The organism is Burkholderia sp. Ac-20349 (assembly GCF_017104865.1).
In the GTDB taxonomy this organism is placed as follows: Bacteria; Pseudomonadota; Gammaproteobacteria; order Burkholderiales; family Burkholderiaceae; genus Burkholderia; species Burkholderia aenigmatica.
Genome location: NZ_JAAGPM010000051.1, coordinates 1 through 52,932, shown reverse-complemented (window position 1 = coordinate 52,932; position 52,932 = coordinate 1). Strand labels below are relative to the sequence as shown.

The 52,932-nt window shown below is 68.1% G+C and carries 46 protein-coding genes, 1 pseudogene and 1 riboswitch; of the genes and pseudogenes, 13 read left to right on the top strand and 34 right to left on the bottom strand.

The annotated features are described in order from the left end of the window. The coding region (locus G3N61_RS18440) for a metal-dependent hydrolase (RefSeq protein ID WP_205823258.1) at nucleotides 1-825 on the bottom strand (825 nt) is incomplete at its 3' end. 581 nt (nucleotides 826-1,406) lie between these two features. Here G3N61_RS18440 and G3N61_RS18435 point away from each other — a divergent pair. From G3N61_RS18435 to G3N61_RS18425, 3 genes are all read left to right on the top strand, one after another. Continuing rightward, complete coding sequence (locus tag G3N61_RS18435; RefSeq protein ID WP_043177872.1) at nucleotides 1,407-1,748, top strand: FKBP-type peptidyl-prolyl cis-trans isomerase; 342 nt, start codon at nucleotides 1,407-1,409, stop codon at nucleotides 1,746-1,748. A gap of 35 nt (nucleotides 1,749-1,783) precedes the next feature. Further along, complete coding sequence (locus G3N61_RS18430; RefSeq protein WP_205823257.1) at nucleotides 1,784-2,557, top strand: AraC family transcriptional regulator; 774 nt, start codon at nucleotides 1,784-1,786, stop codon at nucleotides 2,555-2,557. A 197-nt stretch (nucleotides 2,558-2,754) separates the two neighbouring features. Then, a complete protein-coding gene (locus tag G3N61_RS18425; protein ID WP_205823256.1) occupies nucleotides 2,755-4,203 on the top strand; it encodes an MFS transporter in 1,449 nt (482 codons plus the stop codon). A gap of 10 nt (nucleotides 4,204-4,213) precedes the next feature. Here G3N61_RS18425 and G3N61_RS18420 read toward each other — a convergent pair whose 3' ends face one another. Beyond that, nucleotides 4,214-5,149 (bottom strand): hypothetical protein, encoded by a 936-nt coding sequence (locus G3N61_RS18420; protein WP_205823255.1) that lies wholly within the window; start codon nucleotides 5,147-5,149, stop codon nucleotides 4,214-4,216. A gap of 68 nt (nucleotides 5,150-5,217) precedes the next feature. After that, nucleotides 5,218-5,688, bottom strand: a complete 471-nt coding sequence (locus G3N61_RS18415) for a helix-turn-helix domain-containing protein (protein WP_196249761.1) — start codon at nucleotides 5,686-5,688, stop codon at nucleotides 5,218-5,220. Between the two features lie 154 nt (nucleotides 5,689-5,842). Between G3N61_RS18415 and G3N61_RS18410 the strand changes: the two genes are divergently transcribed. Then, complete coding sequence (locus G3N61_RS18410) at nucleotides 5,843-7,078, top strand: MFS transporter (protein ID WP_205823254.1); 1,236 nt, start codon at nucleotides 5,843-5,845, stop codon at nucleotides 7,076-7,078. A 178-nt stretch (nucleotides 7,079-7,256) separates the two neighbouring features. On the opposite strand, the gene G3N61_RS18405 is transcribed toward G3N61_RS18410, so the two are convergent. From G3N61_RS18405 to G3N61_RS18360, 10 genes are all read right to left on the bottom strand, one after another. Further along, nucleotides 7,257-8,423 (bottom strand): glycosyltransferase family 4 protein, encoded by a 1,167-nt coding sequence (locus tag G3N61_RS18405; protein WP_043177880.1) that lies wholly within the window; start codon nucleotides 8,421-8,423, stop codon nucleotides 7,257-7,259. Continuing rightward, on the bottom strand, nucleotides 8,423-9,607 hold the full coding sequence (locus G3N61_RS18400) for a glycosyltransferase family 4 protein (RefSeq protein ID WP_175221774.1): 1,185 nt from the start codon (nucleotides 9,605-9,607) through the stop codon (nucleotides 8,423-8,425). Before G3N61_RS18400 ends, G3N61_RS18405 begins: the two co-directional genes overlap by 1 nt. Further along, entirely contained in the window at nucleotides 9,604-11,076 is a 1,473-nt protein-coding gene (locus tag G3N61_RS18395; protein WP_043179150.1) for a glucose-6-phosphate isomerase, read from the bottom strand. The genes G3N61_RS18400 and G3N61_RS18395 overlap by 4 nt, the downstream gene beginning before the upstream one ends. Nucleotides 11,077-11,085: 9 nt before the next feature. Beyond that, a complete protein-coding gene (locus tag G3N61_RS18390) occupies nucleotides 11,086-12,222 on the bottom strand; it encodes a glycosyltransferase family 4 protein (protein WP_205823253.1) in 1,137 nt (378 codons plus the stop codon). A 46-nt stretch (nucleotides 12,223-12,268) separates the two neighbouring features. Next, the gene (locus G3N61_RS18385) at nucleotides 12,269-13,228 is read right to left on the bottom strand and encodes a glycosyltransferase family 2 protein (RefSeq protein WP_043177884.1); all 960 of its coding nucleotides are present in this window, start codon (nucleotides 13,226-13,228) and stop codon (nucleotides 12,269-12,271) included. Nucleotides 13,229-13,292: 64 nt separating this feature from the next. After that, on the bottom strand, nucleotides 13,293-15,518 hold the full coding sequence (locus tag G3N61_RS18380; protein ID WP_043177886.1) for a polysaccharide biosynthesis tyrosine autokinase: 2,226 nt from the start codon (nucleotides 15,516-15,518) through the stop codon (nucleotides 13,293-13,295). 50 nt (nucleotides 15,519-15,568) lie between these two features. Next, a complete protein-coding gene (locus tag G3N61_RS18375) occupies nucleotides 15,569-16,747 on the bottom strand; it encodes a polysaccharide biosynthesis/export family protein (protein WP_043177888.1) in 1,179 nt (392 codons plus the stop codon). Further along, the gene (locus G3N61_RS18370; RefSeq protein ID WP_043177889.1) at nucleotides 16,741-17,184 is read right to left on the bottom strand and encodes a low molecular weight protein-tyrosine-phosphatase; all 444 of its coding nucleotides are present in this window, start codon (nucleotides 17,182-17,184) and stop codon (nucleotides 16,741-16,743) included. The genes G3N61_RS18375 and G3N61_RS18370 overlap by 7 nt, the downstream gene beginning before the upstream one ends. Before the next feature lie 30 nt (nucleotides 17,185-17,214). Continuing rightward, nucleotides 17,215-18,627, bottom strand: a complete 1,413-nt coding sequence (locus G3N61_RS18365) for a UDP-glucose/GDP-mannose dehydrogenase family protein (protein WP_089453441.1) — start codon at nucleotides 18,625-18,627, stop codon at nucleotides 17,215-17,217. A gap of 73 nt (nucleotides 18,628-18,700) precedes the next feature. Then, nucleotides 18,701-20,074: an undecaprenyl-phosphate glucose phosphotransferase gene (locus tag G3N61_RS18360; protein WP_205823252.1), complete on the bottom strand. Its 1,374-nt coding sequence runs from the start codon at nucleotides 20,072-20,074 to the stop codon at nucleotides 18,701-18,703. A gap of 428 nt (nucleotides 20,075-20,502) precedes the next feature. Here G3N61_RS18360 and G3N61_RS18355 point away from each other — a divergent pair, with 428 nt between their 5' ends. Further along, nucleotides 20,503-22,029, top strand: coding sequence for a mannose-1-phosphate guanylyltransferase/mannose-6-phosphate isomerase (locus tag G3N61_RS18355; RefSeq protein ID WP_205823251.1), 1,527 nt, complete (start codon nucleotides 20,503-20,505; stop codon nucleotides 22,027-22,029). A gap of 126 nt (nucleotides 22,030-22,155) precedes the next feature. On the opposite strand, the gene G3N61_RS18350 is transcribed toward G3N61_RS18355, so the two are convergent. From G3N61_RS18350 to G3N61_RS18315, 8 genes are all read right to left on the bottom strand, one after another. Continuing rightward, the gene (locus G3N61_RS18350; RefSeq protein WP_089453443.1) at nucleotides 22,156-23,097 is read right to left on the bottom strand and encodes a DUF6566 family protein; all 942 of its coding nucleotides are present in this window, start codon (nucleotides 23,095-23,097) and stop codon (nucleotides 22,156-22,158) included. Between the two features lie 733 nt (nucleotides 23,098-23,830). After that, a complete protein-coding gene (locus G3N61_RS18345) occupies nucleotides 23,831-24,412 on the bottom strand; it encodes a DUF3501 family protein (RefSeq protein WP_043177894.1) in 582 nt (193 codons plus the stop codon). A gap of 31 nt (nucleotides 24,413-24,443) precedes the next feature. Continuing rightward, nucleotides 24,444-25,781 carry a heterodisulfide reductase-related iron-sulfur binding cluster gene (locus tag G3N61_RS18340; RefSeq protein ID WP_043177895.1) on the bottom strand — a complete coding sequence of 446 codons (1,338 nt, stop codon included), beginning with the start codon at nucleotides 25,779-25,781 and terminating at the stop codon, nucleotides 24,444-24,446. A gap of 123 nt (nucleotides 25,782-25,904) precedes the next feature. Next, a complete protein-coding gene (locus tag G3N61_RS18335) occupies nucleotides 25,905-26,327 on the bottom strand; it encodes a rubrerythrin family protein (RefSeq protein ID WP_043177896.1) in 423 nt (140 codons plus the stop codon). 434 nt (nucleotides 26,328-26,761) lie between these two features. After that, nucleotides 26,762-28,030 carry a DUF6596 domain-containing protein gene (locus G3N61_RS18330; RefSeq protein WP_205823250.1) on the bottom strand — a complete coding sequence of 423 codons (1,269 nt, stop codon included), beginning with the start codon at nucleotides 28,028-28,030 and terminating at the stop codon, nucleotides 26,762-26,764. Then, the gene (locus G3N61_RS18325; protein ID WP_043177898.1) at nucleotides 28,027-28,443 is read right to left on the bottom strand and encodes an extradiol dioxygenase; all 417 of its coding nucleotides are present in this window, start codon (nucleotides 28,441-28,443) and stop codon (nucleotides 28,027-28,029) included. The genes G3N61_RS18330 and G3N61_RS18325 overlap by 4 nt, the downstream gene beginning before the upstream one ends. Before the next feature lie 42 nt (nucleotides 28,444-28,485). Beyond that, nucleotides 28,486-28,905, bottom strand: a complete 420-nt coding sequence (locus G3N61_RS18320) for a YciI family protein (RefSeq protein ID WP_205823249.1) — start codon at nucleotides 28,903-28,905, stop codon at nucleotides 28,486-28,488. A 125-nt stretch (nucleotides 28,906-29,030) separates the two neighbouring features. Beyond that, complete coding sequence (locus G3N61_RS18315; protein ID WP_034185206.1) at nucleotides 29,031-29,384, bottom strand: YciI family protein; 354 nt, start codon at nucleotides 29,382-29,384, stop codon at nucleotides 29,031-29,033. Nucleotides 29,385-29,587: 203 nt separating this feature from the next. Here G3N61_RS18315 and G3N61_RS18310 point away from each other — a divergent pair, with 203 nt between their 5' ends. The 4 genes from G3N61_RS18310 to G3N61_RS18295 all read left to right on the top strand — a co-directional run bounded on the left by G3N61_RS18310 (nucleotide 29,588) and on the right by G3N61_RS18295 (nucleotide 34,095). Beyond that, on the top strand, nucleotides 29,588-31,423 hold the full coding sequence (locus G3N61_RS18310) for an ExeM/NucH family extracellular endonuclease (RefSeq protein ID WP_205823248.1): 1,836 nt from the start codon (nucleotides 29,588-29,590) through the stop codon (nucleotides 31,421-31,423). A 332-nt stretch (nucleotides 31,424-31,755) separates the two neighbouring features. Continuing rightward, nucleotides 31,756-32,142, top strand: a complete 387-nt coding sequence (locus G3N61_RS18305; protein ID WP_043177905.1) for a DUF883 family protein — start codon at nucleotides 31,756-31,758, stop codon at nucleotides 32,140-32,142. Between the two features lie 64 nt (nucleotides 32,143-32,206). Next, on the top strand, nucleotides 32,207-32,791 hold the full coding sequence (locus G3N61_RS18300; RefSeq protein ID WP_043177907.1) for a YSC84-related protein: 585 nt from the start codon (nucleotides 32,207-32,209) through the stop codon (nucleotides 32,789-32,791). Between the two features lie 251 nt (nucleotides 32,792-33,042). Beyond that, nucleotides 33,043-34,095 carry an AI-2E family transporter gene (locus tag G3N61_RS18295; RefSeq protein WP_043177909.1) on the top strand — a complete coding sequence of 351 codons (1,053 nt, stop codon included), beginning with the start codon at nucleotides 33,043-33,045 and terminating at the stop codon, nucleotides 34,093-34,095. Between the two features lie 43 nt (nucleotides 34,096-34,138). On the opposite strand, the gene G3N61_RS18290 is transcribed toward G3N61_RS18295, so the two are convergent. The 6 genes from G3N61_RS18290 to G3N61_RS18265 all read right to left on the bottom strand — a co-directional run bounded on the left by G3N61_RS18290 (nucleotide 34,139) and on the right by G3N61_RS18265 (nucleotide 40,157). Further along, nucleotides 34,139-34,654 carry a thioesterase gene (locus tag G3N61_RS18290; protein ID WP_205823247.1) on the bottom strand — a complete coding sequence of 172 codons (516 nt, stop codon included), beginning with the start codon at nucleotides 34,652-34,654 and terminating at the stop codon, nucleotides 34,139-34,141. Between the two features lie 207 nt (nucleotides 34,655-34,861). Then, nucleotides 34,862-35,878: an NADP-dependent oxidoreductase gene (locus tag G3N61_RS18285; RefSeq protein WP_043177915.1), complete on the bottom strand. Its 1,017-nt coding sequence runs from the start codon at nucleotides 35,876-35,878 to the stop codon at nucleotides 34,862-34,864. Between the two features lie 37 nt (nucleotides 35,879-35,915). After that, nucleotides 35,916-36,704: an SDR family oxidoreductase gene (locus G3N61_RS18280; RefSeq protein WP_043177917.1), complete on the bottom strand. Its 789-nt coding sequence runs from the start codon at nucleotides 36,702-36,704 to the stop codon at nucleotides 35,916-35,918. A gap of 463 nt (nucleotides 36,705-37,167) precedes the next feature. After that, complete coding sequence (locus G3N61_RS18275) at nucleotides 37,168-37,758, bottom strand: phosphatase PAP2 family protein (RefSeq protein ID WP_043177918.1); 591 nt, start codon at nucleotides 37,756-37,758, stop codon at nucleotides 37,168-37,170. Between the two features lie 81 nt (nucleotides 37,759-37,839). After that, on the bottom strand, nucleotides 37,840-39,156 hold the full coding sequence (locus tag G3N61_RS18270) for an Nramp family divalent metal transporter (RefSeq protein ID WP_043177919.1): 1,317 nt from the start codon (nucleotides 39,154-39,156) through the stop codon (nucleotides 37,840-37,842). Continuing rightward, nucleotides 39,105-40,157, bottom strand: coding sequence for a helix-turn-helix domain-containing protein (locus G3N61_RS18265; protein ID WP_205823246.1), 1,053 nt, complete (start codon nucleotides 40,155-40,157; stop codon nucleotides 39,105-39,107). The genes G3N61_RS18270 and G3N61_RS18265 overlap by 52 nt, the downstream gene beginning before the upstream one ends. 496 nt (nucleotides 40,158-40,653) lie before the next feature. On the opposite strand from G3N61_RS18265, the gene G3N61_RS18260 reads away from it, so the two are divergent. Both G3N61_RS18260 and G3N61_RS18255 read left to right on the top strand, forming a co-directional pair. Continuing rightward, a complete protein-coding gene (locus tag G3N61_RS18260) occupies nucleotides 40,654-41,577 on the top strand; it encodes a LysR family transcriptional regulator (protein ID WP_205823245.1) in 924 nt (307 codons plus the stop codon). Between the two features lie 98 nt (nucleotides 41,578-41,675). Further along, nucleotides 41,676-42,077, top strand: a complete 402-nt coding sequence (locus G3N61_RS18255; protein WP_043177923.1) for an OsmC family protein — start codon at nucleotides 41,676-41,678, stop codon at nucleotides 42,075-42,077. A gap of 102 nt (nucleotides 42,078-42,179) precedes the next feature. On the opposite strand, the gene G3N61_RS18250 is transcribed toward G3N61_RS18255, so the two are convergent. Continuing rightward, nucleotides 42,180-43,061 carry a Dyp-type peroxidase gene (locus G3N61_RS18250; protein ID WP_089453454.1) on the bottom strand — a complete coding sequence of 294 codons (882 nt, stop codon included), beginning with the start codon at nucleotides 43,059-43,061 and terminating at the stop codon, nucleotides 42,180-42,182. 489 nt (nucleotides 43,062-43,550) lie between these two features. On the opposite strand from G3N61_RS18250, the gene G3N61_RS18245 reads away from it, so the two are divergent. Continuing rightward, nucleotides 43,551-45,413 carry an ABC transporter ATP-binding protein gene (locus G3N61_RS18245; RefSeq protein ID WP_089453455.1) on the top strand — a complete coding sequence of 621 codons (1,863 nt, stop codon included), beginning with the start codon at nucleotides 43,551-43,553 and terminating at the stop codon, nucleotides 45,411-45,413. A gap of 214 nt (nucleotides 45,414-45,627) precedes the next feature. Further along, nucleotides 45,628-46,341 (top strand): riboflavin synthase subunit alpha, encoded by a 714-nt coding sequence (locus G3N61_RS18240; RefSeq protein WP_089453456.1) that lies wholly within the window; start codon nucleotides 45,628-45,630, stop codon nucleotides 46,339-46,341. 31 nt (nucleotides 46,342-46,372) lie between these two features. On the opposite strand, the gene G3N61_RS18235 is transcribed toward G3N61_RS18240, so the two are convergent. The 6 genes and pseudogenes from G3N61_RS18235 to G3N61_RS18210 all read right to left on the bottom strand — a co-directional run. Beyond that, nucleotides 46,373-46,960, bottom strand: coding sequence for a shikimate kinase (locus G3N61_RS18235; RefSeq protein ID WP_346778579.1), 588 nt, complete (start codon nucleotides 46,958-46,960; stop codon nucleotides 46,373-46,375). Between the two features lie 70 nt (nucleotides 46,961-47,030). Further along, complete coding sequence (locus tag G3N61_RS18230; protein ID WP_205823243.1) at nucleotides 47,031-48,272, bottom strand: voltage-gated chloride channel family protein; 1,242 nt, start codon at nucleotides 48,270-48,272, stop codon at nucleotides 47,031-47,033. Nucleotides 48,273-48,351: 79 nt separating this feature from the next. After that, nucleotides 48,352-48,455: riboswitch (Fluoride riboswitch) on the bottom strand. An 84-nt stretch (nucleotides 48,456-48,539) separates the two neighbouring features. Then, complete coding sequence (locus G3N61_RS18225; protein WP_043177930.1) at nucleotides 48,540-49,559, bottom strand: chemotaxis response regulator protein-glutamate methylesterase; 1,020 nt, start codon at nucleotides 49,557-49,559, stop codon at nucleotides 48,540-48,542. Continuing rightward, complete coding sequence (locus tag G3N61_RS18220) at nucleotides 49,556-51,868, bottom strand: hybrid sensor histidine kinase/response regulator (RefSeq protein WP_089453459.1); 2,313 nt, start codon at nucleotides 51,866-51,868, stop codon at nucleotides 49,556-49,558. Before G3N61_RS18220 ends, G3N61_RS18225 begins: the two co-directional genes overlap by 4 nt. Continuing rightward, nucleotides 51,865-52,572 carry a chemotaxis protein CheW gene (locus G3N61_RS18215; RefSeq protein WP_089453460.1) on the bottom strand — a complete coding sequence of 236 codons (708 nt, stop codon included), beginning with the start codon at nucleotides 52,570-52,572 and terminating at the stop codon, nucleotides 51,865-51,867. Before G3N61_RS18215 ends, G3N61_RS18220 begins: the two co-directional genes overlap by 4 nt. Nucleotides 52,573-52,618: 46 nt before the next feature. After that, a pseudogene (locus G3N61_RS18210) lies at nucleotides 52,619-52,932 on the bottom strand (MCP methyltransferase); the annotation flags it as partial.

The window sequence follows — 52,932 nt, the reverse complement described above, 5'->3', positions numbered from 1 at the left end:
GACCCGCGCGAGATGGTGGTGGTTGTCGTGATCCCACGGATGGAAGCCCGGCCGGAAGAAGCTCAGCCATTCGCCGGCGATGCGCGGGAACAGCCCGCGGCGCGGCCCGTACAGGAACGCCATCATCCGCAGCATGCCGCGCACGTGGTGGCCGGCGCCGCGATCGCGCCACAGCAGCGTCGCATGCATCAGGAACACGGTCGGCCAGAACGTCAGCGTCGTCAGCAGATACACGCCGATCCGGATCAGGTAACGGCGCAACCCCGGTTCCATCGCGGCATTCCATACGTCGAACGACACGGCCTTGTGCTCGGTTTCCTCGAGCGCGTGCCAGATCCACATCTGGCGGTAGCCTTCGACCGAGCCGTCGAGGCGCGTCGGGTCGCGCAGCAGCCAGTCGGCCAGCATCGCCGTGTAGTGCTCCGCCGCGACCGTGTGCGCGAGCTGCACCGAATGCGGCAGCTTGCGCTTCATGTAGCCGAGCACCGTCCACACGCGCTTGTCGAGCTTGCGCGCGGGCAGGTGATTCGCCTGCATCAGCTCGTTGTATTCGATGTGCTCGCGCGTGTGCATCGCCTCCTGGCCGATGAAGCCGAGCACCTGCTGCTTCAGCACGGGATCGTCGATCCGGTCGCGGTAGTTGCGCACCGAATCCATGAAGAAACGCTCGCCGGCCGGAAACAGCAGCGACAGTGCGTTGAAGAAATGGGTCACGTGCGACCCGAGGCCATGCCAGTCCTTCGCGCGTTCGACCGGCAGGTCGAAGCGCAGGTCGCGGCGCACCGGCATGATCCCGGCTGCGGTGGCGGAAGCGGCTGACTTCATGTTCATCGTTCTCCTGGTTCCGGCGCGGCCCGGCGCGTCGTTCGACGCGGCCGGCGCGGGCCCGGGCGGCGCGTCGCGCACCGCCAAAATCTTGACATCGACAGCTGTAAAGATAGGCCGCCCGCGGCGGCGCACGCAAGCCGCGCGGTAGATGCGCGCTTCCAAACAGGGCACGGTCGAAAAGGCGGAAAAAACGGCGCTCGCACGGTATCCGGGCGGGTCGGGATTCGAACGCGCGAGACCGCACGCGGGCCAGTTGCGGCGGCCGGCGCCGCCTCGCAGCCGTGGCCTGAAAGCCGCGTGTGGCGGGCGTTTCACGGAATCCGGCGAAGCCGTGCGGCAGGCGGGCGAACGCCCCGGTAGCACCGATTCATACACGCGTCGCACTCGCGCGGTGCAACCTCGGTCGCACGGCTCGCGAAAAATTCAAACAGGCGTTCCATTTGCGTTTCGCGCGATCGCGGCCGCGGTGGCCCACCGCCGTCCGCGACACGCGTGCGACCGGCCGAAAGCCACGAGCGGCGGCCCGCTGCGTGCTCGCCTACAATAGCGGTTTTACCCATCCTTTTTCAGGAGAAGTCATGTCTGTCATCACGACCGAATCGGGCCTCAAATACGAAGACCTGACCGAAGGCACCGGCGACGTTGCACAAGCCGGCCAGACCGTCAGCGTCCACTACACGGGCTGGCTGACCGACGGTCAGAAATTCGATTCGAGCAAGGATCGCAACGACCCGTTCGCGTTCGTGCTCGGCGGCGGCATGGTCATCAAGGGCTGGGACGAAGGCGTGCAGGGCATGAAGGTCGGCGGCGTGCGTCGCCTGACGATCCCGCCGCAACTCGGCTACGGCCCGCGCGGCGCAGGCGGCGTGATTCCGCCGAATGCGACGCTCGTGTTCGAAGTCGAACTGCTCGCCCTCTGACACGGCACACGAGCCGCCGGCTGACGCCCTGCCCCATGGCACACCTTCCGTCCCCCACCGTCGCACTGCAACGCTACGACACGCTCGAAGCGTCGGACGTGCACGACTTTCACCAGATCGTGCTCGGCATCGACGGCGCGATGGTGATGGCGGTGGACGGCGTCAGCCAGCGTCTCGACCGGCACGGCGCCTGGCTGATTCCGGCCGGCGCGCGCCACGATTACGCGGGCCTGGGCGAGAACCGCCAGCTCGTGCTCAATCTCCCGCCCGCGTCGCTCGCGGTGCCGCAGCGGCTGTTCGACAACGCGCGCGCCGTGGCGATCGATCCGGCACTGACGTCGCTGGTCGCGCAGATCGCGGCGGCAGCCGCGCAACTCGACGCGCCCGCCGGTGACGCACAGCACGCGGCCGCGCACCGTTTTCAGTGGCAGGCGGCCGCGCGGCTGTGCGGCGCGCTGCTCGACGAACGCGGCATCGCCACGCCCGCACCGGGCCTCGATTTCGCACGCATCGACCGCTGGCTGCGCGCACGGCTTGCGGAACCGCTACGCATCGCCGATCTCGCCGCGCACTGCGGCTACGGGATGCGCCGTTTTCATCAACTGTTCGTCGATGCGTTCGGCGAAACGCCGCATCGCTACCTGCAGCGGCTCAGGCTCGACGCGGCCGTGATCCTGCTCGCGGACGGCCGGTATCCGCTCGTCGATATCGCCGGAATGGTCGGCTTCGCGGATCAAAGCACGTTCACGCACGCGTTCACGAAGCGCTTCGGCGTGGCGCCGGGACGCTGGCGCGGCGCGCGGCATTGAGCGCAGTCGCGTGCCGGCGTTGAATCCGCATCAACGCACGTCGTAGCGGCACGGTTCGGCAAACCGCATTCGCACGGGCGCCCGGCCAGTCGCAGCCTTCGCCGCTCCCGTTCGCCATCCCATCGCATCCTGTCGCCCGCTTCGACGCTTCACGTCCCGCTGAAACATCGCCCGCCGCCGCGTCCTACGATTGACGCATGGATACGACCGCCCCCTCCCCCGCCTTCCCGCCCGCGCTCGCCCGCATCGTCGCGACCGTCAGCACCGGCTTCGTCGTCACGCAGCTCGACGTGACGATCGTCAACATCGCGCTCGCGCATCTCGCCGGCGACCTGCACTTGCCGGTCGCCGGCCTGCAGTGGGTCGTCGATGCGTACACGCTCGCGTTCGCGGTGCTGATGCTGTCGGGCGGCGCGCTCGGCGACCGCTTCGGCGCGCGCCGCCTGTATATCACTGGCCTCGCGCTGTTCGCGCTCGCGTCGCTCGCCTGCGGCGCCGCAAGCACGCCCGCGATGCTGATCGCCGCGCGTGCGCTACAGGGCGTCGGCGCCGCAGCGATGCTGCCCAATTCGCTCGCACTGCTCAACGACGCGTGCCGGCACGACCCGCTCCTGCGTGCGCGAGCCGTCGGCGGATGGACGGCAGCCGGGTCGATTTCGATCGCGGCCGGCCCGGTCGTCGGCGGCCTGCTGATCGCGGCGTGGGGCTGGCGCGGCATCTTCCTCGTGAACCTGCCGCTGTGTGCGGCCGGGCTGGCGGCCGCCTTGGCATGGGTACCCGCGCGCCGCGTGGGGGCTACGCCGGCCGCGCCTTCCCGTTCCGTCCGTGCACTCGACCTGCGCGGCCAGTTCATCGCGATCGCGATGCTGACCGCGCTGACCGGCGCCGTGATCGAATGGCGGCCGCTCGGCTTCGCGCATCCGGTCGTCGCCGGCGGCTTCGCGCTGGCCGCACTCGCCGCGCTCGCATTCGTCGCGGTCGAAGCGCGCACGGCCACGCCGATGCTGCCGTTGTCGCTGTTCCGCCATCGCACGTTCAGCGCGGCCGTGCTGTTCGGGATCTGCGTGAACTTCACGTACTACGGCACCGTGTTCGTGCTCGCGCTGTACCTGCAGCGCGCACGCGGCGAATCGGCGTTGCAGGCGGGCCTCGCGTTCCTGCCGCTGACGGGCGGCTTCCTGCTGTCGAACCTCGCGAGCGGCCGCGTCGTGGCGCGTCACGGCCCGCGTGCGCCGATGCTGGCGGGCGCGCTCGTCGCCGCACTCGGCTACGGGTCGCTGCATTTCATCGACGCGTCGACGCCGCTGGCCGTGCTGCTCGTGCCGTTCCTGCTGATTCCGTCGGGCATGGGTTTCGCGGTGCCGGCGATGACGACCGCCGTGCTCGCGTCGGTCGCGCCCGAGCGGGCCGGCATCGCGTCGGCCGTGCTGAATACCGCGCGGCAGGCCGGCGGCGCGATGGGCGTCGCAGCGTTCGGCGCGCTCGCCGGCGGTGGCGGCGCGGCGCAGGTCGTGACCGGGTTGCGGATCGACACGGCCGTGTCGGTCGCGCTGCTGGTCGCCGCCGCGCTGCTCGCGACGCGGGTGCGGCCCGATGCGCATCGCGGTGCATCGCCCGCGCGTCAGGCCGTGGCGGCGGCCGATTGAACGGAGGCGGTCAGGCGTCGCCGGGGTCGCGCTGGACCAGGTGACGCCACGGGAACACGTTGTCCTTGAAGTGACTCACGTAGCCGCCGTGGCCGGCCTGGATCACCATGAACGACAGCCGCGGATGCAGCGCCTGCAGCGCGTCGAGCGCGTCCCGATCGAGACAGGTATTTCTCAGCGTCAGCGTATGGAGCCGCTGGCCGGCCTGGCTCTTCAGCAAGCGCTCGTAGGCCTCGAACGACGTGACGCTGCCGGCGTCGCGCGCGCGCTTCCAGGTCGAATGCAATGCGGTCGATTCGGAGAAATCGAGCCAGCCGAGCGACGACAGGTTGTCGCTGCCGGCAAGACGCTCGATGAACTGCTGCGTGTCGTCTCCACCGCCGATGCGCAGCCGCTGGAGATGCGCAAGCGGCACGTCGAAAAAGCGCGCGTCGGGTGCATTCGGCACCGTCAGCTCGGTGAGAAACGGCGCCTTCGCGGCAAAGCGGGCAATCTCGCCGCCCTCCTGCATGATCAGGTCGCGGCGCACGATCATCGACTGGTTGTGATCGGCCGGCTCGGTCGGCCGCACATACAGCGAGCGCAGCATCGGGAAGCGCGCATCCGAATCGAGCAGCGGACCGAAATCCCATTCGAGCGTGCCGTTCGCGCCTTCGTCGAGGCCGCTGAACGCGAGATCGGTCACGAGCGCCGCGACGTCCCGCTCGGCCAGACATTGCAGCGTCCAGTCGAACGGCTCCTCCCAGGCGCCGCCGAAGTACCGGACATGCAGCCCGGCCCGCATCGGCGCGACGGTGACATGGTTGAAATCGGTCTGCCACAGCGGCTCAGCCGGATCGGCATGGTCGCGCCCGTCCTCGGCGCCCTCGCGCTCGCAGTAGTCGTGGATGCGACGCTGCAGGTCGAGCAGCAGCCGATAACCGGCGGAATCCAGCGGGTGGGACATGACGATGCGGCTCCGGTCGACGACGATCGCGACAGTCTATCCGACGGCCCAGCCGTCGCGCATGACGCTCACTGTCGCGTCGTACCGGCTGCGTCGCCGATCTTCTTCACGATCGTCTCCGCCGCCTTCAACGGCCGGCCGTCGTCATGCCGCAGCGCGAGCTTGCGGATCGCGCGCCCGGTGCTGCGGTCGAGCAGCACCGAATGCGGTTCGCCGCGCGCGAACAGGTTCGCCTCGCCCCACTGCCGCAGCATCACGATCACCGGAAACAGCCCTTCGCCCTTTTTGGTCAGCGCGTACTCCTGATACGCGCTACCGTCCGACGCCGGCACGACGTCGAACACGCCGGCGTCCACCAGCATCCTGAGCCGGTCGGACAGGATGTTGCTCGCAACGCCGAGGCTCGCGCGGAAATCGCCGAACCGGCGCACGCCGTCGAATGCATCGCGCACGATCAGCAATGCCCAGCGATCGCCGACGATATCGGTCGCCCGTGCCACCGGGCACGGCGAATCCGCAAGACTTTTCTGCCTGGCCATGTTCCTCTCCGCCATCGCGCCGGCCGCCTTCTCGGCACCACCGGCCATCCGTGCACGGACGTCCCGTCCGCCGCACAACAGGTTGCATTTTAAAACTACTTTTCCTACACTCCATTCTGGTTTCAATTTGCAACTACTTTGCGTAAGGGAACTCATGGATTCTTCCTGTCATTCCGGCAGCGTTGCATCGAACGCACCTGCCCATGCAGCACATCCGGCCGACGTCGGCCGCCTGTCCGCGGCGCGCGTCGCGTTGCTGGCCATCTGCTGCGCGACCAGTGTCGCGAACGTCTACTACGCGCAGCCGCTGCTCGATTCGATCGCCCGGGATTTCGGCGTGTCGCAGGCGGCCGTCGGCGGCGTCATCACCGCGACGCAGCTCGGCTGTGCGCTCGCGCTGCTGTTCGTCGTCCCGCTCGGCGACCTGCTGAACCGCAAGCGCCTGATCACCGTGCAGCTCCTGTTGCTGACGGCGGCCTGCATCGGTGTCGCCGCCTCGTCGACGCGCGTCGCGCTGCTGGCAGGGATGGTCGCCGTCGGGCTGCTCGGTACCGCGATGACGCAAGGGCTGATCGCGTGCTCGGCCGCGCTGGCGGGCGCCGGCGAACGCGGGCGTGTGGTGGGGGCCGCGCAAGGCGGCGTCGTGGTCGGGTTGCTGGCCGCACGCTCGCTGGCCGGCGTCGTCACCGATATCGCGGGCTGGCGGGCCGTCTATCTGGTGTCGGGCGCGCTCGCGATCGTCATGCTCGTCGTGCTGTCGCGGCTGTTGCCGGACGAGAACGGGCCGCGCGAACGCATCGGCTACGCGGCGCTGCTGCGATCGATGGTGTCGCTGCTGCGCAATGAACGCGTGCTGCGCGTGCGTGGCGCGCTCGCGCTGCTGATGTTCGCGGCATTCAGCATCTTCTGGAGCGCGCTGGTGCTGCCGCTGAGCGCGCCGCCGCACGCGATGTCGCATACGCAGATCGGCGCGTTCGGCCTGGTCGGCGCGCTGGGTGCGGCGGCGGCCGCCCGCGCGGGCCGGCTCGCGGATCGCGGGCGCGGCGAAGCGACGACCGGCGCCGCGCTCGCGCTGCTCGCGTGTTCGTGGTTGCCGCTCGCGTTCGGCAATACGTCGATTGCATGGCTGATCGTCGGCATCGTGCTGCTCGATGTCGGCGGACAGGCCGTCCACGTCGTCAACCAGAGCATGATTCTCGGCGCGCGGCCCGATGCGCATGCGCGACTCGTCGGCTGCTACATGCTGTTCTATTCGGCCGGCAGCGGGCTCGGCGCGATTGCGTCGACGATGATGTATGCACGCGCCGGATGGACGGGCGTCTGCGTGCTCGGCGCCGTCGTGAGCGTGGCGGCGCTCGGCGTCTGGGCCGCGACGCTCAGGCGCGCGTGATGCGTGCCGGCGCCGCGTATCGGATGGAGAAGGCCGGCCTGCCCTTCGCAGGCGGCCGGCACGCGAACCGGCCGCGCACGCGCACCGGTTCGGCTTTCGGTTCGGCTTTCGGTTCGGCTTTCGGTTCGGCTTTCGGTTCGGCTTTCGGTTCGGCGCGCAGGTTGCGCGCCGGGGGCACTCAACCCGCTGCCTGGATCGCCTCTTCGTACACGCCGGCCACGCGCCGCGCGATCACCGCGTTGTCGAAATGATCGCGCGCATAGCGCTTGCACGCGGCCTCGTCGGGTAGCGTGATCGCACCCGACAGCGCGGCGCCGAGACCTTCCGCAATCGCGTCCGCGCCGGTGGACGGCAGCACGAGATCGCTGGACAACCCGGCGACGGCCTCCGGCAGCCCGCCGACCGGCGTGACCAGCACGGGCGTGCCGGACGCGAGCGATTCGACGGTGATCAGCCCGAAGCCTTCGAGCGCGACCGTCGGCACGACACTGACCGTCGCCGCGCGGTACAGCGCCGCGAGATGGTTGTCGGGCACGAAGCCGAGCAGCTTCACGTTGTCCTGCAGCCCGGCCGCATCGATGCGCTGCTGCAGTTCCTCGCCGATCTTGCCCTTGCCGGCGATCAGCAGCAGCACGTCCGGGTGACGGTGCTTGAGGAGGCCGATCGCGTCGATCAGGTCCTCCAGCCCCATGCGCCGCACGAGCCGGCGCACGGCCAGCACGATCGGCCGGTCCTGCGGCAGTTGCAGCTTGTGCCGCGCCTCGCCGGGCGTGAGCGGCGTGTCGAACTGCGCGGTATCGACGCAGCCGGGAATCACGCGCACACGCGACGGATCGATTCCGTAGCGATTCGTCAGGATCTGGCCGAATGCCTGCGACAGCACGATCAGCCGCGACGAACGCGTATAGACGGCCTGTTCGAGATAGCGCTTCGCGCGCTGCCCGAGCGACGCGGCACCCTCGACCTGGCTTTCGTCGGCCCACGGCCCCTGGAAGTGCGACACCTGCGGAATCCCGCGCGTGACGTCGAGGCCCGGGAACGTGTACAGCGCGAAGTGCGACGAGATCACGTCCGGCCGCTCGCTGCGAACCTCCTCGCGCAGCGCGCGCCGCGCGGCGAGCATCCGGCGCGCAAGCGATTCCGTTGCGGGGCCGAAACCCTGGATCGCACCATCCGTGTCGTCGGCGACCTTCGGCGAGCCGGCAACGAGCCCGCGCACCTCGACACCCGCGCCCGGCAGCGCGCCGACGAGCGAGTAGTACATCCGGTCGAGGCCGCCCGCGCGTTCGGGGAACCAGTGCATGCCGATTTGCAACGATTTGATCGGCCGGGAAGATTGGGACATCAGGACTGCTCCTGCGTGACTGCATGCTCGACCCGCTCGAAAGCGGACGGCTGCGAGGGTTGGCCGATGCGCCGATAAAGCGCGACATACTGGGCGCCCATGTGCGCCCAGCCGAAACGGGTCATCAGTTCGCGGGCGGCGTCGCCCATCGCGCGACAGGTGTCGCGCGACGCCGCAAGCGTGCCGATCGCCTGCGCGAGCGCCGCCGGATCGTCCGGATCCTCCAGCACGATCCCGCATTCGCGCGTGATGATTTCCGCGCCGCCCGCCGTGCGCGCGGTGACGACCGGCAGCCCGGCCGCCATCGCCTCGAGCAGCGACAGGCTCATCGCTTCGTAGCGCGACGGAAACACGTAGGCGTCGACCGAGCGCATCAGCGTCGGCATGTTTTTCACGAGACCGAGGAAATGCACGCGCGAATCGATGCCGAGCGCGCGCGCCTCGTCCGGATACGGGCTGCCGGGCAGATAGCCGGCCACCGCCAGATGCACGTTCGCCGGCAGCTTCGTCAGCGCCTTCAGCACGGTGCCGAGGTTCTTGCGCGGCGTGCGCAGGTCGCCGACGAACAGCAGCAGGAACGCATCGTCCGGCAGCTTGAACGCCGCGCGATCGGCCTGCGCGCCCGCGAACGCGCTGGTGTCGACGCCGTTGTAGATCACGCTGATCTTGCGGCTGTCGATGCCGAGCCCGGCGATCTCGTCGGCCACCTTCTGCGACACGGCCGTGATCGCGCGCGAGCGCCGGTACGCCCAGCGCTCGAGCGTGGTGTTCACGCGCGTATAGACGTACTGGTACGCCGACCACAGCCCCTTCGTCGGCCCGAACGGATAGTACGGACTCTTGAACCAGCCGCCGTGCACGAAGTGCGCGGTATTCACGTCGGCCTTGATCCACGAAATGAAGCCGTTCACGTGCAGCACGTCGTACTCGTCGCGGTGCGCGCGCAGCCAGGCCGCGCTCTTCAGCGCGAACACCTGCTGCTTGACGAGGTTCGACGGCCAGAAGCCGCCGACCTTCACCGGCACCCAGCGCACGCGCGGGTCGGCCAGCAGCTCGGGCGCGACGTGCGACGCGACCAGCGTGACCTCGTAGTTTTCGGCCAGCGCCGCGCGCGCGATTTCGTAATTGACGCGGCCCTGCCCGTCGTTATGTCGCACGACGTGCGTGACGATCGCGATTCTCAATGGTCGCCTCCCCGTAAACGCGCGGCGGCCAGCAGGCGTTGTGCCTTTTGCCAGTGCGCCGCGGAAAGAATCGAAAAAATGGCTGTGAACATCAGCAGGCCGCCCGTGCCGATCAGCGAGTTCGTGAACACGAGCATCGCGAAAGTCGACAGGCACAGGCTCAGGCACGCGCCGACGAACTTGTCCTTGCGCAGCTTGAACGCCGCGCGCAACGTGCGGCCGAACAGCATCACGACGCCGGCGAGATACAGCAGCGTGCCGGGCCAGCCGAGCACGAACGGCACGTTCATCACGCCGCTGTCGAAGCTGCCGTACTTGCCGAGTTCGCCGCTGTCGCTCGACAGCTTCGTGGATGCGCCCGTCGCGCCCATCCCTTCGCCGGCGACGTCGGTAAACGCCGTCTGCGCGAAGGTCGCGTAGAACTTGTTGCGATCGTCGTAGCTGCGGTCGTCCTTCAGGTTCGTGATCGACTGGAGACGCTGGCCGAGGCGATCGGCCACCGGCCCGACGGTCAGCAGCGGCACGCACAGCCCGACCAGCACGACGCCGCTGATCAGGATCCGCATCCGCACGCGGTTGTTCGACTGCGCGAGCTGGATCGCGAGCGCGATCACCCAGCCGCCCCACGTCGAGCGCACGAGACACAGCGCGAACGACACGAAGCCGGCCGCCCCCGCGAACCAGCGGATCTTCTGCGGCGCCGCGAGCACGAACACCAGCGCGCCCATCATCGCGAACGCGAACGGCCCCGACGAGTTCATCGTGCTGAACACGCGCACGCCGTACGGCACCGGCTCACCCTGCGAACCCATGTCGGAACCGATCATCCACAGCACGTCCCACTGCGGCATCACGAAGTACTGCACGACGCCGTACACGCCCATCACCAGCATGCCCCACATGAACGTGGACAGCAGCACGTCGCGGTACTCGGGGTAGTCGCGCGCGTTGACCATGATGTGAAAGCCGATCAGCACCGGGTACACCCAGTTCGCGAGGTCGTAGGTCGCGGCCATCACGCCGCTCGACACGATCCCGACGAGATACGCGTACGCGAGCCCGAACAGCATCAGCAGGATCGGGATCCCGCGCCGCTGCGCGAGCACGCGGTAATGCCGGATCAGCCCGAGGCCGGCGATCATCGTCACCGCGAGCGGCGCGACCTGGATCAGGCTCGTTGGCGTGAACGCGCCCTTCGACCAGTCGGCGAGACGCCGCACTTCCGGGCTCAGGAACCACACCCACCACATGAAGCCGACGTAGCGCGCCGGACTCTTGAAATACAGCCAGATGCCGACCGCGATGGCCAGCACCGGAAACGCGAGCGTCAGCACCTTGCCCTGGTGAATGGCGATCAGCGCGGCGGTGAACGTCCACAGCCCGGCCTGCCCGACCCAGTGCTTCGGCTCGGGTAGCCAGCTGCGGTTGCGGTTGCGCGACGGTGCGCGTTCGGCGGTAATCGTACTCATCATCCGCTCTCACCGCGACGACGGTCGCGAATCCGCGAGCGGCATCGCCAGGCCCGCGGCTGCCGGCGTCCGGCGCCGGCGCAGCATGTCGCGCGTGATCCGCACGTGCTGCTCGGCAAACGCCTGCGTGGTCAGGTCGCGCTCGCGCAGGCACGCGGCAGCGGCCCGCGCGCAGCCCAGCGCCGCGGCCGGATCGGCCACGAAGCGATCGGCGGCCTGACGCATCGCCTGTGCGTCGAACGCCGGCACATAGGCGGCCGTATCGTGCGGGAAGTAGTCGCTGAGCCCGCCGACGTCGGACACGATCATCGGCTTGCCGACGGCCGCCGCCTCGAGCATCACGGTAATGCCCGACGCGTGGAAGTTCGGCCGCAACGGCACGACGATCACGTCGGCCCACGCGTACAGCTCGTGCTGCTTCGCGAGCCCCGATGCCGAGCCGATCTTCACGTTCGGCGCATGCCACTCGCGCGGCACGCGGCGGCGCGTCGCGAGCCGCACGTCGTAGCGCTCGTCGCCGCCGAACGCGGCGAGGAACGTGCGCCAGTCGCGGTCGCGGTCGTTGCCGATCGCCGCGATCCGCAGCGGCCGGTTCGGTTGCCATTGCTGCGGCTCGTTGATCGGGAAATCCTGCGTGTTCAGCCCGTAGTAGACGAACTCGGCGTCGCGGCCGAGATAGCGGCGGCACAGGTCGGCGTTGTCGCGCGCCAGCGTGGTCAGCGCGTCGGCGCGTGCGATCAGCTTGCGGTACAGCCAGCGGCGCGGGCCGCCGAAGCTGCCCCACTTGTCGAACAGCCACACGCTCTGCGCGAGCAGCAGCGGGCGCTTGCCCTGTGCACCGGCGAGCTTCAGGATCAGCGAAGCGGCGAGATGCTCCTGCTCCGTGTGCGTCCAGATCACGTCGGTGTTCAGCAGCGCCGCGCGGTTGCGCCACGCATGCACGACGTCGAAGCCGAGCGCCGCCTTCAGCGCGCGGCGCGCGAGGCTGGCAACGCGGTTCTCGCCGCCGTCCTGCGAATAGGTCAGCCGGAATTCGTCGGATTCGGCATGGTGATAGCCGTACAGGCAGCCGATGTCCTCGCCTTTCCGGTAGGTACGCGGATCGGCGCCGTAAAACAGGTGAACGTGGACCTTGGTTGCAGTCATTCGAGCCCTCCGAGGGTGGCCGCGCGACGTTGCGCGCGCGGCTCGTTCAAGACGTCACCGGCGGCATCGCCGCACGATGGGGGGCAAGGTTCGCGCGGCGGGCATCGCGCGCGCCGCGGCGCACCGCGCGCCAGTGCTCGCGGATCCGCTCACGCTTGGCCGTATGCAGCGACAGCAGCACGTGCGCGAGGCCCGGGTAGACGCGCGTACCGACCAGCGTCCACCACCACCATGCGATCTCGCGCCGGACCGGCGACAGATGCTCGCGCAGGATCAGGTGCATGTTGTACGCGCCGTTGCTGATCGCATTCAGCGACGCGGCATCGCGCCGGTCGTCGTCGAAGCGCTCGGCCGGGAAATGATCGACCGCGATCGCCGGGTCGTAGACGAGCTTCCAGCCGTCGCGCTGCACGCGCATGCTGAAACCCATGTCGTTGTGCACCTGCGCCCCGGCGCCGCGCAGCCGCGTGTCGAAGCGCAGCCGCTCGATCGCGGCACGGCGATAGCTCATGTTCGCGCCTTTCAGCATGTCGACTTCGCGCGCACCGCCGACGCCGAGATGATGATTGCCGACGATCTTGCCGGACAGCGTGAGCTGGCCGACGAGTTCGCGCGATTCGTCGAGCACGCGGCCCTTCTCGTGCACCCAGTCGCGCCCGCCGACCGCGCCCACGCGCGGATCGGCTTCGAACACCGACTCGACGCGGGCAAGCCAGTCGGGATGCGGCGCCGCGTCGTCGTCGGTGATCGCGACGACGTCGCCGTTCGCCGAGTCGAGCCCCTTGTTCAGTGCGGCGACCTGGCCCGGCACCTCGACCGGCACGATGCGCAGCGGCAGCGCGCCGCCGACCGCCGGATCGGCGAGCCGTTCGTGCGTGGCGTCGTCCTCCGGGCGCGCGACGACGATCACCTCGTCGGGCAGCCGATGCTGCCGCTGCAGCGCCGCCAGGCAGCGCGCGAGGTCGGCGGGACGCCGATAGGTCGGAACGAGCACGGAAATTTTCATCGTTGGTTCTCCTGTCGGCCGGGCGGGCAACGCTCGCTGCCCGCCCGGTTACGTGCGATGCGGATCAGGCGCTCAGGTATTCATGCACGGCCGCATAGCCGCGGCCGTAGCCACGCGCCTTCGGCGGCACGCCGTTGAAGATCCCGCCTTCCAGGTCGACACCCGCGGTGCGCAGGCGCTTGATCGCGTCGGCGATCTCGCCCTCGGTATGCATGCCCGAGCGCAGCACGAGGAACGTCGAGCCGGCCATGCGGCCGATGATGGTCGCGTCGGTCACTGCCAGCACCGGCGGCGAATCGATCAGCACGACGTCGTAGCGCTTGCCGAGCCCTTCGAGGTATTGCGGCAGGCGCGTCGACATCAGCAGCTCCGACGGGTTCGGCGGGCGCGTGCCGGCCGAGATGAACGACAGGCCCTGCACCGGCGTCTCGCGCACGGCATCTTCGAGCGCCGACTGGTCGCTCAGCAGCTCGGACAGGCCCGGCTGCGACGTGAGGCCGAAGTAACGGTCGAGCAGGCCGCGCCGCATGTCCGCGTCGATCAGCAGCACGCGCTTGCCCGAATGGGCGAGCAGCACCGCGAGGTTGACCGTCAGGAAGCTCTTGCCGATGCCGGGCGTCGGGCCCGTCAGCACGATCACGCGGTTCTTCGCGTCCATCATCGCGAACTGCATTGCAGTGCGCAGGCTGCGCAGGCTCTCGACACTGAGATCCTTCGGACGCAGGCTCGCGAGGATCGGCCGCGCACGGCTGCCGCCCTTCTCGGCCTGCGCGTCGAGCTTCACCTGCTCGGCGCTTTGCGGCACCAGCCCGTACAACGGCAGGTTGAACGCGCGCTCGATGCGGTCCGGATCCTCGATGCCCTGGAACATGTTGCGGCGCAGGAACACGACGCCCGTGCCGAGGATCAGCCCGAGGAACACCGCGGCCGACAGAATCAGCACCTTCTTCGGCTTGACCGGATCGCCCGGACGCAGCGCCGAGTCGACGAGGTGGATGTTGCCGCCCGTGCCGGCCTTCTGCACCGACAGCTCCTGCACGCGGTTCAGCAGCAGCACGTAGATGTCCTCGGCAACCTTCGCGTCACGCTGCAGCTGGACGGCCTTCACTTCGGTGGCCGGCAGGCTGCGGAAGCGGTTGCTGAACTTGTCCTTCTCGCCCTGCAGCTCCGCGAGCTGCTGCTTCGCGGCGATCACCATCGGGTGCGAATCGGTGAAGCGCTGCGCGAGCGACGCGAGCTGCAGGCGCTGCGCGGCGATCTGCTGCTCGTACTGCACGCTGCCTTCGAGGTAGACCTTCGCCTCGTCGCTCGCGTTGATCGAGCCCGACGTGCGCTGGTACTGCGTCAGCGCGGCTTCCGCACGTTCGAGGTCGGCCTTCAGGCGCGGCTCCTCGCCCTTCAGGAAGTCGAGCATCTTGGTCGCTTCGGCCTGCTTCGCGACCACGTGCTGGTTCAGGTACGACTGCGCGAGCGCGTTCGCGATCGCCGCGGTCTGGTCCGGGTCCTTGCCTTCGAGCGAGATCTGCACGACGCCCGTCTGCTTGCCCTGCTCGGTCACCTGAATGCCGGTCTGGAAGCCGCTGATCGCGTCGAGATCGTTGTAGCGGACCACCGTGAACTGCGTACCGGGGCGCGCGACGAGCTTCGACACGAGCAGCGTCACACCTCCGCCCTGAGCCGATTCGCCGACATGACCCGACAGCAGCCGCATGCCGTTCTGGTCGACGATCGAATAGGTGCCGTTCGGGCCGGCCGTCAGCGTCAGCTTCTTGCCTTCGAGCGCGGGCACGACGTTGATCGAATCGACGTCGGCGACTTCACCGCCCCAGGCGTACGACTTCAGGCCGAGCCACGGCCGCGCCGGTTCGCCCGGGGTCGCGACGCGCGCGGCGAAGCTGCCGATCACCGGCAACGTCTTCGGCACGACCGAGAAGTTCAGCTTGAACTGCTCGACCACCGGTGCGACCACGCCGCGGCTCTTGATGATCTCGATTTCCGCATCGGTCGGCGCCTGCTGCGGGCCGCTGTTGATCGACGCGCCCGTCTGCGTCTGCGTGAGCGCCTGCGACGTGTTGTCGTTGCCCTCGACCCGCACGTGCACGTCGGCCTGATAGACCGGCTTCGCGACGAAGCAGTAGAGGCCGGCGAGCGCGACGACCGTCACCGCGATGCCGAGCAGCAGCCAGATGTCGTCCATGATCACCTGGAGCAACTGGCCGAGGACGACGTCCTCTTCCTCGGTTTTCGCGGACAGATCCGCGTAGGAGTGTTTCGCTTGCGTGTTCACCATTCGTTCCCGCTTGAGTGGTGCCGGGGCGGAGGCGCCGCCCCGGCGGGCTATCAGCGCGTGATTTGCCGCATGAAGAAGATCGTCTGGATCGTCGGCAGCACCTGCTGCAGCACACGGTTGAACTGCACCGAGCTGGCCGTGCTGACGTAGACGACGTCGAGCGGCTGAAGCGGGAAGCGGCTCGACAGCATCAGCGCATCCGGCTGCGTCATGTCGAGACGGAACACTTCCGGCTTCGTCGGGTTGTCATGCATCCCGCGCATCACGTAGATCTTGCGCGGGTTCGCATCCGTGTCGAGGATGCCGCCGCCGGACGTCAGCGCATCGGCGAGGGTCAGCTTGCCCTTGAGCATCGGCACGGTGACCGGCGTCTTGACCTCGCCCATGATGAACACGCGGCTGTCGCTGCGGTCCGGCACGTTGATGATGTCGCCCGGCTGCAGCATCACGTTCTGCTTCACTTCGCCGCGATCGAGCACGCCGTTCGCGTCGAGCGTGTAGAGCTTGCCGTCGCGCGTCAGGCGCACGCGCTGCAGGTCGGCCTCGTTGGTCGAGCCGCCCGAGCGCGAGATCGCGTCGACGAGCGTCAGCGGCACGTCGCTCACCGCGAGCGGGCCCGGCTGCTTCACCTCGCCCGTCACCTGCACCTTCTGGCTGCGGAACGACAGCACGCGCACGTCGAGCTGCGGATTCTTCACGTAGCGCGACAGCGTGGTGGCCATCTGCTCGCGGATCTGCGCGACCGTCTTGCCGGCCACCTTGATGCGGCCGACGAACGGGAAGAAGATCGTGCCGTCGGATGCGACCGTCTGGCCGTACGGATCGGCCTGGCCCGGCAGCGCAGTCGTATACGGCTGCTGCAGCGCGCCGGCGACCGACTGCGTCGTGTTGCCGCCGCTCGAGAACGACTGGCCTTGCGGCGTCGTCAGCTCGGGGTGGTCCCACACGGTGACGCCGAGGATGTCCTGCGGGCCGACGCGGTACACGTACTCCGACGGATCGGTGTAACGTCCGGGCGGCAGCGGATGGTCGACCTGCGCTTTCTGCAGCTGGTCCATCACCACTTTGGCGTCGATGTAATGAACCGGATAGGTTTCGGCCGCTTCCTGCCGGCCTTCGTCCTTCAGGTTCGACGAGTCGAGGTAGTTGCCGGGAGCGGTTGCACAGGCTGACAGGAAAGTCGTCAGCGCGACGGCAAGCGCCACCGGGCGCATCGGGCGTTTCAGCATAGTTTCTGTAGCCATCCTTGAACCAGACGTTCGATCAGTGAGTAGCTCTCGCGGTAATCGGCCTCGGGGCCGCCGTGCGGGTCGGCAATCTCGGCCCCTTCCCACTTGCCGAGCAGGTGGACCTTGCCGCGCGCGAACGGATCGACCGATTCGACGGCCTTGATCTGTCCACGCTCGCTGACGAGAATCAGGTCGGCGTCGCGCACGATCCGGCGCGACAGCCGCCGCGAGCGGTGGGTCGTCGCATCGACGCCCCGCTCGGCAAGCAGCTGACGCATCACCGGATCGATGCCGTCGCCGTCGTTCGCATGCACGCCCGCCGAGTGGAACGTCGGGCGCGGGCCGCCGCGTGACGCGACGTGCGACTTGAACAGCATTTCCGCTGCCGGGCTGCGGCAGACGTTCGCGTGGCAGACGATCAGGATGTTCCGGAACATGGCGTCTCGTAACGAGTGACGGGAAACGGGTTACGCGCTTGCAGGCGCGGTGCCCGGCACACGGGCGGCGACGGCCTGGCGCGAGCCCGGCCGGCCGATCGGGTGGTATTCGATGCCCTGCTCGCTCATCGTCTCCGGCTCGTACAGGTTGCGGCCGTCGAAGATCACCGGCGTCTTCCACAGGCGGCCGAGCGCGATGAAGTCGGGGCTCTTGAAGATCTTCCATTCGGTGACGATCACGAGCGCGTCGGCATCGCGGGCGGCCTGCGCCTCGTCGTCGACGAAGGTCAGGCGCTCGAGCCAGCTCGGGTGATCGGCGAGATCGAGCGCGATCACGCGGCGCGCTTCCTGCTGCGCGACCGGGTCGTACGCGGCGATGCGCGCCCCGCGCGACAGCAGCTCGGCGATCAGCTCGCGGCTCGGCGCTTCGCGCATGTCGTCGGTGTTCGGCTTGAACGCGAGGCCCCAGATGGCGAACGTGCGGCCGGTCAGGTCTTCGCCGAAGCGCGCGACGATCTTGTCGGCGAGCACGCGCTTTTGCGTCGCATTGACCGACGACACGGCCTTCAGGATCTGCAGGGCCTGCCCGTTCTCGTCGGCCGTGCGGATCAGCGCCTCGACGTCCTTCGGGAAGCACGAGCCGCCGTAGCCGCAGCCGGCATACAGGAAGTGATAGCCGATACGCGGATCGGAGCCGATCCCGCGACGCACGGCCTCGATGTCCGCGCCGAAGCGGTCGGCGAGGTTCGCCAGTTCGTTCATGAACGAAATGCGGGTCGCGAGCATCGCGTTCGCCGCGTATTTCGTGAATTCGGCCGAGCGCACGTCCATGTACAGCGTGCGTTCGTGGTTGCGGTTGAACGGCGCGTACAGCTTCTTCATCAGCTCGCGGGCGCGCTCGCCCGGCACGTCGTCGTCGCAGCCGATCACGATGCGGTCCGGTCGCGTGAAATCGTCGACCGCCGCGCCTTCCTTCAGGAATTCCGGATTCGACACGACCGAGAACATCTGGTCGGCGCCGCGCTTCGCGAGCTCTTCCGCCACCGCCGCGCGCACGCGCTCGGCCGTGCCGACCGGCACCGTCGACTTGTCGACGATCACCTTGAAGCCCGTCATGTGGCGGCCGATGTTGCGCGCCGCCGCGAGCACGTATTGCAGGTCGGCCGAGCCGTCCTCGTCGGGCGGCGTGCCGACCGCGATGAACTGCACGTCGCCGTGCGCGACCGCGGCCTCGATGTCGGTCGAGAACCGCAGGCGGCCGGCCGAGCGGTTGCGCGCGATCACTTCCTTGAGACCCGGCTCGTGGATCGGCACGCCGCCGTTGTTCAGGATGTCGATCTTTGCCTGGTCGACGTCGAGACAGAACACGTCGTGCCCGATGTCGGCGAGACAGGCGCCGGTGACAAGACCTACGTAACCGCTGCCGATGATAGTCAGATTCATAATGTGTCGGACCTCTTGACCAATGATTCGAAATTCGTAAAGCCGGAATGCCTGCGTGGCGCGGCCTCGAGACTCAGTAAGCGTTGCTGCCGGTGAAGCCTTTCCAGAGCGTCAGCACGACGATCTTGATGTCGAGCCAGAACGACCAGTTCTGCATGTAGTACAGATCGAGCTTCACGCGTCCCATCATCTTCTCGATCTGGTCGGTCTCGCCGCGAAAGCCGTTGATCTGCGCCCACCCGGTGATGCCCGGCTTGATCCGGTAGCGGAACATGTAGCCCTTGACCAGATCCTTGTAGATGTCGTCGTGCGCGAGCGCATGCGGGCGCGGGCCGACCACCGACATCTCGCCCTTCAGCACGTTGATGAACTGCGGCAGCTCGTCGAGGCTCGTGCGGCGCAGGAACCGGCCGACCGGCGTCACGCGCGAATCGTTCTTCTTCGCCTGCGTGACCTGCCCCGCCACTTCCTGGTGCACCTTCATCGAGCGAAACTTGTAGATCTCGAACTCATGCCCGTCGATGCCCTTGCGCTTCTGGCGGAAGAACACCGGCCCGCGCGACGTCAGCTTGATCAGGCACGCGATCAGCAGCATCGCCGGTGCGAGGCCCGTGAGCGCCACCAGCGCGAACGCCCGGTCGAACACGAACTTCGGCAGGATCCGCACGTCGGTGATCGGCGACGCCGCGAGGTTGATCGCCGGCACGCCGAGCACCTCGACCACTTCCTGGTTGAAGAACGACAGCGTGCGCACGTCCGGGATGAAGCGGATGTTCACGAAGTCGTGGCGGAACACCGTCACGATCTGGTGAATCCGGCGCTCTTCCGTAATCGGCAGCGTGAGCCACAGCTCGCTGATCGCACGGCTGCGCACCAGCCACACCAGCGATTCGAACTGCCGCTCGATGCGCACGTCGTCGAGCGCGACTTCGCCCGGCGCTTCGCTTTCGTCGTACACGCACACCGGATTGAAACCGGCTTCCGGCCGCGCCCGCATCTGCGCAATCAGGCGCCGCGCCGCCGGCGTACCGCCGACGATCGCGACCGCCTTCAGGTTGTAGCCACCGCGACGCAGCTGCCGCAGCACGACGTGCACGCAGGCCTTCGAACCGACGAGCAGCGCCATCGTCACGAGCGCCCAGTAACCCAGCCACAGCCGCGACAGGTCGCCCGACTGATGAAAGCTGAAGCTCAACAGGATGCCCGCGAGCTCGACCACGAGCCACGCGAACGCAACCCGCCCCACCAGCCCGACGAGACGCTTGCCGCGCCACGACTGGTAGATGCCGAAGGCGGGAAAGCACACGACGACGAGCAGGCAATCGAACAGCATCATCGTGCGCTGCAGGTCGTTGAGCCAGATGCTGCCACCGTGCAGCGTGGCGGCGATCAACGCCCCCATCACGACCATCGCGATATCGATGACTCTCGCCAGCACGCTCAACATGTCTGCTTCCTCTTTGAACAGGCGTTTGCCGAACAGCTCCTTGTGCGACCCGTGCCGCACATTCGATTCAAACGTTGCATGACGCTATTGAAGCGGTAAGAAAATTCCTCCTCAAGCGCACAAGTATTTCGAAAAATAATCGGAAATTCTTGCCGCGAAGTTTTTGAATTAAATCGGCAGGTTTTCCCGAAATGCTCAGGAATCGGGAATTTTTCGGAACCTTTACGATTTCCGCGCACCCTTTGCGGGCGGTCAAGACCGGCCGATTCCCCGATTTATTTTTTATTTTTTTATTTGCATCGGATGCTAGCGCGGAAAATTCTTCCTGATGAATGCCTGGCGAATATCAAACAATGGGCCCGGTTTTATTGTCGATTTACTTCGTGCTACAAAGATAGGCACTGACTTCAACCGTGGAGAGTGTCCCCATGAATGCTCCGGCCGTGGCTGCCGAAACGCGCCATTCTTCTTCCACCGCCCCCGCCGCCGGCACGCGCGTCGCCGTGCAACCGGTGATTCTCGCCGGCGGTTCCGGCACGCGCCTGTGGCCGATGTCGCGCGAACGTTTTCCGAAACAGCTGATCGGCCTGCTCGGCGAACATTCGCTGCTGCAGTCGACCGCGCTGCGCCTCGACGGCCTGACGGGCGCCTATCCGCTGAACGACGACGTGCTGATCGTATGCGGCGAGGATCACCGCTTCACGACCGCCGAACAGCTGCGCCTGACCGGCAAATCCGCATCGATCATGCTCGAGCCGATCGGCCGCGACACCGCGCCCGCGCTGACGCTCGCCGCCCTGCGGCTCGTCGCCGGCGGCAACGATGCGGTGATGACCGTGATGCCGGCCGACCATGCGGTCGCCGACCTGCCGCGCTTTCATGCGGCTGTCGCAGCCGGCGTGCACTGCGCGATGCAAGGCAAGATCGCGACGATGGGCATCGTCCCCAAGCACGCGGAAACCGGCTACGGCTACATCCGCGTCGGCGCGCCGCTCGGCGATGCCGGGACGGGCAGCCTCGACGTGCGCCGCCTCGACCGTTTCGTCGAGAAGCCGCATCTCGAACTCGCTCAGCAGTACGTCGCATCGGGCGAATACTGGTGGAACAGCGGGATCTTCATCGTTCGCGCGTCGGTCTGGCTGAAAGCGATCCGCCAGCTCGAACCCGCGATCTACGCAGCCTGCGAACAGGCGGTCGCCCAGGGCAAGGCCGATGGCGATTTCTTCCGCGTCGATCGCGACGCATTCGCCGCGTCGCCGTCGAACTCGATCGACTACGCGGTGATGGAGCCGCTCGCGACCCTGCCGCAACTGTGCGAGAGCGTCGTCGTGCCGCTCGACGCGGGCTGGTCGGACGTCGGCTCGTGGGACGCGATCTGGCAAATCTCGCCGAAGGACGAAGCCGGTAACGTCGGCCGCGGCCACGTGCTGCTCGAAGGCGCGGAATCGACGTTCGCGCATTCGGAAAGCCGGCTCGTCGCCTGCGTCGGCACGCAGAACCTCGTCGTCGTCGAAACGCCCGACGCCGTGCTCGTCGCGGACAAGTCGCGCGTGCAGGACGTGAAGAAAATCGTCGGGCAAATCAAGGCGCAACGCGGCGCGGAAGCTGCCGATCACCGCAAGGTCCATCGCCCGTGGGGCCACTACGACTCGGTCGACATGGGCGAACGCTTCCAGGTGAAACGCATCGTCGTGAAGCCGGGTGCGCGACTGTCGCTGCAGATGCACCACCACCGCGCCGAACACTGGATCGTCGTGCGCGGCACCGCGCGCATCACGCGCGGCGACGAAACGTTCCTGCTGTCCGAAAACGAATCGACGTACATCCCGCTCGGCGTGTCGCACCGCCTGGAGAACCCGGGCAAGATGCCGCTCGAGCTGATCGAGGTGCAGTCGGGCGCGTATCTCGGCGAGGACGACATCGTCCGCTTCGACGATACCTACGGCCGGCAGTAACAACGCGTGGTATGCCCGGGGCGCCGCTTCGACAGCGGCGCCCCGGGCAAGGCAGACATGGAAAGACGGAATGTCCGCGCGGGCGTCGTGGCACACGACGGCCCGCGCGTTGCATCGGGACGGCGATCAGCCTACGCGGTACACGTATTCGCGACGCTCCGACTGCACCGGATCGTTGCGGCTTTCGGACAGCGCGCCCGCATGACGCTCGGCGATGAAGCGCTTGATGTCCGACTCCGCACGCGCAAGCGCGGACAGACCGGCCAGCACCTCGCCTTGCGGCTCGCGCACCGGTTCGTCGCTCGCGCCATGGCGATCGATCCACTGGCGCGCCCAGTCGAGCGCGAACTGCTCGGCTTCCTCGGCATCGGTGAAGCGCGGGCCGATGAGGCCCGAGCGCTCGACGCGCCGGTCGTCCCGCGTAATCTCGGCCCACGCGCGATACATCAGGTTCTGCACGGGCTGCGCGATGCCGCAGATCATATAGCCGCGATATTCGTCGACTTGCGGTTCGGCCGCGGCGAAGCTCGCCGACGACGCATGCGCATGGCGCAACTCCGTCGACGGCGCACCCGGCACCGTGAACGACGCGGCCGACGGATCGACCACTTCGTCGACCGGCATCGCGCTCAGCGACGCGCCCTCGCCCTCCCAAACGTTTGCCTGCGCAACCGGCAATTGCCACGATTCGGGGTTTTGCCAGAACACGCCGCGCAAACGGTCGTTGTCGGGCACGGGCTCGGCACGACGCGCGGGCACGACCGGCACCGGCGGCGGCGGGATATACGCGAACGTGCGCCCGCTGAACTGGGTCAGCACGTCGATCATCTGCAGCAGCGTGCCGGACGCGAGCCACTCTTCGTAGCGGCGACGGCACGTCGGCCCGGACGGGTAACGACCGGGCAGCTTCGACCAGGCTTCACCGGTCGTCAGGATCCAGAGCACCGCATTGGCAACGACGCGCGGTTCGGCGCGTGGACGCCCACGACGGTTCAGCCGGATGGGTTCATCGGCGATCAGCGTTGAAAGACGAAACCACTCTTCATCGTTAAGCTCATCGAAGAACATAGTAGATCTCTCCACGCAGCCAGGCCGGGGCTGCGATTGGCGGCGCCGTCGCGACACATCGCGTCGCGGGGCGGCCAGGTTGCACATTATGGTTATCCGGGGTTGTGCATGCCGGTGCCGCACCGCACTTTCACGGTGCCGCGATTCCCGGCTATGACGCACAAATCACGGTCTCACTCCAATGTGGGAATTTTTGTGCACGAAGCATACCATCCCTAGGGTTAATCTCAATATGACAATGACTTAATGTTACGCACTGAAACAACCAGCCATGGATGCGTAATGTATTTACGCATGAATTTTTTTGCGAGATCTTTATGCCCGTCGCTGGAAAGCCCCGTCTGGCGGGGCTTCGCAGCGTATGAAGAATAGCTTTTTATGTGCATTTTCGGGCCGCTCCGACCCCTGCCGGCAACAATCCGGCGCATTGCTGCCCGACATCGGTAAATCAGGGAAAAAAGCGTAACAAGATATTCACGAATCGGTAAATCATTCAAATTCTGCCGATTTTAATTATCTCCGTGCACAATCTTTTTATTGTTTCTCTGCGGGTGATGAAAGCACGGTGACGCACGATGCACGTTTTTCGCCACATGCAAACCCGTGACGTCTGTTACATCTTGGCGGCGGCAGGCGCGCGACAGCGCCGCATCGTCTGCGGAAATCCTGTTTCGGGTCGGAACGGAAAAACGGAAAACGGTGCGCAGGTCGTGCCGAATGCGCAGCGGACGCGTCAGCGCAGATCGCCGGCCAGCGATGCGGTCACGTCCGCGTCCACCCGCTGCGCCGGCATCGCGTAGGCCGGGTGATCGCAGCCGATCGACAGCGCCGCCCCGCCCTTGAGCGCCGCACGCATCGGCGCGCCGAACTCGAAGCGCACGAAGTGCACGGCCGACGTCTTCTCGGCGTTGTCGCGCTCGAGATCCTCGTCGGCGATCGCGTAGACGCTCGGGTACCCGTCGACCTGCAGGTACACGCGATCCTCGACGCCGATCAGCCGCGCGAGCGCCGCGCGCCGTTCGATCTCGTGCTCGTACTCGATCTGCATCGTCGCCTTCAGGTTCGTGCCGTCGGGCACGAGCGGCAGATACGCTTCCAGCTCCCCTTCGATGCCCGCCTGGTCGAAGATCTTCTCGATGTGCAGCATCTCCTGGATCTGGTAGCGGATCGTCGTCTCGTCCTCGAACAGGAAGCGCAGGTGATTGCCGAGCGCCACCGCGCGGCGGCGCTTGTACGCGACGAGCCGCGCGTGTTCGGCCTTGCGGATCTTTGCGTACGCTTCGAGCGTCAGCAGGGAGTCGCGGGTCAACGTCATGGGAGGTCCTCGTGGGTCGGCCGGCGGCGGCTCAGATGCCGTACGCGCGGCGCAGCAGCGTGAGCGGATGCGCGAGCGGCGCGGACGGCAGCCCCTTGTCGTCGATGCCCTGCACGATGTGATGGCCGGCCAGCGCGCAGTCCGACGACACGAAATCCGGCTGCGGCTCGGCCATCGCCTTGAACACGGGCCCGCCGATCCGCATCGCGTCCGCATGGAATTCCTTCTTCACGCCGAAGGTGCCAGCATGGCCCGAGCAGCGCTCGACGACATTCACGCGCGTATCGGGCACGAGCGACAGCGCGTCGGCCGTCTTGCGGCCGATGTTCTGCACGCGCGCGTGGCATGGCACGTGATACGACACGGTGCCGAGGCCCGTCTTGAAATCGGTCTTCAGCAGTCCGTCGCGATGGCGCGCGATCACGTATTCGAATGGATCCCAGAATGCGTCGGCCACCGCGCGCACGGCTTCGTCGCCGGGGAACATCAGCGGCAGCTCGCTCTTGTACATCAGCACGCAGCTCGGGATCGCGCCGATCAGCGCATAGCCTTCGCGCGCATAGCGTTCGAGCACGGGCAGGTTCACGGCCTTCTTCGCGGCCACGCCGGCGAGGTTGCCCTGCTCGAGCAGCGGCATCCCGCAGCAGGCTTCGCGCGTGACGAGTTCGTACGGGATCTCGTTGTGCGCGAGGATCGCGAGCAGGTCGTGACCGATGCCCGGCTCGTTGAAATTCACGTAGCACGTCGCGTAGATCGCGACCTTGCCGGGCGTGCGTTCGCCGTCGCGCACGGGCACGCCGTCCGAGGGCTTCGCCGTGCGCCGGAACTTGCGCGGCGCGAATTCCGGCAGCCATGCATCGCGATCGACGCCGAGCGCCGCTTCGAGCGCATGGCGCGCGGGCGGCGTGCGGTTCACCGCGTTCACCGCCTGCGTGACGATCGGAATGCCGGCGAAATGGCCGAGCGCATCGGTGTTCGACAGCACCTTGTCGCGCAGCGTCGCTTCGCCGCGCTTGTAGCGCGCGGCCTTGCCGCGCAGCATCAGGTGCGGGAAGTCGACGTTCCACGCGTGCGGCGGCACGTACGGGCATTTCGTCATGTAGCAGAGGTCGCACAGGTAGCACTGGTCGACGACCTTGCCGAACGCGTCCTTCGGCACCTCCTCGATATCGCCCATCGGCGTGTCGTCGACCAGATCGAACAGCGTCGGAAACGCGCCGCATAACGACACGCAGCGCCGGCATCCGGCGCAGATGTCGAACACGCGCGTCATTTCCGTATCGATCGCGGCCTGGTCGTAGAACGCTTCGGACTGCCAGTCGAGCGGATGCCGGGTCGGGGCTTCGAGACTGCCTTCCTTGTGGGGCATGGGGCGCTCCATCCAGCGTGGCGCGCATGCGCGCCAGCGCCGCCCGCGCGATGCGGGCAGCGATGAACGAACAGCCGGCCGCTTGCCGGTCGCACCGCCTGCCGTGCGACCCGCGGCGGCCCGTCAGTCGACGAGACTGTCCAGCGCCTTCGTATAGCGGTTCGCGTGGCTGCGTTCAGCCTTCGCGAGCGTCTCGAACCAGTTCGCGATTTCGTCGAAGCCTTCGTCGCGCGCCGCCTTCGCCATGCCCGGATACATGTCGGTGTATTCGTGCGTTTCGCCGGCAATCGCCGATTCGAGATTCTGCCGCGACGAACCGAACGGCAAGCCGGTGGCCGGATCGCCGACGGCTTCCAGGTATTCGAGGTGGCCGTGCGCATGGCCGGTTTCGCCTTCGGCGGTCGAGCGGAACAGCGCGGCGATGTCGTTCTGGCCTTCGACGTCAGCCTTCGAAGCGAAATACAGATAGCGCCGGTTCGCCTGCGATTCGCCCGCGAATGCGGCCTTCAGGTTCTCTTCGGTTTTGCTGCCCTTGAGTTGAGCCATTTGCGCCTCCGTTCGAGTCGGCGCGGCCACATGCGAAGCCGGGCCGATCAGGTATGTGGGGAACGATGCGTGTGCCGGGGCGCGCGCATCGTGCTCTTCAATCTAGGCGCTCGCGTTCGCATCCCCCAATAGGCTTTTTCAATCCGGGCGATAGTGCCCGGTGGGATGCGACGCGCGGGGCGTGCGGCCGGGCGCGCTCGGTACATCAGTGCATGGAGCCCGGCGCACGGTGCGCCGCAGGCGGGCGTCCTGCGGGCTGCGCCCTTCGGGCCTCGGGCTTCGGGCCTCGGGCCTCGGGCCTCGGGCCTCGGGCCTCGGGCTTCGGGCTTCGGGCTTCGGGCTTCGGGCTTCGGGCTTCGGGCTTCGGGCTTCGGGCTGCATCCGTGCATCCGTGCATCCGTGCATCCGTGCGGGCTGCGTACGTCCTGCGTGCGTCACGCGTCCGTCGCGCGCCTGAGCAGCAATTCGCGTTCGCGCTCGTTGCGCGTCAGTTCCGCCGCGCGGCGGAATTCGGCCTTGGCCTCGTCGGCGCGGCCAAGCTTCGCCAGCAGGTCGCCGCGCACGCTCGGCAGCCAGTGATAGCGCGCGAGCGCGGGATCGTCGCGCAGCGCGTCGACGAGTTCGAGCGCCGCCGCGGGCCCGAACGCCATCCCGACGGCCACCGCGCGATTCAGTTCGACGACGGGCGACGGTGCGACTTCGGCGAGCGCGTCATACAGCGCGACGATCTGCGCCCAGTCCGTATCCGACGCTTGCCGCGCACGCGCATGGCAGGCGGCCAGCGCGGCCTGCAGCGCATACGGCCCGCGTACGCCGCCGAGCTTCGTCGCGCGTTCGAGCGCCGCGAGGCCGCGCCGGATCAGCAGCGGATCCCAGCGGCTGCGATCCTGGTCGAGCAGCAGCACGGGCCGGCCCTGCGCGTCGGTGCGCGCATGCATGCGCGACGCCTGCAGTTCCATCAGCGCGACGAGCCCGAGCACCTCGCTCTCGTCCGGCGCCAGCCCCGCCAGCACGCGGCCGAGCCGCAACGCCTCGTCGCACAGCGCCGGGCGGGTCCAGTCGTCGCCCGAGGTCGCCGCATGGCCTTCGTTGAACACGAGATAGATCACTTCGAGCACCGACGCGAGCCGCGCGGGCCGCGCATCGGCGGCCGGCACCTCGAACGGCACGTGCGCCGCCGCGAGCGTACGCTTGGCGCGCACGATCCGCTGCGCAATCGTCGGCTCGGGCGTCAGGAACGCACGCGCGATCTCGCTCGTCGTCAGCCCGCCGAGCAGCCGCAGCGTCAGCGCGACGCGCGCATCGGTCGACAGCACCGGGTGGCACGACGTGAAGATCAGCCGCAGCAGATCGTCGCCGATGTCGTCGTCGCTCGCGTCGGCAAGCGCCTCCGCGATGTCGGGGACGACATGCGCTTCGAGCGCGTCCATCTCGTGGCCGAGCTGGTCGCGCTTGGCCGCATGGAGCGACTCCTGGCGCACACGGTCGAGCGCGCGACGCTTCACGGCCGTCATCAGCCAGGCGGCCGGGTTGTCGGGCACGCCGTCGACGGGCCAGTGCTCGAGCGCCGCGACGAGCGTGTCCTGCGCCAGCTCCTCGGCCACGCCGACGTCGCGCACCACGCGCGCGGCGCGCGCGATGATCTTGGGCGCCTCGATCCGCCAGACCGCTTCGATCGCACGGTGAGTCGCCTCACGCGTCACGACGCCTGCCCCTGGGCGGACGCATCCAGCGGCATGGCCATCAGCTCCCATGCATGACCGTCCGGATCGTCGAACCCGTGACCGTACATGTTCGGGTACTCGCGCGGCGCTTGCGGTGCGGACCCGCCGGCCGCCAGCGCCTTCGCGACGATCGCGTCGACCTCGGCGCGGCTTTCGCACGACAGGCACGACAACACCTGCACCTGCGTCGCCGGATCGATGATGGTCTTGCCGGTAAACGTCTGGAAGAACGGCCGCACGAGCAGCATCGCGAAGATCGTGTCGCTGATCTTGATGCAGGCGGCCTGGTCGTTGGTATAGGCCGGCACGACCTCGAAGCCGAGCGCCTGGTAGAACGCCTTCGAACGCGGCAGGTCGGCCACGGGCAGGTTGATGAAGACCATCTTGTGCATGTCGGGTACTCCCGGTGAGGTTGGATTCAGGTGGGCAATCAATCAGGCGCCGGTGCGGCCGACGTGGAGTTCGCGAAACCGCTCGACCGCCTCGCTCGGCGTGAGGTCGTCAAGCTCGAACAGCGGCCGCACCTCGATCTCGCAATCCATCTCGGCGCCGAACGGCGCGGGAAACCGGCGCGTCCACTCGAGCGCTTCTTCGCGCGAACGCACCTGGATCAGCGTATAGCCGGCGATCAGTTCCTTCGTTTCGGCGAACGGGCCGTCGACCACCGTGCCCTTGCCGCCCGTGTAGCGCACGCGCCAGCCGCTCGCGCTCGGTCGCAGCCCGTTTGCGTCGAGCAGCACGCCGGCCCTGGCCAGTTCCTCGTGATAGACGGTCATGGCCTCGACCAGCCGGTTGTCGGGCAGCGCGTCGGACTCGCTGACGGCGTTCGCCCGGATCATGATCATGAATCGCATCGTTGACTCCTTGTCATCGGTGGCAGGCGGCGCCCGTTCTTCGGCGCCTTATCCGGACGACGGCCGGAAGACGGCCGGATCGACACATTCCGCGACAGATCAGGGTATATACCGAGTCGCGACCTTCACAGGAAGCACGGGCCGACCGCGCGCACCTCGACCGTGCACCATTGCGCAGCCGGGCACTGGCGCGCGATCTCGATCGCCTCCTCGCGCGTGTCGACGTCGACGAGGAAGAAGCCGCCGACCATCTCCTTCGCCTCCGCGAACGGGCCGTCGAGCAGGCGCGTCTCGCCGTCGCGCACCTGCACGCGCGTCCCGCGCTCGGAACGCTCCAGCGACTCGACGCCGCGCAGCACGCCGCGCGCCTTCAGCGTCTCGGCGAAATCGACCATCCGCGCGTACAGCGCCTGACCTTCGTCGAGCGTGCGTTCGGCGCGCTGGTCGGTCGGCTCGACAATCAACAGCATGTAAGACATGGATTTCTCCTGTGGGAACGGGGCGCGGCAGCGTGCGCTGCGCGATCGGGATGCGCCGACCGATGCAAAAGCGTAGCAGCCGCCGGGCGGCTTGCATCGTCGGCCAATCGGTACTGGCCGGACGGCCATTTCGGCCGCTTCCTGACATTTTGCCGTCAAGATGCCTTCCCGAACCTTCGGATTTTCTTCCTGTGGACCGCCCCATGTCACGCCTGCTTGCGCCGCTTGTCGTTGCCCCGTTCATCGCCCTGGCCACCCTCTTCGCCCCCGCCGCCTCCGCCCCCCTCTTCGCCCGGCCGGCCGCGGCCACACCGCCGGTCAGCGCCGGCTGCGGCGGCGCAACCACGCCGATTGCCGACCTCCGCGGCGCCGGCGGCCCGTCGCCGCTTTCCGGCCGAACGATTTCGATCGAAGCGGTCGTCACCGCGGCATTCGGCGGCGCCGACGGCCTGGGCGGCTTCTTCGTCCAGCAGGCCGACGCGCAGCGACGGCACCGGCCGGGCGTCCCGGAAGGCGTGTTCGTGTACGCACCGAACGCGCGCGCGAAGGCCGGCGATCTCGTGCATCTCACGGGCCGCGTCGACGAGCGATACGGCCGGACGCAATTCACGCTGTCGGGCGGCATGACCGTCTGCGCACGCGAACAGACGGTCACACCGGCAACACTCACGCTGCCGGTCACCACGCCCGCCGTGCTGGCCGCACATGAAGGCATGCGGGTGCGCCTGCCGCAAACGCTGACGGTCAGCGACACCCACGAACTCGGCCGCTACGGCAGCATCGTCCTCAGCAACGGCCGGCTGCGCATCCCGACCCACGTCGCACCGCCGGCCGAGGCCGCCGCGCTCGCGGCCGCCAACGCACGCAACCGCATCGTGCTCGACGACGGCTCGAACCGCCGCGATCCCGCGACCGTGCGCTATCCGCCGCCCGCGCTGAGTGCCGCCAACACGCTGCGCGCGGGCTACACGGTGCGCGGCGTCGAAGGCGTGCTCGAACTGCGCCACGGCGCGTGGCGGCTGCAACCGGTTGCCGGTGCGGCACCGGTGTTCGATGCCGCCGCGAACCCGCGTACCGATGCGCCGGCCCGGCATCCCGCTGCCGACGTGCGCATCGTGTCGTTCAACGTATTCAACTATTTCAACGGCGACGGGACGGGCGGCGGATTCGATGCCCCGGCCAACCGCGGCGCGAAATCGCCCGCCGCGTTCGTGCGGCAGGAGGCGAAGATCGTCGCGGCATTGCGCGCGTTGCGTGCCGACGTGATCGGGCTGATGGAAATCGCGAACAACGGCTACGGCGACGCGAGCGCCGTGCGGCGTCTCGCCGCGCAACTTGGCGACGGCTGGCGTGCGGTCGAGCCCGGCACCGCGCGGCTCGGCCTCGATACGATCGCGGTCGCGCTGCTGTACGACAGCCGCACGGTCGAGCCGGCCGGGCGCGCGGCGACCGTCGCGCTCGGCGGCCGGCACCGCCCGCCGCTTGCGCAGACATTCCGGCGCATCGGCGGCTCGCGCGCCTTCACGGTCGCGGTCAATCACCTGAAATCGAAGAACTGCCCGAACGCGACCGGCGCCGATCGCGACCAGTCGGACGGCCAGGGCTGCTGGAACGCAGCGCGCACGCAGGCCGCCGCGCGCGTCGCCGACTGGCTCGCCACGTCGCCGACAGGCACCGCGGCCGACGGCATATTGCTGATCGGCGACCTGAACAGCTACGCGAAGGAAGATCCGGTTCGCGCGCTCGAATCGCGCGGCTACGCGAACCTGGTTGCCCGCTTCGGCGGCGATGCTGCGTACAGCTACGTATTTCACGGCGAAGCGGGCAACCTCGACCACGCGCTCGCCACGCCTTCACTCGCCGCGCGCGTGAAAGCCGTGCACGTCTGGCACATTAACGCCGACGAACCGGTGGCCCTGCAACCCTTGCCCGATTACAAAACGTCCGCGCAACGGTCGTCCTATTACGCACCCGACGCGTACCGCTCATCGGACCACGATCCCGTCGTGATCGACGTCGCGCTTGGCGACAGCGCATAGGGGCGGCCCCGGGCACGAACCGTGCGCGTCCACACAGCATCGACTAGTGCATTTGCATCAGCACAAGGCCTGCAACGGCACTATTTACCGAACCACCCTGGCGACGCCATATTTACCAGGCTTTCACCGCGTACGGCAGCCCGATACGCCGCTTCGCCCGGCATGCGAATTTTTTTTAACCGCCGTGCCGCCCCATGTGGCGGGGCTTCGCGGCGATCCTGCCGATGAATTGAAAATTTGTCTCGAAACAAAATTGGGCCACGTGAATCACATAAGTTGCTGGGATTCGTCTTATCTTCAAATTTGCCTTGAATCGAAGGAGGATAAACACCATGGCGCTCACCGACTCGATTGAACACAAGCTGGATCGCGGCCTCGCCGACATTCGTCGCACGGGCCGGCGCGTGGGCCGCACGACGCGCTCGGCCGCCCGCGACCTGCATGCCGACGTCACCGACGATCTGCGCGGGCTGGTCGACGAACTCGAAGATCTGCTGAAAAACGACGGCGACGGCGATATCGCCGCGCTGCGCAAGCGCGTGCAATCCAGGCTCGATGAAGCGCGCAGCGCGCTCGACCACGCGTCGGGCAGCGCGGCGGCCCGGCTGCGCGATTCGGCCGAACGCGTGTCGCAGGTCGTGCACGACAACCCGTGGCAAACCGCCGGCGTCGTCGCCGGCCTCGCGTTCGTTGCGGGCCTGCTCCTTGCCCGCCGTTGAACGGGGCCGGCCGCTCCGCTGCCCGCACCGTCCGTCCTCAATCCGATAACGAAGGAGAAACGCCATGCAGAAGACCTTTGCCATGAAAGCCGCCGCCGCCGTCCTGCTCGGCGGCCTCGCGCTCGCCGGCTGCACGACCACCCCGGACAAACCGGAAGGCGCCGCGGCCAGCGCGTCGAAGCGCCAGTCGATCGACGCCAGCGTCAACGCGACGCTGTCGCGCCTCTATTCGACGGTGCCGGGTTCGCGTGAACTCGTCGGGAAATCGCGCGGCGTGCTCGTGTTCCCGAACGTGCTGCAGGCCGGCTTCATCGTCGGCGGCCAGTCCGGCAACGGCGCGCTGCGCGTCGGCGGCAGCACGGTCGGCTACTACAACACGTCGTCGCTGTCGGTCGGCCTGCAGGCCGGCGCGCAATCGAAGGCGATCGTGTTCCTGTTCATGACGCAGGATGCGCTCGACTCGTTCCGCAAGTCCGAAGGCTGGGCCGCCGGCGCCGACGCATCGGTCGCGGTCGTGAAGGTCGGCGCGAACGGCGCGGTCGATACGACCACGGCCACCGCCCCGGTCGAGGTGCTGGTCCTGACCAACGCCGGCCTGATGGGCGACCTGTCGGTGAACGGCACCAAGGTCACGAAGCTCAATATCTGACGATGCGACACGCGGCGTTGCGCCGCGTCGGCTTCCCGGCAGCGCCGCGGCCCCGGCCGCGGCGTTTTCGCATGTGCCGCGCGCAGCGGCTATGATGGCGGCACCTTTGCGGGCATACTCCGGTTCGAGCCGACCGGCGGACGGCCGCCCCGCGGCGCGTTTCGCTGCGAACCCGTGACGATCGCGAACCGATCGCGCGCGGGACAACGAGATTCAATCAAACCACGCATCAATCTGCGCGAATGTCATCCATGGAAAGCGGACACGACCACCAAAAATTCTTCTATTTCCTGCTGGCCGCGGTCACCGTCGGACTCTGCTGGATCCTCGCGCCGTTTTCCGGTGCGGTGTTCTGGGGCACCATTCTCGCGATCCTGTTCCAGCCCGTACAGCGCTGGCTCGCCGCGCGCTTCGGCAAGCGGCGCAACCTGGCCGCGCTCGTGACGCTGTCGCTGATCGTCCTGATCGTGATCCTGCCGCTCGTGTTCGTCGCCGCGACGCTCGTGCAGGAAATCGCGTACGTGTACCAGGAAATCAAGACCGCGCAGCCTAACTATTCGCAATACTTCCAGGACATCATCCACGCGCTGCCGTCGTCGATCCAGCACCTGCTGCAGAAATACGGGCTGAGCAACCTCCCGGGCATCCAGAAGAGACTGACCGATGGCGCCGCGCAGATCAGCCAGCTCGCGGCAGCGCAGGCACTCAGCATCGGCCAGAACACGTTCCAGTTCGTCGTGAGCTTCGGCGTGATGCTGTACATGGTGTTCTTCCTGCTGCGCGACGGCGGCGAGATCGGCCGCCGCGTGCGCCGCGCATTGCCCCTTGACGACGAGCACAAGAACCTGCTGCTGGCGAAATTCACGACGGTCGTGCGCGCGACCGTGAAGGGCAACATCGCGGTCGCGCTCGTGCAGGGTGCGCTCGGCGGCCTGATCTTCTGGATCCTCGGGATCGAAGGGGTCGTGCTGTGGGGCGCGCTGATGGCGTTCCTGTCGCTGCTGCCCGCGATCGGCGCGAGCCTCGTATGGGTGCCGGCCGCGCTCTACTTCCTGATGATCGGCGCGGTGTGGAAATGCGCGATCCTCGTCGCGTTCTGCGTCGGCGTGATCGGCCTCGTCGACAACCTGCTGCGCCCGATCCTCGTCGGCAAGGACACGAAGATGCCCGACTGGGTCGTACTGATTTCGACGCTCGGCGGGATGGCGCTGTTCGGCATCACCGGCTTCGTGATCGGGCCGCTCGTCGCCGCGCTGTTCATGGCGAGCTGGGACATCTACGCACGCGCGGAACAGGCCGAATGACACGCCGCGCGGCCACGTGCCGCGCATCGGCGGACATTCGCCGTCACGGATGACGAATGCGGATCACGACGGGCGCCACGGCGCCCGTTTCTTCATCCACCGCCAGCCTCATCACGCCGCCATACGGCCCCACGCGATACGTACGGCCCGATACCAGCGGCACGCTTCGATCGTCGTGTGCGTCGCGCCACGTTGCACGCACACCCGCAGCGACATCCGGCGCGAACGGCGTGCCGTCGGGCGCGACCAGCGCTACATGGGCACCCGGCAAACGCCGGCCATGCGCATCGAATCGCAGCGTTGCCGCCACCTCGCCGTTCGCCCGCTCCCGTCCTTCGACCACCACGCGCGACCGCGCATCGAGCGTCACGTCGTAGCAATCGACGAGCGCGCCGGTAAACCGCACGATGCCGCCTGACGCTGCGTGCCCGGCCGCCACCGCATTCGACATCGCGAACGCCACGCCCAGCCCGATCGCGATTCTCCGCACGGCACCGGCACGCTGCACCGTTCGATTGCGCATCGCCACCGATACCGCCCGCTTCGTGTCGTTTCGCATGTTCCCTCTCCTCTGCCGCGTGACCAGAAAAAAGGCAGCGTGACGCGTCGGTCACGCCGCCTGTCTGCTGGCAGTCACTTTAGGGAGAGAAGCCCGGACGATATATGGGACAAGTCCGAAACTAAGAAACGATTGATCGAACGCACCGCGTTCGACACCCGCTCGCGGCGGCGCACGAACGGCCGCGCACGCCGTGCCGCGGGCCGGTCACGCGTCTGGATCGACGCGCAGCACGAGCTTGCCGCGATGATCGCCGTCGAACAGGCGATTCAGCACGTCGGGCGCGTTTTCGAGGCCGTCCGCCACCGTCTCCTCGGCCTTGAGCCGGCCGTCGCGCAGCCAGCCCGCGAGCGTCTGCACGGCCTCGCGGCTCTTGCGATAGTCGAGGATCAGGAAGCCGCGCATCGTCAGCCGCTTCGAGATCAGCACGCCGACGTCATCCGCCGCGCGCCCGCTGTTGTAGTTCGAGATCACGCCGCACAGCGCGACGCGCCCGCCGATCACCATCCGCGACAGCACCGCGCGCATCACCTCGCCGCCGACGTTCTCGAAGTTCACGTGCACGCCGTCCGGCGTCGCCGCCTTCAGCTGCTGTCGGAAATCGTCGGCCTTGTAGTCGACGGCCGCGTCGAAGCCGAGCGTCTCGGTCAGGTAGCGGCACTTGTCCGCGCCGCCGGCGATGCCGACCACACGCGCGCCGTGGATCTTGCCGATCTGCCCGGCAATCGAGCCGACCGAGCCGGCCGCCGCCGATACCACGAGTGTCTCGCCGGGCTGCACCGGCGCGATGTCGGTCAGCCCGTAGTACGCGGTCAGCCCGCTCATCCCGCACGCGCCGAGCAGCGTCGGCAGCGGCAGGCCCGACTGCGCGGGCAGCTTCACGAGCTGTGCGGCCTGCTCGGCCGGCACGACCGCATAGTCCTGCCAACCGACCAGCCCCTGCACGAGATCGCCTTCCGCGAAACCTGCATGGCGCGACGCGACCACGCGCCCGATGCCGAGCGCGCGCATCACCTCGCCGATCGCGACGGGCGGCAGATACTGCGGCACGTCGCTCATCCACACGCGGTTGGTCGGGTCCATCGACAGGTACAGCACACGCACGAGCACCTCGCCGTCCGCGAGCGCCGGCACCGGCGTCTCGACGAGCGAAAAGTGTTCGCGGCCGACCCGCCCTTCCGGGCGCGTCTTCAGCAGCAGTTGGCGGTTCACGGGTGTCGACACGATGTTCTCCTCCAGGCGTTGTTGTTCGGGATGCGCGTCAGACCGCGCACATGCCGCCGTCGATCACGAGTTCGGCGGCCGTCATGAAGCGGCTCTCGTCGGATGCGAGATACACGGCCGCGTGCGCGACGTCGTCCGGTTCGCCGAGCCGGCGCAGCGGAATGCCGCGCGCGAGCTTGCGCGTGGCGTCGCGTTCGCCGAGCGACTGGAACAGCGGCTCGACGATCCCCGTGCGGATGAACGCGGGGTGAATCGAGTTGCAGCGCACGTCGATCTCGCGGCGGGCGCAGTCGATCGCGACCGACTTCGTCAGCGACGCGACCGCCGCCTTCGACGCGTTGTACGCGGTGAAATCCGGCTCGACCTTGAACGCGGCGACCGACGAGATGTTGATGATCGACGCGGGATGGCTCTCGGCCAGATACGACAACGCATGCTTGCAGCCGAGCACGATGCTCTCGACGTTGATCGCCATCACGCGCCGCCATTCGTCCAGTTCGATCTGCGCGGGCGAGCCGATCGAGCCGACGCCCGCGTTGTTGACGAGCACCGACAGCCCGCCCATCGCATCGACCGCCTGCGCGAGCAACGCCTGCCAGCGCGCTTCGTCGCGCACGTCCTGCGTCGCGGCAAACGCGACCGGCGCCGCATGGCCCGCGTTGAGTTCCTGCGCGAACGCGTCGAGCACCGCGGCGTCGGCGATGTCGGTCACGAACACGCGCGCGCCCTGCTCGACCATCCGGCGCGCGATCGCGCGGCCGAGGCCGCCCGCGGCGCCCGTGATGTATGCGCACTTGCCGGCAAGGCGCGAAGAAACGACTGTCATGTGACCTGCTCCTATCGTGAATCGTCGTCGCGAACCGCTGCCGCGACGGGTTGGCCGTGCCTGTTCCGGCCGCTGCGGGCCGGTTGGCCGTGCCTCGACCTCACGAGGCACCGCACGGTTTCCGCGAGTATATCGAGATGAACGCGACGCGCACCGGGCAGGCCGGGTAGCCGGCCCCGGTTGAACGACAGCCAGCGTACGCGAATGGCGCCAATCGATGAAATGAATATTCCTTATGCCCGGTCATAGACCTGGTTCATGACCTTCGTTTGCCGGCACGCATGCACGGGCCAGCGCCGCCGATCGCACGGGCCGGCTGATTCAATGATTCGGGGAATGACGGGGGATGCGTTCCGCGCGGGCGAGGAAGCGCTCGGGAAGATGAAGCGGTGTGGAATCGTGGCACCGCCGGGCGAACGCCGGCGGCAAGCAAGCGGCGCCGGGGCGCCGCGGCAGGCTATCGTCAGAAGCCGTCGCCGGACGGCGCGCGCACGAACGCGCAGAGTTGCGGCGAATGGGTATCGATCATCTGCTGGAACGGCGCACGGTGCCCGTACGCAATGCCCGACACGAGCAGCAGGCAGACGGCCGCGACGCGCGGCGAGAACGCACGCTGCCGCGCGCCGTCGTAACCGCGCAGGAACACCAGCGCGACGAGCGCGCCGAGCATCCAGCCGACGATCACTTCCGGGACGGTGTGCGAATGATCGAACACGCGCGCGACGGCCGTGACCGCGCCGATGGCCAGCCCGGCCGCGATGCCGGGCGCCTTGCCCGGCCGGAACGCCTGCCACAGCATCGACAGTGCGACCGTCCACACGGACGTCGACAGCATCGTATGGCCGCTGATCACGCGGAAATCGAATTGCGGCAGCTCGATGCCGCACCCGGCATACAGGATCTTCGTTGCGCCGACGAGGCCCATGCCGGCGGCGAGCAGCACGCCCCAGCGGGCGGCGAGGCGCCAGTCGGTCAGCGCGAGCCACGCCGCGCACGTCAGCGCGATCGGCAGGGTCAGCGCGGCATCGCCGATGTTGCTGATTTCACTCCACATAACGGACTTCGGACGACGATCGAAAGGCCGCAGTTTACCGCATGCGCGCCGCGCGACTGTGTCAGCCTGTGACAGGCTGTATCAGCCCGCCACACCGGTAATCAGCAACAGGTTCGTACCGGTGATGACGACGAACAGCGCCCACGCGGCGATTTGCATCCCGCGCCCGATCGTGTGCTCGCCCATCGTATTGCGATCGCTGACCGAGCGGATCAGCGGCCACATCGCGAACGGCAGCTGCAGGCTCAGCAGCACCTGGCTCCACACCAGCAGCTGCCCGACCGAGCCGTCGCCGAGCCACAGCACGCCGATCAGCGCCGGCACGAGCGCGAGCCCGCGCGTGATCAGCCGGCGCTGGTAGCACGGGATCTTCGTATGCAGGAAGCCATCCATGATCACCTGGCCGGCGATCGTGCCGGTGAGCGTCGAGCTCTGCCCCGACGCGAGCAGCGCGATCCCGAACAGCAGTGCGGCCGCGCCGCCCGCGATCGGCGTAATCAGCTTGTAGGCCTGCTCGATGTCGGTCACGTTGTGCTGGCCCGTCGCGTGGAACGCCGCACCCGCGACGACCAGGATCGCCGCGTTGACGAGCATCGCGACGAACAGCGACACGAACGTATCGATGCGCACCAGAGCGAGCGTGTCGCGAATCGTCCCGCGCGCACCGCCCACCACGCGCCGCGTCTGCACGACCGACGAATGCAGGTACAGGTTGTGCGGCATGATCGTCGCGCCGACGATGCCGAGCGCGAGCACGATCGCGTCCTTGCGGTCGTGGCCCGGATCGCCCGGCACCAGCCCGCCGACCACCGCATGCCAGTCGGGCGGCGTGATCGCGACCTGTGCGACGAAGCAGAACGCCATCGTCGCGATCAGCGCGAGCACGATCGCCTCGATCTGCCGGAACCCCTTGCCCTGCAGGCCGAGCACGATCACCGTGTCGAGCGCGGTCAGCACGATCCCCCACGCGAGCGGCACGCCGAGCAGCAGCTTGAACGCGAGCGCGCAGCCGAGCACTTCCGCGATGTCGCACGCGATGATCGACACTTCGGCGGTCACCCACTGCACGATGCGGCCGAGCCGGCCGTAGCGGTCGTAGCTGGCCTGCGCGAGATCCCTGCCCGCGACGAGGCCGAGCCGCGCCGCGAGCATCTGCAGGAAGATCGCCGCGAGACTCGAGAACGCGACGACCCACAGCAGCGAATAGCCGAACTGCGAGCCGGCCTGGATATCGGTCGCCCAGTTGCCGGGATCCATGTAGCCGATCGCGACCAGCAGGCCGGGGCCGAAGAAGCGCTTGAGCTTCTGCCAGCGCGGCGCGCCGGCATCGATCGTGATGCTGCCCTTTACTTCCGACGGGCAGAAAGGGGCGGTGGCGGTAGTGGGGAGGAGGGGCATGTAAACCGGGGATCGAGATCGCGACAGGACGATTCTACGGGTATCCGTCCGGTTTTCTCCCGCGCGGCGGCGCACGCGTCGCACTGCCCCCCGGCGTCGTCGCAGGCCCCCCCGTCCGCATCGGGTGGCGTGGCGCCTCGGGTGAGGATCCTTTCGCGTTCGGTGACGCGAAATTCCGTCGGCGACATCAGCATGCGCTGACGAAACAGTTTCGCGAGCCGCTCGCCGCTGCCGAACCCGGTGCGGCGCGCGACCTTGTCGGCCGGCAGCGTCGTGTGGACCAGCATGTGACAGGCGCGCTCGAGCCGCACGTGCTGGACGAACTCGGTCGGCGTCACGCCGATCTCCTTCTTGAAGCGCCGCAGGAAGTTGCGCTCGCTCATCGCGGCGGCCTGGGCGGCGTTCGCGATCGAGATGCGGTTCACGCTCTGCGCGCGCAGCCGCTGCGCCGACATCCGGATCGACGGGCTCGCGCTCAGCTCGCGAAAGGCCCACATCGACTGCGTATAGCGTTGCTCGACGGGCCGCAGCATGTTGCTGGCGATCTCCTGCGCGGCGCTGTCGCCGAGATCGACGCGAAACATGTCGAGCACGGCGGCGAACACGTCGGTGTCGCCGGCCTGCAGCTCGACCGTCGTGGCGACCCGGCGCCCGGCCCGGCCGGGCCGCTCTTCGAGCGTCGCCGACGGCCGCTGCATGGCCGCGAGCGCGGGCAGGTCCATTGCGTCGACGATCCAGCGCGCATGACGGCGAATGTCGGTCAGGCGACGCTGCAATGCGCCGTCCCAGTTGACGGCCGCGCGGTCGCCGTGGAGATGAAAGAACGCGAGCGCACGGCGGCCGTGCTCGTCGCCGAGCGGATCGGCCGCGATGCTCACGCCGGACGACGACTGCAACAGCCCCCCGCTTTCGGATACGTACTTCAACTGGTAATCCGCACTGTATGCGTGCAGGCGATTCGCCAGGTTGAAAGCCTCGCCAAGACGCGCGGCCTGGGCCAACGAAAACCCCGTACTCAAATAGATAACGACCCACCTCTGATCTGCTGCATTCACTGGCCAAGCCCCCGACTTGTTTCGACTTCTTTTATTACCGTCGAACTGTCAGGCTTATATTTGGTTTGAATGCGTGCGACAGGACGGCTATCCCGAAATATGAAGCGACGGCATCTTAGCCGAACGGGTCGCGCCTTTGGCGCGAAATGGCCGACGGGGACAGCATGATGGCGGATTACTACAGGCTGTCGGGGGTGACTGGCGGGCCGGCGTGAAGTCGCACGGGCCGTTCTCGCCGATTATTGCGATGAGGTGCGTCGCACGCTGCGCATTTCATGACGACAGGATGCCTCGGGTATCCGGATAAATGCGCAGCCGGATATCGGCCCAAACGATATCGGCACCTGTCCCGCGCCATCGATCGCCACGCCGGAACGCCCGCGTATCCGTTGCCTGCGCATCCTTTAGAATCGAGCCACGATTCACCACGCCGCCCGTGCCCGTGCCCGCCGATCACCGTCTCGACCTGAACCTGTTTCGCGTGCTCGACGCCGTCTACGTACATGGCGGCATCGGCGCGGCCGCCCGCGCGCTGCATCTCACGCAGCCGGCCGTCACGCATGCGCTCAACCGGCTGCGCGCGCATTTCGACGATCCGCTGTTCGTGCGGCAGGGCAACCGCGTCGTGGCCACCGAACGCACGCGCTCGATCATCGCGGACGTGCAGGTCCACCTGAAGGGCCTGCAAGGCACCGCGCGCGCGTCGTCGGCATTCGATCCCGCGACGCTCGACCTGAGCATCGCGGTAGGCATTCGCGACGTGCTCGAATCGATCGCGCTGCCGCGGATCGTCGCCGCGTTCGCCGACGAAGCGCCGGGCCTGCGGCTCGTGAGCCGCCGCATCGCGGTGGCCGACATCGAGCGCGAACTCGCATCGGGCAACCTCGATCTCGCCGTCGATCGCCGCGTGCCGACCGGCCCGCGCATCGCCACCGAACACCTGCTCGACGATTCGCTGGTCGTCGCGCTGCGCGGCGATCACCCGCTGGCGCGCGACCCGCTGCGGCGCAGCGACTATTTCGCGGCGCAGCACGTCGCGGTGTCGTCGCTCGGCGAGCCGCAATCGCTCGACGTGCTGCTCGGCAACGACGGACGCTTCCGCGATATCCGGCTCACCTGCCAGCACTATTTCGCCGCGTGCCAGATCGCCGCGACCGGCAACCTGCTGGTCACGCTGCCGCACACCTACGCGTTGCGGATGGCCGCGCTGCTGCCGATCGTCGTGCGGCCGCTGCCGTTGCGGCTCAAGCCGTTCCCGCTGCTCGCGTACTGGCACGAATCGCGCGACGCCGATCGCGCGCACCAGTGGGTGCGCGAACGCATCGCCGCGCTCGTGCGCAGCAGCGCCGGCGTCGCCGACGCGTAGCCGCACGGCGCGCGCCATCGCGATCGGGACGGTATGCTGACGGCTGCACGCCGCCCCGCGGCGCCCGCTTTCTTGTTCCCGCTGACCGGAGACCTGCCATGTCGCTCATCCATGCCGCCGCCGTCCTCGACGCCGATGCGCCCGACTACGTCGTCCAGCTGCAAGCCGGCACCCACGCGCTGACCGGCGACGAAGCGCCACGCGAAGGCGGCCAGGATCGCGGGCCGGCACCGTTCGCGTTCGTGCTGGCCGGCCTCGCGCAATGCACGGCCGCGACGCTGCGCATGTATATGCAGCGCAAGGCGTGGCCGGCCGCGCGCATCGACGTGCGCACCGAGCTGCATGCGGATCGCGACGGCACGCAATACGTGCGCCGCGTCGTGACGCTCGACGGCCCGCTCGACGACGCGCAACGCCAGCGCCTCGCCGAAATCTGCGAGAAGACGCCGGTCACGCTGTTCATCAAGCGCGGCACGCGGATCGACACCACGTTGAGCTGACCCGCAACGCACACAGCGCACGCGGCGCACGATCGCCGCGCAAAAAAAACGGGGGGCCGCGCATCATGCGCGGCCCCCCGTTTCGTCGAACCCGTCAGGCGCTTACAGTCCGAGCGCGGACAGGTCGAGCTTGCCGTCCTTCAACGGCGGGCACCAGAAATACGCGCCCGTCAGCGGCCGCGTGAAGCGGAACAGGCCGTCGACGATGCCGTCTTCCGCGCCGCTCATCCGGCGCATCTGCACGTCGAACGCGCGGAACGAACAGCCGAACGCCACGAAATAAAGGCCCGCGCGGCGCGCGTCCGACCACGGCGACGAACGGCGCAGCATGAACGCTTCGGGCTCGAAGCTTTCCTGCGCGGTGCGCTTCACGTGCGCGAACTCGGGTGCGTCGTCGAGTTCTTCGTTGTCCGAGCGGCGGCGGCCGATGATGTTGTCCATGTCGCCCGACGGAATGCGCTCCATCTGGTCGAAGTCGTGCAGCCACTGCTGAACCGCGACGAAGCTCGCACCGTCGAGCCCCGCGCCCTGCCCCGTCACGATCGCCGCGGCGACTGCTTCGTCGCCGTCCGGATTCTCGGTGCCGTCTTCATAGCCGGACAGGTCGCGATCGGTCGAATAGCGGAAAGCGTCGACCGCGTCCTGCAACGCGAACGCCGGCGCCAGCGCGCGTTCGATCGTCCGCGCGCGCAGCACGATCTCGCCGCGGTCGTTACCGCGCAGCCAGACCCACACGTCGGCCGGCGTGGCCGGCAGCGTGCGGTCCTTCACCGCGAACGCCGGGAATTCGGTCAGGCCCGGCACCGGGCGCCCGAGGTGCGCCGCCAGCGCGTGCCCGAACCCGACCACCGTGTCGCGTCCGTCGACGATCTCGCGCAGCGCGGCCAGCGCCGCTGCCACATTGCCGTCATTCGAAATCGTAAAAGTGAGGTATCGGGACACCGTATCGATCGGGGTCAGGATGCCTTGCTGAACGTCGCTCATCGTTTCCTCAGGAATGTATCGTGGTGAATCTGCGAGGGCCGCGGCGGCGTGCGCCGCAGACGCTGGAGTGTAATCGATGCGCGTGCCGGCCCTTGCGTTGCCGCACTGTGGAAGGGCCGTCAAAGAAGGGCCGAAACCCTGAATACTAACCGTATCGACGCGGCCACGCCCATTCGTCAGACGTTGCGGCGCGCCCGACTCTGCTGATAGAATCTTTTCACGTCTTTTCGGCGTCCTTTCAACCGTTCACTTCAGGGGAGGTGCAGATGTTCCCAATGCCAGCAACCTTCCCGAACGTGGTCCCACGGCACAGCTGATCCAGCCCGCCGTCCGCGCCGGCTCCCGAGTTTTCCGCTAACCCGTCAGCCGCGCCGTTTCCCGACAGCCTGTTTCGTTTTCCACCCGCCATTTTCGCGCGGCCCGGCTGTTGCGTTTTCGATGTTCTCCGAACCGGAAAGTCCCGTCGCGCGATGCGCCGGGCAACGATAAATGACCAGAAAAACCTCCCATCTGGGCGGCCAGGCATTCCAGGCCGTCTTCGGCTTCACCTTCCGTTACTGGCGCAAGCAGCCGGCCCGCACCGCCACGGTCGCGGGCCTCGCGCTGCTCGCCGCACTCGCCGACGTGCTCACGCCACTGTTCGCCGGTCGCCTCGTCGACGCGCTGTCGATGGGCGTGTCCGACCGCGCCGCCGCGTGGCATGCGGCCCTCGTCGCGTTCGGCACGCTCGCCGCGCTCGGCCTCGGCGCGACGGTGCTGCGGCAAGGCGTCTACCTGAACATCATCAAGCTCACGCTGAAGATGATGAGCGAGATCGCGGCCGCGTCGTTCCATCGCGTGCAGCGCTTCTCGACCGACTGGCACGCGAACAGCTTCGCGGGCTCGACCGTGCGCAAGATCACGCGCGGGATCTGGGCGATCGACCTGCTGAACGACACCGTGCTGATTGCGCTGCTGCCATCGGTCACGATGCTCGTCGGTGCCACCGTGCTGCTCGGCACGCACTGGCCCGTGATGGGGCTCGTCGTCGGCGCGGGTTCGCTGCTGTACATCGCGGTAACGGTGGCCGTGTCGCTCGGCATCGTCGCGCCGGCCGCGCGGCTCGGCAACCTGTGGGATACGCGCATGGGCGGCGCACTCGCCGATGCCGTGAGCTGCAACGCGGTCGTGAAGGCGTTCGGCGCGGAAACGCGCGAGGAAGCGCGGCTCGCGCGCGTGATCGGCAAGTGGCGGCAGCGCACGCGCCGCACCTGGGTGCGCGGCACGCTCAACGGCGGGTTGCAGGGCGCGATGCTCGTCGCGATGCAGGCCGCGATGATCGGCGTCGCGCTGCGGCTGTGGGCGAACGACGAGGCGAGCGTCGGCGACATCGCATTCGCGCTGACGATGTTCTTCATGCTGCAGGGCTACCTGCGCGACGTCGGCATGCACATCCGCAACCTGCAACGCTCGGTGAACGACATGGAAGAACTCGTCGCGCTCGAGCGCCAGCCGCTCGGCATCGACGATCGTCCCGGCGCGCCGGCGATCCGGATCGGGCAAGGCGAGATCCGCTTCGAGCACGTGACGTTCCGTTACGACAACCATCCGGTGCCGCTGTACGACGATTTCTCGATGCGGATCGCGCCGGGCGAGCGCGTGGGCCTCGTCGGCCACTCGGGGTCGGGCAAGACGTCGTTCATCAAGCTGATCCAGCGCCTGTACGACGTGTCGGGCGGCCGCATCACGATCGACGGCCAGGACATCGCGCGGGTGCGGCAGGATTCGCTGCGCAGCCAGATCGCGATCGTCCAGCAGGAGCCCGTGCTGTTCCACCGCACGCTCGCGGAGAACATCGCGTATGCGCGCCCCGACGCGAGCCGGGCCGACATCGAGCGCGCCGCGCGGCTGGCCAGCGCGCACGACTTCATCGCCACGCTGCCGGACGGCTATGACACGCTCGTCGGCGAACGCGGGATCAAGCTGTCGGGCGGCGAACGCCAGCGGGTCGCGATCGCGCGCGCGTTCCTCGCCGATGCGCCGATCCTGATCCTCGACGAAGCGACGTCGAGCCTCGACAGCGAAAGCGAGCTGCTGATCCAGCAGGCGATGGAACGGCTGATGGTCGGCCGCACGACGCTCGTGGTCGCGCACCGGCTGTCGACCGTGCGCGCGCTCGACCGGCTGCTCGTGCTCGATCGCGGCAAGGTGATCGAGGAAGGCAGCCACGACGCGCTGATCCGGATCGAAGGCGGCATCTATCGCCGGCTGTTCGAGCGGCAGGCGCTGGAGCTCGCGAAGGGGCTCGCCGATTCGCCGCGGCGCACGGCGGACGACGACACCGGGCCGCTGGGCGAGCCGGCCGAGGTGTGACCCAAGCGCATCGCGGCGCGCGTCGGCGGTGCGGTCATCACCGCCGGCGCGCGTCTGCACATGGATAATGGATCCGGATCGAGGCCGTGCCAGGTGCACGGCCTTTTTTACGTCATCGCCTCATGCCTGCCGCCTCGCAACTGCGCGCCGCGAGGTGTCCCTTTCCGGGATCCCTTATCATGTCGGCCAGCAAATTCGCGACAAGGGATCGACCATGTTTACAGGAATTGTCCAGGGCGTTGCCACCATCAAGACGATCGCCGATCACGGGGAACTGAGAACCTTCAGCATCGCATTCCCGGAGCGGTTTACCGACGACATCGAGATCGGCGCCAGCGTCTCGGTCGATGGCGTCTGCCTGACGGTGACGACCATCCATTCGCCGGAGCTGATCGACTTCGACGTGATGCTGCCGAGCCTGCGGATCACCACGCTGGCCGATCTCGTGACGGGCGCCCCCGTCAACGTGGAGCGGGCCGCGAAGGACGGCGCGGAGATCGGCGGGCATCCGCTGTCCGGCCATGTCGACTTCACCGGGACCATCCGGCACATCGCCGTGTCCGAACATAACCGGATGGTGCGCATCGGCGTGCCGGACGCCTTCAAGCGGTATGTGTTCGCAAAGGGCTATATCGCGATCAACGGCTGCAGCCTGACGGTGTCCGACGTCAACCGCGACGAAGGCTGGTTCGATGTCTGGCTGATTCCCGAAACGCGACGTGCGACGACCTTCGACGGGAAGGGCGTCAACGACACGGTCAACATCGAGATCGAGCGCAGCACGCAGGTGGTCGTCGATACGATCCGGGAATCGGTCAAGGAAACGCTCGGCGAACTGAACGGCGTCGTGACCGCATTGCTGGCGGAAAAAGGCATCGATATCGAGGAAGTGCTGGCGCGCCATGTCGCGCGCCTGCCGAAGCCGTAACGGGTGCCGGTACGCCAGGTGATCCGCTGGATCACCGCGTACCGCCCGCAACCGCATGCGAACCGTGTTCGCGCGAAGCCATCGACGCCACGATAAAGCGTTCGATGTCGGCCGCCACATGTTCGGGCGGGCCGTCGCTCGCAAACCGCTTGCAGTTCAGGCGCATGAACGCAGGGAACCGAGCGCGGATCTTGCGCATCTCGTCGGCTTCGTTCGCATGCAGATACGGCCGGGACACCTGCCGGGCCACGATCAGTTTCGCGCAGCGTTCGAGGTCGAACGACGGCAGCAGGAGCGCGGTGAATCTGCCCGCCTCGATGTCACGGCGAAGTGCCGGATAAGCCGGCGCGACATCGGCCGGATACAGCATGAAACCGGACGACACCGCGCAGATCGTGGGCGCCGACATCCCGCGCCTGAGTTGCTCGTACAGCCGGACGTTGTGCGACGCATACTCGGCATAGCCGCGCTCCCGGATGAAATCGGCAATGTTCCCGTGCGCGGCCAGGAAGCACCGATCCACATCGACGAACCGCCAGTTCAGGCGCGCCGCGACGATCTCCCCGACCGTGGTCTTGCCGGCGCCGCCCGGCCCGATCAGATGTACCCGCAACGACACGTTTCCCCTCCGGCATCGCATGCATCGCGTTCCCGCACGCACCGCGACGATTCAGCCTTCCGCGCCCGCATCATTCCGCCTCCGCCTGCGCACCCTTCCCCACCGCCACGCGCTGCGCGCGATAAATCCCCGCGTGCCCCGAGAACAGATACGCGACGACGCACGCGACGACCGCATACACGCCGATATCCGCGCCAAACAGTTCGATCGCCATGATCGTCGACGCGATCGGCGTATTCGCCGCGCCGGCGAATACCGCGACGAAGCCGAGCCCCGCGAGCACGGGCACCGGCAGCGCCAGCACCTGGCCGAGCGCGTTGCCGAGCGTCGCGCCGATGTAGAACAGCGGTGTCACTTCGCCGCCCTTGAACCCCGACGCGAGCGTGACGACGGTGAACGCGAACTTGCCTGCGAAATCGTAGAGCGGCAGCGGGCCATGAAACGCGGCCTCGATCGTCGGGATACCGAGGCCGAGATACTGCGGCACGTTCAGCACGGTGGCGGCCACGGCGACCAGCAGGCCGCCGAGCACCGGCTGCAGCGGCGCATAGCGGACGACGCGCCGGAACCACGCGGTCAGCGCATGCGTCGCAAACGCGAACAGCCGCCCGGCCACGCCGAACGCAATGCCCGCGACGACCGTCACGGCGAGCCCCGTCGCCGACACGGCCGGCACGAACGGAATCGCATAGGCCGTGTGATGCACGCCCCACGCACGGCAGACGACGTCCGCGACGATCGCGGAGGCGACGCAGGTCAGCAGCGCGTCGTACCGCACACGCCCGATCGCGAGCACCTCGAGCCCGAACACGGCGCCCGCGAGCGGTGTGCCGAACACCGACGCGAACCCGGCCGCGATGCCACCCATCAGCAGCACGCGGCGATGCTCGCGATCGAGGCGGAACACCTGCGTGACGCGATCGGCGAGCGCGCCGCCCATCTGCACGGCCGTGCCCTCGCGGCCGGCCGAGCCGCCGAACAGATGCGTGACGACGGTCGCGACGAGCACGAGCGGCGCCATCCGCTTCGGCACGAGCGCCTTCGGGTCGTGAATCTCGTCGATCAGCAGGTTGTTGCCGCGCGCGACGGACTGGCCGAAGCGATGGTAGATCCAGCCGGTCGCGAAACCGGCGGCCGGCAGCCCCCACAGCAGCCACGGGTGCGCCACGCGCGTGCCGGTCGCCCAGTCGAGCGCGATCAGGAACAACGCGGAAGCCGTGCCGGCCAGCGTGCCAAGCAGGACCGAAAGCGCGAGCCAGCGGCACACATAGCGCACGGTCGCGAGAAGATCGGCAGAAGTCGTGAAAAACATGATTTCCAGATTCGACGGAACATCAAAACCTGGGCGGTAGAAACCCGCATGGACGGCCTGCGACCTCCTGACGACCCAGGAACACGCAGGCATCATCAGCCGGGCGAACCGGCGGTTGAGGGCCGCATCGTGCGCAACGCGCCGCGTACGACCGCAGGGAGGCATGCCATCTCCGCTGGCCGCCATTGTACGCGACGCCGCGCGACGCCCGCAATGCGGCCAGCGGCGCACCGGAACGGGACGGCGTCGCGCGCCCTTCGAGCAGTGTCAGTCGCGCAGCGGGCGCGTGATCCGCGAAATCAGCTGGGGCGCGATCCGCTCGAGCGGCAGGATCGCCGACGCCGCACCGATCGCCGCGGCCGCCTTCGGCATCCCGTAGACGGCGCTGGTCGCCTCGTCCTGCGCGATCGTGTGGCAGCCCTTCGCGCGCATCGCCTTCAGGCCGAGCGCACCGTCGCGCCCCATGCCCGTCAGCAGCACGCCGAACGCCTCGCCCTGCCAGCCGTCGGCGACGCTGTTGAAGAACACGTCGATCGACGGCCGGTACGGTGTCTCGGCCGGATGCCGCGTGTAGCCGAGCACGCCGCGCGGCGACAGATACAGGTGATCGTTGGTCGCCGCGAGCAGCACCTCGCCGGCCTGCGGCACGCTGCCCTGCCGGGCGACGCGCACCGGCAGGCGCGTATAGCCGTCGAGCCACTCGGCCATCCCGAGCGCGAACGCCTGGTCGACGTGCTGGACGATCACGATCGCCGCCGGAAAGTCGGCCGGCAGCGCCCGCAACAACGCGGTCAGCGCGGTTGGCCCGCCCGCCGACGCGCCGATCGCGACGAGCGTCGGCTGGCCGCGCTCGGGCGTCGGCCCCGGCGGCACGAGCACCGCGGTGCGGCTTTCGAGCAGCCGGCCGATCTGGTCGATCTTCGCGAGCAGCGCCTGCGGCGACGCGTCGGCCGACAGCCCGAGCGCGAGCGTCGGCGTGTCGACTGCATCGAGCGCACCGGCGCCCATCGCCTCGTAGACCGACGACGTGTTCGCGCTGACGCTCGCCGTCACGATCAGGATCGCGCACGGCGCGCGCGCCATGATCCGGCGCGTCGCGGCGACGCCGTCGACCTTCGGCATCACGAGATCCATCAGCACGACATCGGGCGGATGCGCGACGCAGAAATCCACCGCCTCGTCGCCGTCGGTCGCGACCCACAGCACGCGGTGGTCCGTGCGCAGCGCGATCACGCGGCGCAGCGCCTCCACGGCCAGCGGCAGGTCGTTGACGATGCCGATGTTCATCCGCGCGCATCTCCGATCAGGTCGTGCACGGCATCGAGCAACGCTTCGTCGTGGAAGCTGCTCTTCGCGAGGTAGTAATCGGCGCCCGCATCGAGCCCGCGCCGGCGGTCCTCATCGCGATCCTTGTACGACACGATCATCACCGGCACGCGCTTGAGCATCGGATCGCTCTTGATCAGCGTGACGAGCTCGATGCCATCCATGCGCGGCATGTCGACGTCCGTGACGACCAGATCGAACGCATCGCTGCGCACCGCGTTCCAGCCCTCCATCCCGTCGACCGCGACCGTCACGTCATAGCCGCGCTTTTCCAGCAACTTGCGTTCGAGCTCGCGCACCGTCAGCGAATCGTCGACGACGAGCACGCGGCGGCGCCGGTCGGCCAGCGCAAGTTGCGGGTCGCGCGTGAGCCGCGCGAGTTGCCCGCCGCGCACGAGCTTGTCGACCGAGCGGATCATGTCTTCGACATCGACGATCAGCACCGGGTCGCCGTTCTCGAGCAGCGCGCCGGCCGCGATGTTCTGGATCTTGTGCAGACGGCTGTCGAGCGGCTGCACGACGAGCATCCGTTCGCCGAGGAAGCGGTCGACCGCGACGCCGTACAGCTCGGGCTCGCCGCCGACGACCACCACCGCCGTGCTCGTGCGCGCCGCATCGGGTTCGCCTGCGTCGAGCAGCTGGTGCGCGGCCACGAGGCCCGCGCGCCGGCCGTCGAACGGGAAATGCGGCTGCCCTTCGAGCACGTCGATATTGTCGTGCGGAAGTTCGAGCGTGCGGCGCACGTGCGCAAGCGGGAACGCATACGGTTCGCCGCCGACCTCGACGAGCAGGCTGCGGATCACCGACAGCGTGAGCGGCAACTGCAGCACGAAGCGCATGCCCGCGCCCGGCTCGTTGAAGATCCGCACCGCGCCGCGCACGCCGCGCACCATCTCCTGCACCGCGTCGAGGCCGACGCCGCGGCCCGACACGTCGGTTACCGCATCGCGCATCGAGAAGCCCGGCAGCAACAGGAATTCGAGCAGCTCGGGATCGGACAGCCGCGCGGCCGTCTCGTCGTCGGTCAGGCGCTGGCGCACGACGGCCGCGCGCAGCGCGTCCATGTCGACGCCCGGGCCGTCGTCGATCACGCTGACCAGCAGCGAGCCGGCGCTGTGGCGCGCCTCCAGCGTCACGCTCGCCTCGGCCGGCTTGCCGCGCGCGCGCCGTGCTTCCGGCGAATCGACACCGTGATCGATGGCGTTGCGCAGCAGGTGGCCGAGCGGCGCGTCGAGCAGGTCGAGGATGTCGCGATCGACCTGCGTGCCCTCGCCGACGATCGAGAAACGCACCTGCTTGCCGAGCGAGCGCGCGAGATCGCGGACGATGCGCGGGTACGCGCGCGTCGCATCGCCGAACGGCCGCATCCGGCACTGCAGCGCCTCGTCATAAAGCTGCTCGGCGATATGCGTGCTGCGCCGCTCGAAACGGTCGAATTCGTCCATGCGCTCGGCGAGCGAACGCTGCAGGTCGTTCAGCATGTGCCGCACTTCGTTCATCGACGCAAGCATGCCCGCGTCGAGATCGTCGGCGAATTGTTCGTACATCAAATCGAGCGAGCGGGCCGCGTCGCGCTGCGCGCGCTTCACGCGCAGCATCGATTCGGCGAACGGCTTGAGCCAGCGCGATTCGACCAGCGATTCGCCGGACAGACTCAGCAGCCGGTTCAGCGTGTCCGCCCGCACGCGGCGCATCGCGCCGGCGCCGGCCACGCGGCCGGCCTGGGCCGGATCGGGCACCGTGCCCGACACGGCGAGCGGCGGCACGGTGGCGCCGGCCCCGACGGGCTCGTTCGCGGCACCGTCGTGCTCGCGATACGGCGGCACGATCGACGGCGGCATCGGCGGCGGGACGGCGGCCGGCGCCTGCATCGTCTGCGCGCCATCGGCACCCGTCAGTGCTGCCGCGAACACGTCGATCTCCGTCTGCGACACGGGCGGCCCCTGCGGATCGCCGACGCGCACCAGCAAATCGACACCAGCCAGCAATACGTCGACGTGCGTGGCCGTCAGCGCGATCGTGCCGGACTGCGCGGCGACGAAGCACTCTTCCATCCGCCCCGCAATCTCGACGCCGAGCGGCACGCCGACGATGCGCGCGGCGCCCTTCAGCGAATGCGCGGCACGCATGCATGCCTCGAGCGCGACGGAATCGGGCTCGCCCGATTCGAGCGCGAGCAGCCGCTCGGACAGCGCCTGGGTCTGCGTGCGCGTCTCCTCGCGATACAGCTCGAGCAGCGACAGGTGGCTCAGGTCGTCATCGCCGCTCATCGCATGCTCCGTGTCACGGCGTCGAACAGGCGGTCGTCGTCGAGCAGGCCCACCGACTTGCCGCGCCACGACAGCACGCCGCGCGACAGGCCGGCGCTCGCGCGCCCGACCGTCGCCGGCACCGGCACCCAGTCGGATGCGCCGAAGCGCAGCACGCCCTCGACTTCGTCGACCGGGAATACGACCGGCTCGCCCTGGTGCGCCGCCACCAGCAGCCGCGTGAAGCGGCCATCGCCGCCGCCGTTGCCGCCCTTGCCGGCGTCGAGGCCGAGCAGTGCGCCGATCGAGATCGCGATGCGCAGCGTGCCGCGGATGTTGACCACGCCGCGCACGGCCGAATTACGGCGATGCGGCAGCGAATGGATCGGGCGCGTGCCGGCAATCTCGCGCAGCACGCCGATCGGCAGCGCGAGCCATTCGTCGGCCACCCGGAACGCCAGCGCCGCATGGTGCGTATCGGTGTCGGCATCGCGCACGTGCGGCGCGCCGGACGCACTCATCCGGCGCGTGGCGTCGGCCATCTCGGCCCCGTCGAGCGGACGCTCGAGCAGCTTCGCCGCGTGATACGCGTACACCGGGCAGTTCAGGCAGCGCAGGCAGTCGTTCAACCGCTCGCACGAACGGTCGCCGCGCGTGCCGATCCGGTTCCAGCAATCGTCGACGTCGATCGTCGTCTCGTCAATGGCAGCGGCGGCGCGGTTCATGAGTTCCTCTGGTCATCGCGATATCGGTCCCCAACCCCTAGTTTTGTCAGCCGGCCGAGCGCCGTGCGCGCTCGAGCAGCCATTGCGCGCCCGCGCGATCGCCGCCGACGTCGAGCAGCGTCGCAAGATGGGTCAGCGCTTCGTGGTGCGTGGGCCGCAGGTACAGCGCCTTCCGGTAGAAGTCGCCGGCTTCCGCGGCGCGTCCGCGCGCATCCGCGATCAGCCCGTTCAGGTAGAACGCATCGGCATGCGGCCCGACGCGCGCCGAGAACTGCGCAAGCACGCGCTCGGCCTCGTCGAACGCGCCGGCATTCGCCAGCGCCTGCGCCTCTTCCAGCGTCGGCGCGGCGCTTTCGGCGA

Coding starts and splice junctions, on each gene's coding strand:
- G3N61_RS18435 (WP_043177872.1), top strand. CDS start 1,407: ATGTCTGTCATCACGACCGAATCGGGCCTCAAATACGAAGACCTGACC.
- G3N61_RS18430 (WP_205823257.1), top strand. CDS start 1,784: ATGGCACACCTTCCGTCCCCCACCGTCGCACTGCAACGCTACGACACG.
- G3N61_RS18425 (WP_205823256.1), top strand. CDS start 2,755: ATGGATACGACCGCCCCCTCCCCCGCCTTCCCGCCCGCGCTCGCCCGC.
- G3N61_RS18420 (WP_205823255.1), bottom strand. CDS start 5,149: ATGTCCCACCCGCTGGATTCCGCCGGTTATCGGCTGCTGCTCGACCTG.
- G3N61_RS18415 (WP_196249761.1), bottom strand. CDS start 5,688: ATGGCCAGGCAGAAAAGTCTTGCGGATTCGCCGTGCCCGGTGGCACGG.
- G3N61_RS18410 (WP_205823254.1), top strand. CDS start 5,843: ATGGATTCTTCCTGTCATTCCGGCAGCGTTGCATCGAACGCACCTGCC.
- G3N61_RS18405 (WP_043177880.1), bottom strand. CDS start 8,423: ATGTCCCAATCTTCCCGGCCGATCAAATCGTTGCAAATCGGCATGCAC.
- G3N61_RS18395 (WP_043179150.1), bottom strand. CDS start 11,076: ATGAGTACGATTACCGCCGAACGCGCACCGTCGCGCAACCGCAACCGC.
- G3N61_RS18390 (WP_205823253.1), bottom strand. CDS start 12,222: ATGACTGCAACCAAGGTCCACGTTCACCTGTTTTACGGCGCCGATCCG.
- G3N61_RS18385 (WP_043177884.1), bottom strand. CDS start 13,228: ATGAAAATTTCCGTGCTCGTTCCGACCTATCGGCGTCCCGCCGACCTC.
- G3N61_RS18380 (WP_043177886.1), bottom strand. CDS start 15,518: ATGGTGAACACGCAAGCGAAACACTCCTACGCGGATCTGTCCGCGAAA.
- G3N61_RS18375 (WP_043177888.1), bottom strand. CDS start 16,747: ATGCTGAAACGCCCGATGCGCCCGGTGGCGCTTGCCGTCGCGCTGACG.
- G3N61_RS18370 (WP_043177889.1), bottom strand. CDS start 17,184: ATGTTCCGGAACATCCTGATCGTCTGCCACGCGAACGTCTGCCGCAGC.
- G3N61_RS18365 (WP_089453441.1), bottom strand. CDS start 18,627: ATGAATCTGACTATCATCGGCAGCGGTTACGTAGGTCTTGTCACCGGC.
- G3N61_RS18360 (WP_205823252.1), bottom strand. CDS start 20,074: ATGTTGAGCGTGCTGGCGAGAGTCATCGATATCGCGATGGTCGTGATG.
- G3N61_RS18355 (WP_205823251.1), top strand. CDS start 20,503: ATGAATGCTCCGGCCGTGGCTGCCGAAACGCGCCATTCTTCTTCCACC.
- G3N61_RS18350 (WP_089453443.1), bottom strand. CDS start 23,097: ATGTTCTTCGATGAGCTTAACGATGAAGAGTGGTTTCGTCTTTCAACG.
- G3N61_RS18345 (WP_043177894.1), bottom strand. CDS start 24,412: ATGACGTTGACCCGCGACTCCCTGCTGACGCTCGAAGCGTACGCAAAG.
- G3N61_RS18340 (WP_043177895.1), bottom strand. CDS start 25,781: ATGCCCCACAAGGAAGGCAGTCTCGAAGCCCCGACCCGGCATCCGCTC.
- G3N61_RS18335 (WP_043177896.1), bottom strand. CDS start 26,327: ATGGCTCAACTCAAGGGCAGCAAAACCGAAGAGAACCTGAAGGCCGCA.
- G3N61_RS18325 (WP_043177898.1), bottom strand. CDS start 28,443: ATGCACAAGATGGTCTTCATCAACCTGCCCGTGGCCGACCTGCCGCGT.
- G3N61_RS18320 (WP_205823249.1), bottom strand. CDS start 28,905: ATGCGATTCATGATCATGATCCGGGCGAACGCCGTCAGCGAGTCCGAC.
- G3N61_RS18315 (WP_034185206.1), bottom strand. CDS start 29,384: ATGTCTTACATGCTGTTGATTGTCGAGCCGACCGACCAGCGCGCCGAA.
- G3N61_RS18310 (WP_205823248.1), top strand. CDS start 29,588: ATGTCACGCCTGCTTGCGCCGCTTGTCGTTGCCCCGTTCATCGCCCTG.
- G3N61_RS18305 (WP_043177905.1), top strand. CDS start 31,756: ATGGCGCTCACCGACTCGATTGAACACAAGCTGGATCGCGGCCTCGCC.
- G3N61_RS18300 (WP_043177907.1), top strand. CDS start 32,207: ATGCAGAAGACCTTTGCCATGAAAGCCGCCGCCGCCGTCCTGCTCGGC.
- G3N61_RS18295 (WP_043177909.1), top strand. CDS start 33,043: ATGGAAAGCGGACACGACCACCAAAAATTCTTCTATTTCCTGCTGGCC.
- G3N61_RS18290 (WP_205823247.1), bottom strand. CDS start 34,654: ATGCGAAACGACACGAAGCGGGCGGTATCGGTGGCGATGCGCAATCGA.
- G3N61_RS18280 (WP_043177917.1), bottom strand. CDS start 36,704: ATGACAGTCGTTTCTTCGCGCCTTGCCGGCAAGTGCGCATACATCACG.
- G3N61_RS18275 (WP_043177918.1), bottom strand. CDS start 37,758: ATGTGGAGTGAAATCAGCAACATCGGCGATGCCGCGCTGACCCTGCCG.
- G3N61_RS18270 (WP_043177919.1), bottom strand. CDS start 39,156: ATGCCCCTCCTCCCCACTACCGCCACCGCCCCTTTCTGCCCGTCGGAA.
- G3N61_RS18255 (WP_043177923.1), top strand. CDS start 41,676: ATGTCGCTCATCCATGCCGCCGCCGTCCTCGACGCCGATGCGCCCGAC.
- G3N61_RS18250 (WP_089453454.1), bottom strand. CDS start 43,061: ATGAGCGACGTTCAGCAAGGCATCCTGACCCCGATCGATACGGTGTCC.
- G3N61_RS18245 (WP_089453455.1), top strand. CDS start 43,551: ATGACCAGAAAAACCTCCCATCTGGGCGGCCAGGCATTCCAGGCCGTC.
- G3N61_RS18240 (WP_089453456.1), top strand. CDS start 45,628: ATGTTTACAGGAATTGTCCAGGGCGTTGCCACCATCAAGACGATCGCC.
- G3N61_RS18230 (WP_205823243.1), bottom strand. CDS start 48,272: ATGTTTTTCACGACTTCTGCCGATCTTCTCGCGACCGTGCGCTATGTG.
- G3N61_RS18225 (WP_043177930.1), bottom strand. CDS start 49,559: ATGAACATCGGCATCGTCAACGACCTGCCGCTGGCCGTGGAGGCGCTG.
- G3N61_RS18220 (WP_089453459.1), bottom strand. CDS start 51,868: ATGAGCGGCGATGACGACCTGAGCCACCTGTCGCTGCTCGAGCTGTAT.
- G3N61_RS18215 (WP_089453460.1), bottom strand. CDS start 52,572: ATGAACCGCGCCGCCGCTGCCATTGACGAGACGACGATCGACGTCGAC.